Origin of the sequence: Paraburkholderia fynbosensis, from assembly GCF_902859935.1 — a bacterium.
Lineage (GTDB): Bacteria > Pseudomonadota > Gammaproteobacteria > Burkholderiales > Burkholderiaceae > Paraburkholderia > Paraburkholderia fynbosensis.
On sequence record NZ_CADIKI010000035.1, the window covers coordinates 1 to 57,671 of the forward strand.

Here is a 57,671-nt window from a genome sequence, read left to right on the forward strand (position 1 = left end):
CGCCAGCGCTTCGGCCGGAAGATGCGCCATCTTGTTGTACGCGCCGCGCAGCTTGAACGAGAACACCGGCTGGTTGTCCTCACGCTTCAGATACACCGGATTGCGCAGCCGTGCCGACAGATTCGGCGCGCGTTCCAGTTCGGTTTCGCGGGCCACGTCGTAGACGCGTGCGGTCAGGGTTTTTTTCAGGTAGTCGTGGGAAGCCATGCGGGTGGCGCGATGCGCGTTGTGAGACGGGAAAGGGTCCATGATAGCGCCAACGGTGACCGCTCAGGCCTTCCGTCCGATCCCTCCTGGGAGCGCCGCGAGGTTCTCTCAAGCTTGGGGGGCGCTCGCGCAGGGCCGGCCGGTCGACCGGTCGGCAAATTCACTTCATGCGCTTCCAGTGTGAAAACGCCTGAAGCTCGGCTGCTGCTCCGATTGCAGCCGTCAACGCGTGGCGGAATCATGCGGTAGAATTCCATTTTGGAATAAGGATCGGAAGATGCACTGGCAGCCTCGGATCGCCCACTTGATGCCCGTCCCGCGTGAGTCTTGTCCCGCGGCGCAGCGTCACGTCCGCCACGCACGATCGTGTAGTTATATCTGAGCGCCGCGAAGCGACCGATGTGGGTAGGCCGTCGGTCGTGCTTCGCTCCCCTATAGAAAGATTTCAGGCATTGCGCCCCACGCGCACCGTCAGCCGACGCCTCCCGAAGAGCGCGCCCGGTTGATCTACCGAGTCGTCCGACCATGAACGCACCTCAAGTTTTCGATCCGCACGGAGCCGCCGCTGCGGTGGCCGCCGATCCCGAAGCGCGCCTGCGCGAAATTCCCTATAACTACACGTCGTTTTCCGACCGCGAAATCGTCATCCGCCTGCTTGGCGATGACGCGTGGGCGGTCCTCGCCGAACTGCGCGCGGAACGCCGCACCGGCCGCTCGGCGCGGATGCTGTACGAAGTGCTCGGCGACATCTGGGTCGTGCGCCGCAATCCCTACCTGCAGGACGACCTGCTCGACAATCCGAAGCGCCGCGCGCAGTTGATCGAAGCGCTGCATCACCGTTTGTCGGAGATCGAGAAGCGCCGCCGCGCCGATCTGACGGAACACGGGGATGAGGCTGGCGTGGATCGCGCCGCGCGCGTCGAGACGCTGGTCCAGGCCGCGCGCCGCGCGGTCGACGACTTCGCGAGCGAGTTCCAGAAGACCTACGATCTGCGCCGTCGCGCGACGAAGGTGCTCGGCAAGGTCACGGAAAAGGACAACATCAAGTTCGACGGTTTGTCCCGTGTATCGCACGTGACCGACGCGACCGACTGGCGCGTCGAGTACCCGTTTGTCGTGCTCACGCCGGATACCGAAGCCGAGATCGCCGGCATGATCAAGGCGTGTTTCGAACTCGGGCTGACCGTGATTCCGCGTGGCGGCGGCACCGGCTACACGGGCGGCGCGGTGCCGCTCACGCCGTTCTCGGCCGTCATCAATACGGAAAAGCTCGAACAGCTTGGCGCGGTCGAGATGACCCAACTGCCGGGCGTCGAGCGCAAGGTCGCGACGATTTTCTCCGGCGCGGGCGTCGTCACGCGCCGTGTGACGGAAGCGGCCGAGCAGGCCGGCTTCGTGTTCGCGGTCGATCCGACCTCGCTGGATGCGTCCTGCGTCGGCGGCAACGTCGCGATGAACGCGGGTGGCAAGAAAGCGGTGTTGTGGGGCACGGCGCTCGACAACCTCGCGTGGTGGCGCATGGTCGACCCGGAAGGGAACTGGCTCGAAGTGACCCGCCTCGATCACAACATGGGCAAGATTCACGACATCGAAGTCGCGCGCTTCGAGCTCAAGTGGTTCGACGGCAACTACGCGCCGGGCGAGAAGCTGCTGCGTACCGAAGCGCTCGACATCAAGGGACGCGTGTTCCGCAAGGAAGGTCTGGGCAAGGACGTCACCGACAAATTCCTCGCCGGTCTGCCGGGCGTGCAGAAAGAAGGCTGCGATGGCCTCATCACGTCCGCGCGCTGGGTGCTGCACAAGATGCCCGCGCATACGCGCACCGTCTGCCTCGAATTCTTCGGCCAGGCGCGCGAGGCGATTCCGAGCATCGTCGAAATCAAGGACTACCTGTTCGAGACGTCGCGTCAGGGCGGCGCGATTCTGGCGGGCCTCGAGCATCTGGACGAGCGCTATCTGCGCGCGGTCGGCTACGCGACCAAGAGCAAGCGCAATGCGTTTCCGAAGATGGTGCTGATCGGCGACATCGTCGGCGACGACGCAGATGCAGTGGCACAGGCCACCTCGGAAGTCGTGCGGATGGCCAACGGCAAGAGCGGCGAAGGGTTCGTCGCGGTCAACGCCGAGGCGCGCAAACGCTTCTGGCTCGACCGCAGCCGCACCGCCGCGATCGCGAAGCACACCAACGCGTTCAAGATCAACGAAGACGTGGTGATCCCGCTCGACCGCATGGGCGAGTACACGGACGGCATCGAACGCATCAATATCGAGCTGTCGATCAAGAACAAGCTGCAACTGGTCGACGTGCTCGAAACGTTCTTCAAGGGCGGCAAGCTGCCGCTCGGCAAGAGCGACGATGCCAACGAAATCCCCAGCGCCGAACTGCTCGAAGACCGTGTGCAGCAGGCACTCGATCTCCTCACGCGCGTGCGCACGCGCTGGGAGTTCCTGCGCGACAAGCTCGATCTGTCGGTGCGCGAGGCGCAGCACTATCTGGTCGGTCTCGGCTACGAAGGCCTCGCGGAAAAATTCGCCGACCGCGCCGACCAGCAACCCGACGCGACCGTGTTCCATATCACCCAGGACCGCACGATCCGCGTGTCGTGGAAGCAGGAAATCCGCGCTGAATTGCGGCAGATCTTCAACGGCGGCGAGTTCAAGCCGATCCTCGACGAAGCCCAGGCGATCCACAAGCAGGTGCTGCGCGGCCGCGTGTTCGTCGCGCTGCACATGCACGCGGGCGACGGCAACGTGCACACGAACCTGCCGGTCAACTCCGACAACTACGAGATGCTGCAGGACGCGCACACCGCGGTCGCACGCATCATGAAGCTTGCGCGTTCGCTCGACGGCGTGATTTCCGGCGAGCACGGCATCGGCATCACCAAGCTCGAATTCCTGACCGACGACGAGATCGGCGAATTCCGCGCGTACAAGCAGCGCGTCGATCCGCATGGCCGTTTCAATGCGGGCAAGCTGCTCGAAGGCGCCGACCTGCGCAACGCATACACGCCGAGCTTCGGCTTGATGGGCTACGAATCGCTGATCATGCAGCAGTCCGACATCGGCGCGATTTCCGAGTCGATCAAGGACTGCTTGCGCTGCGGCAAGTGCAAGCCGGTGTGCGCGACGCACGTGCCGCGCGCGAACCTGCTGTACAGCCCGCGCAACAAGATTCTCGCGACTTCGCTGCTGGTCGAGGCGTTCCTGTACGAAGAGCAGACGCGCCGCGGCGTGTCGATCAAGCACTGGGACGAGTTCAACGACGTCGCCGATCACTGCACGGTCTGTCACAAATGCGTGACGCCGTGTCCTGTGAAGATCGACTTCGGCGACGTGACCATGAACATGCGCAACCTGCTGCGCAAGATGGGCAAGAAGAAATTCAACCCGGGCAACGCCGCGGGCATGTTCTTCCTGAACGCGACCAATCCGCAGACCATCAACCTCGCGCGCACCGCGATGATGGGCGTCGGCTACAAGGCGCAGCGGCTGGGCAACGAAGTGCTGAAGAAGTTCACGAAGAAGCAGACGGCGCATCCGCCGGCGACGGTCGGCAAGCCGCGGGTCACGCAGCAGGTGATCCACTTCATGAACAAGAAGATGCCGGGCAACCTGCCGAAGAAAACCGCGCGCGCGCTGCTCGATATCGAGGACAACAAGATCGTCCCGATCATCCGCAATCCGAAGACGACCACCGCCGACACGGAAGCGGTGTTCTACTTCCCGGGTTGCGGCTCCGAGCGGCTGTTCTCGCAGGTGGGGCTGGCGACGCAAGCCATGCTGTGGGAAGCGGGCGTGCAAACCGTGCTGCCGCCGGGTTACCTGTGCTGCGGCTATCCGCAGCGCGGCTCGGGCCAGTACGACAAGGCCGAGCAGATCGTTACGGATAACCGCGTGCTGTTCCACCGCGTCGCCAATACGCTGAACTACCTCGACATCAAGACCGTGGTGGTGTCGTGCGGCACGTGTTACGACCAGCTCGCCGGCTACGAATTCGAGAAGATTTTCCCGGGCTGCCGGATCATCGACATCCACGAGTTCCTGCTGGAGAAGGGCATCAAGCTCGAAGGCGTGAACGGCGTGCGCTACATGTATCACGACCCGTGCCACTCGCCGATCAAGACGATGGACCCGGTCAAGCTGGTCAATCAGCTAATGGGTTCGGAAAAGGACGGCTACAAGATCGAAAAGAACGATCGTTGCTGTGGCGAATCCGGCACACTCGCGGTGACGCGTCCTGACATTTCGACACAGGTGCGCTTCCGCAAGGAAGAAGAGATCCGCAAGGGCGCGGCCAAGCTGCGCGGCATTCCGCTCGTGGCCGAAGCCGGTGCGAACGCGATCAATCCGGCCAATGCTTCGGCCGGTGCGGCGGGTGCGCCGAACGGCTCCGTGCTGAAGGCCGGCGACGGTCCGCAGCCGAACGGCGTGACCGACGTCAAGATCCTCACGAGCTGCCCGTCATGCCTGCAAGGCCTGTCGCGCTACAACGAAGATGCGAACACCGAGGCGGACTACATCGTCGTCGAGATGGCGCGCCACGTGCTGGGCGAAGACTGGATGGCGGATTACGTCCAACGGGCGAACAATGGCGGCATCGAGCGCGTGCTGGTTTAATGGCACGACTGACGATTTTTGCCTGAGGACGACGATGGACTGCGTTTTTTGCCGCGAAGAAGGCGGCGATGTGCTGTGGCAGGACGACACCTTGCGTGTCGTCCTGGCCGACGAACCTGATTACCCAGGCTTTTGCCGGGTGATCTGGAATACCCACGTGGCCGAGTTTTCCGATCTCGCCGTGAACGACCGCGATCGCGTGATGAAGGCCGTGTACGCGGTCGAGCGCGCGATCCGGCGTGTTATGCAGCCGGTCAAGGTGAATCTGGCGAGCCTCGGCAACCAGGTGCCGCACGTGCACTGGCACGTGATTCCGCGTTTTTCGAACGACGCTCACTTTCCATTGCCTATCTGGGCGCCGCGCCAGCGCACGGTTTCCGAAGCCATGCTGTCGTCGCGCCGCGCGCAGGCCACCTTGCTGCGCGAAGCCGTGCGCCAGGAAATCGAACAAGCTCTTGGCTGAGCGCCCCTAACCCGTCGCGTCGCGCGCCCCAAGCCCCTCCAGGGGCGCAAACCTGAGGCGGCCCTGCGTTTTCTTGCGAGTCCATCATGAGCGGACTGACCCCCGAAACCCCCGTGCCGACCGGCGTCGTCGTGCATTCGAAATCGCGTGTGCTTGAATTGCAGTACGCAAACGGCGAATCGTATCGGCTGCCGTTCGAACTGCTGCGCGTGTATTCGCCGTCGGCGGAAGTGCAGGGCCATGGGCCCGGCCAGGAAACGCTGCAGACCGGCAAGCGCGAGGTCACGATCACGATGATCGAAGGCGTCGGCAACTATGCGCTGCAGCCGACTTTCTCCGACGGGCACGCCACCGGCATCTATTCGTGGGACCTGCTGTACGACATGGCGGTCCGCCAGGATGAACTCTGGCGCGACTATCTCGCCAAACTGCAAACGGCGGGTGTCGACCGCGATACGCCGATGGTGCCCTCCGGCGCTGCGCACGGCCACTGTCACTGATACGATTCGCCCCGATCGCCGCACCGATGCGGCGCAACATTTCAGAATACGCGAAAGGACGAGCGCGATGAGCAAAACCCACTTCGGCTTTCAATCGGTCGACGAACAGGAAAAAGCGCAGAAGGTGGCGGGCGTGTTCCACTCGGTGGCCGCTAACTACGACTTGATGAACGACCTGATGTCGGGCGGGTTGCACCGGGCGTGGAAGATGTTCACGATCGCCCAGGCGCACGTGCGGCCGGGCTACAAGGTGCTCGACATCGCGGGCGGCACGGGCGATCTGTCGAAGGCTTTCGCGAAACAGGCCGGCGAGACCGGCGAAGTCTGGCACACCGACATCAACGAATCGATGCTGCGCGTGGGCCGTGACCGGCTGCTGGACAAGGGCGTCATCACCCCGGCGCTGCTTTGCGACGCCGAGAAAATTCCCTTTCCCGACAATTACTTCGATGTTGTGACCGTGGCATTCGGCTTGCGCAACATGACGCACAAGGATATTGCGCTGGCGGAGATGCGCCGCGTGCTGAAGCCGGCGGGCCGTCTGCTGGTGCTTGAATTTTCGAAGGTGTGGGATCCGCTCAAAAAGGTCTACGACGTCTATTCTTTTAAGGTGCTGCCGTGGCTGGGCGAGCGGTTTGCCAAAGATGCCGAGAGTTATCAGTACCTTGCGGAATCGATCCGGATGCATCCGGATCAGGAAACCTTAAAAACAATGATGGAACAAGCGGGTCTCGACGGCGTCAAATATTACAATTTGTCAGCTGGCGTGGTAGCTTTACATGTGGGGACCAAATACTAGGGTTCCTAACCCATCGATTTTTAAAGGAAAGTACGAAAATGTCCGATTCAGGTGTGTTATCTCCCCGTAAGGTTGGGCGTTCGCTGGTGAGAAGAATCGGACTGATCGCGATGGTCGGTCTGATCATGGCCGGCTCGCTCGCTTCGCTCGATGCGGAAGCTCGCCGCATGGGCGGTGGCCGTAGCATCGGCCGTCAGTCGAACACGGTTCAGCAGCAGCATCAGGCGACCCCGTCGCAACCGGCCCAAAGCAATCAGGCCATGCAGCAGCGCACGCAACCGACGCCGACGCCGCCGGCCGCGCCTAACCGCAACCGCTGGCTCGGGCCGATCGCGGGTCTCGCCGCCGGTCTCGGCATCGCCGCATTGCTGTCGCACTTCGGCATGGGCGAGGCGTTTGCCGGCATGATGGCCAACGTCATCATCATCGCGTTGATCGCGATGGTCGTCATCTGGCTGATCCGCCGCTTCACGGGCCGCAAGCGCGATACGGCGCAACCGGCATATGCGGGCGCTTCGCCGTCGCTGAACGCGGGCGGCACCGGCTATAGCCAGGAACCGCGCTACAGCGCACCGCCCACCGGCTCGTACCTCGAACCGCAGGGCAACCCGCTGAGCACGCCGACCATCAACCCGATGCCCGTGGTGCCCGCCGGCTTCGATTCGGAAGCGTTCCTGCGTAATGCCAAGGTGTACTTCGTGCGCCTGCAAGCCGCATGGGACGTGGGCAACATCGAAGACATCCGCGAATTCACCACCCCGGAAATGTTCGCCGAAGTGCGCGTCGACCTCGCTTCGCGCGGCACGGAGTCCAACCAGACGGACGTGGTGCAGCTGAACGCCGAGTTGCTGGGCGTGGAAGAGCGCGCGAACGAATATTTCGCCAGCGTGCGCTTCTCCGGCCTGCTTCGCGAAGCCCCGGGCGCGGCCGCCGAGCCGTTCGTCGAAGTCTGGAATCTGTCCAAGGCGAACCGCGCAGGCGAAGGCTGGCTGCTGGCCGGCATCCAGCAGGTGGCGCAGCACTGAACCGTGAGCAGGATAGAGCCGGGCGGTGCGGCTCTGCCTGATTTTGCGCATAAGGTTGGCCGTTCGGCATAGCAGGCCGCGAAGCGAACGGACGTTACAATAGGAACCCGCGCGAGCACCTCGTTCGCGCGGGTTTTTTCTTGCCACTTTCGATGACCCTCGCCGCCAAGCCCTTCGCCGCTGCTGTCAATCATCTGCTCGCCCGCGAATCGTGGGCTCGTGAGCGCCTCGCCCCCTACGCGGGCAAGATCGCGCGCCTGTCGTGTCCACCAGTCGTATTGACGCTGCTGGTGCAACCCGACGGCTATCTGGGCGCGGTCGGCGAAACCGAAACGCATCAGTTCGACGTAACCGTCTCGGTGCCGTCCGACGCATTGCCTGCGTTCGTGCAAGGCGGCCAGGCCGCCGTCATGAAGCACGTGAAGATCGAAGGCGACGCCGAGTTCGCTACCGTGATCGCAAAGCTTGCCGAGCATCTGCGCTGGGAGCCCGAAGAAGATCTGGCAAAGCTGATCGGCGACGGTCCGGCGTGGCGCGTTGCGTCGGTGGTGCGCACGGTCGGTCAGCATGTGCAGCGCACTGGCCGCAATTTGCTCGATACGGCCGCCGAGTATCTGCTCGACGAAAATCCGCAGCTGGTGCGCCGCACCGCGCTCGAAGATTTCAACGTCGAACTGGCCCGCGCGCGCGACGCGTTGGCGCGCGTGGAAAAACGCATCGAGCGTCTTGAACAGAAGGTCGAAGCCCGCGGCGCGAATGCGCCGGGCGGCGCCGCCATGTCGCGCGGCACGCGCTAGTCACCGGGCACAACCATGCGCTTTCTGCGTTTCCTCAAGATATTTTTCACGGTTATCCGTTTCGGTCTCGATGAGATGATGCTCGGTCGCATCAACGACCGGCGCGTGCGTCTGCTGCTGCGTGTCACCACGGTTGGCCGCAAATTCGACGCGCCGCCGGGTGTGCGCTTGCGGCTCGCACTCGAAAGCCTCGGGCCGATCTTCGTCAAGTTCGGCCAGGTACTGTCCACCCGGCGCGATCTGCTGCCGGTGGACATCGCCAACGAACTGGCGAAGCTCCAGGATCAGGTGCCGCCGTTCGACTCGGCGGTGGCGATCGGGCTGGTCGAGAAATCGCTCGGCGCGCCGGTCGACGTGCTGTTCGACGATTTCGAGCGGGTGCCGGTGGCGAGCGCGTCGATCGCGCAGGTGCACTTCGCGAAGGTGAAGGCCGGTCAGCATGCGGGCAAGGCGGTCGCGGTAAAGGTGCTGCGCCCGAACATGCTGCCCGTGATCGACTCCGATCTCGCATTGCTGCGTGACATCGCCGTGTGGGCCGAGCGGCTGTGGGCCGACGGCAAGCGCCTGAAGCCGCGCGAGGTGGTCGCCGAATTCGACAAATACCTGCACGACGAACTCGACCTGATGCGCGAGGCGGCCAACGGCAGCCAGTTGCGGCGCAACTTCGTCGGCCTCGACCTGCTGCTGGTACCGGAAATGTATTGGGAGTTCTGCACGCCCACGGTGCTGGTGATGGAGCGCATGGTCGGCGTGCCGATCAGCCAGGTCGAGACGCTGCGCGCGGCGGGTGTCGACATTCCGAAGCTGGCGCGCGAAGGCGTCGAGATTTTCTTCACCCAGGTGTTCCGCGACGGTTTTTTCCACGCCGACATGCACCCGGGCAACATTCAGGTGAGTCTCGATCCCGCGCACTTCGGCCGCTATATCGCGCTGGACTTCGGGATCATCGGCGCGCTGTCGGATTTCGATAAGAACTATCTCGCGCAGAACTTCCTCGCGTTCTTCAAGCGCGACTATCACCGCGTCGCCACGCTGCATCTGGAGTCGGGCTGGGTACCGCCGACGACCCGTGTCGAAGAACTCGAAAGCGCGATCCGCGCGGTGTGCGAGCCGTATTTCGACCGCGCGCTGAAGGACATTTCGCTCGGCCAGGTGCTGATGCGCCTGTTCTCGACCTCGCGCCGCTTCAACGTCGAAATCCAGCCGCAACTGGTGTTGCTGCAGAAAACCATGCTGAACGTGGAAGGGCTCGGCCGCTCGCTCGATCCGGAACTGGACCTGTGGAAGACCGCCAAGCCCTATCTGGAACGCTGGATGAACGAGCAGATCGGCGTGCGGGGCTGGTACGAGCGCCTAAAGATCGAAGCGCCGCAGTGGAGCAAGACGCTGCCGCAGTTGCCGCGCCTGATCCACCACGTGCTCGCCGAGCGGCACGACAACACGCGCGGCGCGAATGACGACATGATTCGCCAGATCCTGCTCGAGCAGAAGCGCACCAACCGGCTGCTGCAAGGGCTATTGCTGTTCGGCGTGGCGGTGGGCGTCGGCGCCGTGCTGGCGCGGGCGTTTCTGGCGCTGGCTTACGGCGGCTAATCGAGACCACCCGTGCGACCCATGCAACGCGCGCAACCCATGCGAGGCATCCGATGAGCGATCCGACCCAACCCGCTGCGCCCGACTTCTCGACTCGCGACCCGAACTCGCCCGCGTTCTGGGACGAGCGCTTCGAGCGCGGATTCATGCCGTGGGATCAAGCGGGCGTGCCCGCCGCATTCCGCGCATTCGCCGCGCGGCACAGCGGCGCCGCGGTGCTGATTCCGGGCTGCGGCAGCGCCTACGAAGCCGTCTGGCTGGCCGGCCAGGGCAACCCGGTCCGCGCGATCGACTTCTCGCCGGCCGCCGTCGCGGCGGCGCACGAGCAACTGGGCGCGCAACATGCGCAACTGGTGGAGCAGGCGGATTTCTTCACCTATGAACCGCCCTTTGTGCCCGCGTGGATTTACGAGCGCGCGTTCCTCTGCGCATTGCCGCCGGCACGCCGCACCGACTACGCGCGCCGGATGGCCGAACTGCTGCCCGGCGGCGCGCTGCTTGCCGGTTTCTATTTCATCGGCGCGACGCCCAAGGGGCCGCCGTTCGGTATCGCGCGCACTGAACTCGATGCGCTGCTCACGCCGTACTTCGAACTGATCGACGACGAAGCCGTGAGCGATTCAATTGCCGTCTTCGCCGGGCGTGAGCGCTGGCTTACTTGGTGCCGTCGTCCGTAACGGCGCGCCGTCGTGCCCGGGCGCGGCGCACTTGATTCGACTGCGGCCGCCCCAATTTACCGTACCGGCGGTCGCGTCGAGCATCGGTTCCCGAAATCCACGGAACGGATATCGTTTGCGGCTATAATTCAAGGCTTTGCAAGCGTTTACAAGATTTCAGTAGGAAAAGTTCATGCCGATCTACGCTTATCGTTGCGAGTCATGCGGCTTCGGGAAAGACGTGCTTCAGAAGATGAGCGACGCTCAGCTGACGCAGTGTCCCGAATGCGGGAAAGACACCTTTCGCAAACAGGTCACTGCAGCCGGTTTCCAGTTGAAGGGCTCCGGCTGGTACGTGACCGATTTCCGCGGCGGCAATGGCGGCAAAAGCGCGCCGGCCACGCCCGACGCGAACGGCGCGAGCGAGAATACGGTGGCCGCCGGTAACGGCGCCGCCAAATCCGATACGGGCTCGGCCAACGGAACGACCGCAGCCGGTTCATCGAGCGCAGCCGCTACGCCGGCCGCGCCTGCTGCCACACCAGCCGCCTCGGCAAGCTCGAGCGGTGCCGGCAGCGCCTAGTGGGACTGCCGCCCTGATCGGCGGCGCACACACCGCGCGTCGAGCCTCGGCCCGCGCGGTCTTCTGGCGGTACACATGACGACGAAAAAGACGACGCTCAAATCGGTGTTTCTGACCGGCCTGCTGGTGCTGGTGCCTCTGGCCATCACACTGTGGGTGCTCGGCCTGATCATCGGCACGATGGACCAGACGCTGTTGCTGCTGCCGACCTCCTGGCAACCGGAGCGCGCAATCGGCTATCGCCTGCCCGGCCTCGGGGCGGTGCTCACGCTCGCGTTCATCTTTGTCGTCGGGCTGTTGACGCAGAACTTCATTGGGCAGAAGCTCGTGAAGTGGTGGGAACTGCTGGTCGCTCACATTCCGGTAGTCGGCCCGCTTTACACCAGTGTCAAGCAAGTGTCCGACACCTTGCTGTCGAGCAGCGGTAATGCGTTCCGCAAGGCGCTGCTGATCGAATACCCGCGCCGCGGCTCCTATACGATCGGGTTTCTGACCGGGATTCCGGGCGGCGACGTGGTCAACCACCTGAAAGAAGATTACGTCAGCGTCTATGTGCCGACTACGCCGAACCCGACGTCCGGCTTCTTCCTGATGGTGCCCAAGAGCGAAGTGATCGAACTCGACATGACGGTCGACGCCGCGCTCAAGTACATCGTCTCGATGGGCGTCGTGGCGCCGTCCGCGCCGCCGGCGCCGGTGCGCCGCACGACAGTCGAGCCTCCGCTGTAATGCGGTGCGCAAGGTTTTACGCAGTTTCAAACTGCCGCGTGCCGTTCAACCAATGCAAAACGAAAGACAAACATCATGTCGATGAGAACTGAATACTGCGGTCTGGTGACCGAAGAACGGCTGGGCCAAACCGTTTCGCTGTGCGGCTGGGTGAGCCGCCGCCGCGACCATGGTGGCGTCATCTTCATCGACCTGCGCGATCGCGAAGGGCTCGTTCAGGTCGTCTGCGACCCGGATCGCGCCGAGATGTTCAAGGCCGCCGAAGGCGTGCGCAACGAGTTCTGCCTGCAGATCAAGGGTGTCGTGCGCAGCCGTCCGGAAGGCACGACCAACGCCGCGTTGAAGAGCGGCAAGATCGAAGTGCTGTGCCACGAGCTGATCGTGCTGAACGCATCGATCACGCCGCCGTTCCAGCTCGACGACGACAACCTGTCGGAAACCACGCGTCTCACCCACCGCGTGCTCGACCTGCGCCGTCCGCAGATGCAGCACAACCTGCGTCTGCGTTACCGCGTCGCGATCGAAGTGCGCAAGTACCTCGACGCACAAGGCTTCATCGACATCGAAACGCCGATGCTCACGAAGAGCACGCCCGAAGGCGCGCGCGACTACCTCGTGCCGTCGCGTACGAACCCGGGCCAGTTTTTCGCGCTGCCGCAGTCGCCGCAGCTGTTCAAGCAGCTGCTGATGGTGGCGAACTTCGATCGCTACTACCAGATCGTCAAGTGCTTCCGCGACGAAGACCTGCGCGCCGACCGTCAGCCGGAGTTCACGCAAATCGACTGCGAAACCTCGTTCCTGTCGGAGCAGGAAATCCGCGATCTGTTCGAAGCGATGATCCGTCACGTGTTCAAGGAAACGATCGGCGTTTCGCTCGACGAAAAATTCCCCGTCATGCTGTATTCGGAAGCGATGCGCCGCTTCGGCTCGGACAAGCCGGACCTGCGCGTGAAGCTCGAATTCACCGATCTGACGGACGCGGTCAAGGACGTCGACTTCAAGGTGTTCAGCACGCCGGCCAACACCAAGGACGGCCGCGTCGCGGCGATCCGCGTGCCGAAGGGCGGCGAGCTTTCGCGCGGCGACATCGACAGCTACACGGAATTCGTGCGCATCTACGGTGCGAAGGGTCTCGCGTGGATCAAGGTCAATGAAGTGGCGAAGGGCCGCGACGGTTTGCAAAGCCCGATCGTCAAGAACCTGCACGACGAAGCGGTCAAAGCGATCATCGAGCGCACCGGTGCGCAAGACGGCGACATCATCTTCTTCGCGGCGGATCGCGCGAAGGTGGTGAACGACAGCCTGGGCGCGCTGCGTCTGAAGATCGGCCATTCGGAATTCGGCAAGGCCAACGGTCTCGTCGAATCCGGCTGGAAGCCGCTGTGGGTGATCGACTTCCCGATGTTCGAATACGACGAGGAAGACAACCGCTACGTCGCCGCGCATCATCCGTTCACTAGCCCGAAGGACGAGCACCTCGAGTACCTGGAAACGGACCCGGCGCGCTGCCTCGCGAAGGCCTACGACATGGTGCTGAACGGCTGGGAAATCGGCGGCGGTTCGGTGCGTATTCACCGTGAAGAAGTGCAGAGCAAGGTGTTCCGCGCATTGAAGATCAACGCGGAAGAAGCGCAAGCCAAGTTCGGCTTCCTGCTCGACGCGCTGCAATACGGCGCGCCGCCGCACGGCGGTATCGCGTTCGGTCTGGACCGCATCGTCACGATGATGGCCGGCGCCGATTCGATTCGCGACGTGATCGCGTTCCCGAAGACGCAACGCGCGCAGTGTCTGCTCACGCAGGCGCCGAGCGAAGTGGACGAGCGCCAGTTGCGCGAGCTGCACATCCGTTTGCGTACGCCTGAACCTAAGGCTTGAGGCAAGTGCAAGTGAGTGCTGTCTGAAAACGACAGCAGGAGCAAACGAAAAAGGCGCGCATGCGCCTTTTTCGTTTTTTGCGTTACAGTCGAAGCAACCGCTTTCGACCGCTCATTGCACTCCGTGCCGACGTGTACCGCGCAAGCGTTGCGCTCAGTTTTCACATCATGCCGAAACCGCCGAAAATTCCCCAATCCGTGCTGGTCATCATCCATACGCCCGCGCTCGACGTGCTGCTGATCGAGCGCGCCGATCATGCGGGATTCTGGCAGTCGGTGACGGGCTCCAAGGATCGCCTCGACGAACCGCTCGTCGAAACGGCGGTGCGCGAAGTGGCCGAGGAAACCGGCATCGTCATCGGCGGCGCGCAGGTGCCTGGCAGCGCGTTGTTTGACTGGCAATATTCGATCGAATACGAGATCTATCCGGAGTTCCGCCATCGCTATGCCGAAGGCGTGATCCACAACACAGAGCACTGGTTCAGCGTGCAGGTGCCCGAGCAGCTCGAGGTGACGCTGGCACCGCGCGAGCACACTGCGTTTCTGTGGCTGCCGCATGAAGAGGCGGCGTCGCGCTGCTTCTCGTCGTCGAACGCGGACGCGATTCTGCAGTTGCCGAGGCGGCTTGCCGGCCGAGCGGTGGGCGTTCCTGCCGCGGGGCGCGGCCGATGAGCGCAGGCGGCCGTTTCTCGCGGCTGCGGCACACGCTGCTTGGCCGGCGCTATTGGCAGCGTTATCGCTTCACCAGTGGCAACGACGTCAGGCTGCTGCGCTCGGGCGACGATTTTTTCGACGCGCTGATCGAGCGTGTCGATGCCGCGCAGCGCGACGTGGTTCTGGAAACCTATATCTTCTGCGACGACGCCGCCGGCCAGGAAGTCAGCGCAGCATTGCTGCGCGCTTCTTCGCGCGGCGTAAGGGTGCGTGTGATCACCGATGGCATCGGCACCGCGCGTCTGCCGATGTTCGACGAATGGCCGCCGGCCGGCATCGACCATCGCATCTACAACCCGCATCTGTTCGGTCGCTTCGGCTTTTCGCGCACCCACCGCAAGCTCGCGGTCATCGACGATCAATTTGCGTATTGCGGCGGCATCAACGTCGTCGACGACTACGAGAACAATGGCGAGACTCTGCCTTACCGGCGCTGGGATTTCGCGGTCGAGCTGCACGGGCCGGTGGTCGCCGACGTCCGTCAGGCGTTCGAGGTGCAGTGGCGCCGGATTCAACTCGGGCATCGGCCGATCGAGGCACTGGAGCCGGACCTCGGCACGCACACGTCCGCGTCGCTCGGCAGTTTGCGGCGTCGCCGGCGTCGCCGCAATGAGCAGTTGTGGGCAGGCGGGCAGCCGTGCGTGGCGTTCGTCGCGCGCGACAACCTGATCAACCGACGCGCGATCGAGAAGGCATATCTGGCCGCAATCGGCCAGGCGCGGCACGAGATCCTGCTCGCCAATCCGTACTTCATGCCGGGGCGCAAGCTGCGGCGTGCTCTGGTGTTCGCCGCGCGCCGCGGCGTCGTGGTGAAGCTGATCATCGGGCGCAAGGAGTTCAAGGCGCTCGATTACGCGGTGCCGTTTCTTTATCACGCCTTGCTCAGGTCCGGCGTGCAGATCGCCGAGTACGAGAAGACGCTGCTGCACGGCAAGGTCGCGGTGGTCGATTCGAACTGGGGGACCGTGGGTTCGTCGAACCTCGATGCGCTGAGTTTGATGCTCAACAACGAGGCGAATGTGGTGCTGGTGAACGACGCGTCGACCGAGGCGCTGCGTGAGGCGATACTCGACGCGTTCAAGGATTCGCGCCGTATCGACGAGGCGCATTACGAATCGCGCCCGGTCGTCGAGCGCGCGCTCAACTGGCTGGCTTATACGAGCTATCGGGTGGCGATGAAGCTGTTGACGGTGGGTGGGTACGATTAGGCGGTAGTGGCGCAAGGGCCGGCAATCTCGAACGCAGCCCCGCAGGGCCAACCTTCGCATCGCCCGGACGCAACCGCGTCGTGCCGTGCGCCACACCGATGCAAAGCGCGATGTATGACGCGTTTCAGAGCGCTCCTAAAGACTCGCTGGCGCGGCTCAAACATAATCTTCGTTCGATAGAAGTCGAGCGGCCTGGTGTCTCGCATGCGCCGTCGAGACTTTCCCTGATCAAGCCGTGTTTGCCGCTGGGCCTCGGCCGCTTATGGCGACCGGGCTCGTGCATCACGCACGCGCGCTCGTTCGTTCGTCAATCATGTCTGTTCGCCCGCCAGCCGAATCCGCCAACACCTCGAGCCTCCACGACGAGGCGATAGCCGCCTATCAGGCCGGCCGCTTCGATGCGGTGCGCACGCTCGTCGATCGAATCCTGGGCGAGGATGGCGAGCATGTTGGCGCGATTCATCTGCAAGGTCTGCTCGCACTTGCTGGCGGCGATACGCAAAGCGCGCGGCACTTGCTCGAACGCGCGATCCGGATACATCCCGAACCGATCCTCTACAACACGCTCTACGCGATCCGGCTCAAACTCGGCGACTATTCGGGCGCGGTCGAGCGTCTGCGGCAAGGGCTCGCGCTGCAGCCGGATTTCTCGGCGCTGCACTACAACCTCGCGTTGACGCTGCAACATCTCGAGCGTCTCGAAGAAGCGGCCCTGAGCTACCGGCGCACGCTCGAAATCGACCCGGAGCACTCGGCTGCGCACAACAATCTGGGGCGCATCCATGCGGATTTCGGCGCGCTGGAAGAGGCCGAGCGGCACTACCGGCGCGCCCTCGAACTGGCCCCTGCGAACCTCGCCGCCCGCAACAATCTGGCGATGGTGTTGCTGGCCACGGGCCGCTACGAAGAGGCATGGCCGTATTTCGAAGACCGCTGGGTCAGCTTCAAACTGTCCGACGGACGACCCGCGCAGACACCTGTGCAAGTGGATTTGCCGCGATGGTCTGGCGAGCGCCCGTCTGCTGCGACTCAAAGTCTGCGTAACGGGCGACCCGTCAATGAAAGCCTGCTCGTCCTCGACGAACAGGGTTATGGCGACAGTCTGCAGTTCGTGCGCTACCTGCCGCTGGCGCTCGAGCGTTTTTCCCACGTGGGCTACGTGTGCCCACCGCCTTTGCGCCGCCTGTACGAGCAGTCGTTGCGCGAGCGCTGGCCGGGCCTCGTGCTGCTCGATGGAGTGCCTTCCGATCTGGGTCACTGGGATCGCTATTGCCCGCTGATGTCCCTGCCGATGGCATTCGGCACACGACTCGCCACGGTCCCGAGCGCGCTGCCGTATCTGCATGCCGACGCTGCGCGCGCCGACCATTGGCGCGCGCGCCTGGAAGCGCTGCCCGCCGGGCATTTGCCGCGTGTCGGTGTCGTGTGGGCGGGCGGCCATTCGGGCATTGCGGTGGACCGGCGGCGCAGCCTCGTGGCCGCGCAGATCGCGCCGCTGCTCGCGCTGTGGCAGGTGCGCTGGATCAGTCTGCAAAAGACCGATGACCCCGCGAAGCTCGCCGACGCCGCGAGCAAAGCGCGCCTGACCGACTGGACCGACGAACTCGCGGACTTCGCGGAGACCGCGGCGCTGATCGACAACCTCGATCTGGTAATTTCCGTCGACACCTCAGTCGCGCATCTCGCCGCCGCAATGGGCAAGCCGGTCTGGTTGCTGAACCGTTTCGCGGGCTGCTGGCGCTGGCTGCGCGGCCGCGACGACAGTCCGTGGTATCCCGGCTTGCGTCTTTTCACGCAGATGCAGCGAGGCGATTGGGACGAAGTGCTGACGCGCGTCGCCATTGCGTTGCAGCAGAGATTCCCATTGGACGAATGACAGCTTCCGCGCGAGCATGCCCGCGGCGGGGCGGCGATCTCGCCCTCGGGCCATTCTGATCGGCGCCAGTTCGACCACCATTCCCCCAACCGCCGCTCAGCAGTTGCGCCGCGACAACCGCCTCCCACCCCGCACTCATCAAACACTCCTGGATTCGTGCCGATTTGCGGCATCATGTCGGCCGGCTGCGTCATCACGGAGACCCAAGCGTTTTGCATAGCAATACCTGTCTCAAGGCAAACGCCTCTAAAAAATCTGATTCCTCTGATTGACGGATGTCGCAGAATTGAAACCGCGTTAGAAACCGGTTTCTAATAAAGTCCTTGTTTCGCGGACGGCAGCACTCAATAATAGTACGGCCGTTCGATTTTCTTTCGGTCACATTAGAACGGTAAAACAGCTATGCGAAAAGGCGAACAAACGCGCGTCGCAATTCTCGACGCAGCACTCGATCTGGCAAGCCGCGACGGACTGGAAGGTCTGACGATCGGCCTGCTGGCCGAGCGCATGCAGATGAGCAAAAGCGGGGTGTTCGCGCATTTCGGGTCGCGCGAGGATTTGCAGGTCGAAGTCGTGCGCGAATATCACCATCGTTTCGAAGACGAGGTGTTTTTTCCGAGCTTGCGCGAGCCTCGTGGGTTGCCGCGTCTGCGCGCGATGATCTCGCGCTGGATCGAGAAGCGCATCCAGGAAGTCACGACCGGTTGCATCTATATCAGCGGCGCCGTCGAGTACGATGACCGCGCGGACAACCCGGTGCGTGAGCAACTGGTGTCGAGCGTGACGGTTTGGCGTGCCGCGCTCACTCGCGCGATTTCGCAGGCAATGGAGGAAGGGCATCTGCGCGCCGACACCGATCCGCAGTTGATGCTTTTCGAACTGTACAGCTTCACGCTCGGGCTGCATCACGATGCGCGCTTCCTGCACCTGCCGGATGCGGTGCCTCTCACGTGGGCCGCGCTGGAAAAATTGATTGTTTCGTATCAAAGCGAAAGCCGTTAGCAGCGTCGTCGGGTACCAACCGGATTCAGCGGCGCAGAAGGTTCCGGTCCACGGACTCAGCTAACGGCCTGGCTTCTTGTCAAACTTTGGAGAGAGTCATGGGACAGTACGCCGCGCCGCTGCGCGACATGCAATTCGTGTTGCACGAACTGCTCAACGTGGAAGCCGAGATCAGCCAGATGCCGAAGCACGCTGATCTCGACGCCGACACGATCAACGCCGTGCTCGAAGAGGCCGGCAAGTTCTGCTCCGAAGTGTTGTTCCCGCTCAACCACAGCGGCGATCAGGAAGGATGCACGTACGCCGGCGACGGCGTCGTGACCACGCCGAAGGGCTTCAAGGAAGCCTATCAACAGTATGTCGAAGCCGGCTGGCCCGCACTGGGCTGCGATCCGGAATACGGCGGCCAGGGGCTGCCCGCATTCGTCAACAACGCGCTCTATGAAATGCTGAACTCGGCGAATCAGGCGTGGACGATGTATCCGGGTCTCTCGCACGGCGCGTACGAATGCCTGCACGCCCACGGCACGCCCGAGTTGCAGCAGCGTTATCTGCCGAAGCTGGTCGCGGGCGTGTGGACCGGCACGATGTGTCTGACCGAGCCGCATTGCGGCACCGACCTCGGCATCCTGCGCACCAGGGCCGAGCCGACTAGCGACGGCTCGTACGCGATCAGCGGCACGAAGATCTTCATTTCCAGCGGCGAACACGATCTCGCGGAAAACATCGTTCACCTGGTGCTCGCGCGTCTGCCGGATGCGCCGAAGGGCACCAAGGGCATTTCGCTGTTCATCGTGCCGAAGTTCGTGCCGAACGAAGCGGGCGAGCCCGGCGAGCGCAACGGCGTCAAGTGCGGGTCGATCGAACACAAGATGGGCATTCACGGCAACGCGACCTGCGTGATCAATCTCGACAACGCGAAGGGCTGGCTCGTCGGCGAGCCGAACAAAGGCCTCAACGCCATGTTCGTGATGATGAACGCTGCGCGCCTGGGCGTCGGCATGCAGAGCCTCGGCTTGACCGAAGTCGCCTATCAGAACTCGCTCACGTACGCGAAAGAGCGTCTGCAGATGCGTTCGCTGACCGGCCCGAAGGCGCCCGAGAAAGCCGCCGACCCGATCATCGTGCACCCCGACGTGCGCCGCATGCTGCTCACGCAGAAGGCCTACGCTGAAGGCGCGCGCGCGTTCTCATACTGGTCCGCGCTGCATATCGACAAGGAACTGTCGCACGGTGACGAAGCGGTGCGCAAGGAAGCCGCCGACCTCGTTGCGCTGCTCACGCCGATCCTGAAAGCGTTCCTGTCGGACAACGCGTTCGAAAGCACCAACCACGCGATGCAGATCTACGGCGGTCACGGCTTCATCGCCGAGTGGGGCATGGAGCAGTACGTGCGCGACGCACGCATCAACATGATCTACGAAGGCACCAACGCGATTCAGGCGCTCGACCTGCTGGGCCGCAAGATTCTCGGCGACATGGGCGCGAAGATGAAGAAGTTCGGCAAGCTGGTGACGGAATTCGTCGAAGCCGAAGGCATCAAGCCGGAGATGCAGGAGTTCGTCAACCCGCTCGCCGACATCGGCGACAAGGTGCAGAAGCTGACGATGGAAATCGGCATGAAGGCGATGCAGAACCCGGACGAGGTCGGCGCCGCGGCCGTGCCGTATCTGCGTACTGTCGGCCATCTGGTGTTCTCGTACTTCTGGGCGCGCATGGCGCGTATCGCACTCGACAAGCAAGCGTCGGGCGATCCGTTCTACAAGGCCAAGCTTGCCACCGCACGCTTCTACTTCGCGAAGCTGTTGCCGGAAACGGCGATGACGATCCGTCAGGCGCGCGCCGGTTCGAAGTCGCTGATGGATGTCGAAGAAGCGCTGTTCTAAGCCCAACGCAAACACACATCGAGGCACAGGCGCCGCGCATATCGAAACCATGGCGCCTGATTCCCGCCTGGCTCAAGCCCTACATCGCGAAGCACCTCTGACGCTTCGCGACATCCGCATAACTCCCCGGAGGAACGACGTGAGCAATCTGATCATTCGCAAGGTAGCCGTGCTCGGCGCCGGCGTGATGGGCGCGCAGATCGCAGCGCACCTGATCAACGCCAAGGTGCCTGTGCTTCTTTTTGATCTGCCGGCCAGGGAAGGCCCGAAGAATGCGATCGCGCTGAAGGCGATCGAGAATCTGAAAAAGCTGTCGCCGGCGCCGTTCGGCGTGAAGGACGACGCGCAATACATCCAGCCGGCCAATTACGACGACGACATCGCGAAGCTCGCCGAATGCGACGTCGTGATCGAAGCGATCGCCGAACGCATGGACTGGAAGCACGACCTGTACAAAAAGGTCGCGCCGCACATCGGCCCGAACGCCATCTTCGCGACCAACACGTCGGGCCTGTCGATCACGGCTTTGTCGGATGGCTTCCCGGCCGAACTGAAGGCGCGTTTCTGCGGTGTGCACTTCTTCAATCCGCCGCGCTACATGCACCTGGTCGAACTGATCCCGACCGCGACGACGCGTCCGGAAATTCTCGACCAACTCGAAACGTTCCTCACGAGCGCGGTCGGCAAGGGGGTCGTGCGCGCGAAAGACACGCCGAATTTCATCGCCAACCGCGTCGGCATTTTCTCGATCCTCGCCGTGATTACGGAAGCGGCGAAGTTCGGTCTGCGTTTCGACGAGGTGGACGACCTGACCGGCGCGCGTCTGGGCCGCGCGAAGTCGGCCACGTTCCGCACCGCCGACGTGGTCGGTCTCGACACGATGGCGCACGTCATCAAGACGATGCAGGACACGCTGAAGGACGACCCCTTCTTTCCGGTCTACGACACGCCGGCCGTGCTGGCCGAACTGGTGAAGAAGGGCGCGCTGGGTCAGAAGACCGGCGCGGGCTTCTACAAGAAGGAAGGCAAGGCGATCAAGGTGCTCGACCCGAAGACGGGCGAGTACGTCGACGGCGGCGCGAAGGCGGACGAACTGGTTGGCCGCATTCTGAAGCGCCCGGCGGCCGAGCGCCTGAAGCTGCTGCGCGAATCGGAGCACCCCCAGGCGCAGTTCCTGTGGGCGATTTTCCGCGACGTGTATCACTACATCGGCGTGCATCTGGAGTCGATCGCCGACAACGCGCGCGACGTCGATCTCGCGATCCGCTGGGGCTTCGGCTGGAACGAAGGCCCGTTCGAAGGTTGGCAGACGGCCGGCTGGAAGCAGGTCGCCGAATGGGTGCAGGAAGACATCGCGGCGGGCAAGGCGCTGTCGAACGTGCCGTTGCCGTCGTGGGTGCTGGGAGGTGTGGTCGCGGAGAAGGGCGGCGTGCATACGAACGACGGTTCGTGGTCGCCGGCTTCGAAGACGTTTGTGCCGCGTTCGTCGCTGTCCGTGTATGAGAGGCAGGTGTTCCGCGCGCCGCTGGTCGGCGACACGACGGCCGATCCGAAGACCTACGGCAAGACGCTGTTCGAAACCGATGCCGTGCGCGGATGGGTCGATGATCGCGCGGGCGAGAACGATGTGTTGATCGTGTCGTTCAAGAGCAAGATGAACACGATCGGACCGTCGGTGATCGACGGTCTGACGCAGGCGATCGAACTGGCCGAGAAGGACTACAAGGGCCTCGTGGTGTGGCAGCCGACGTCGCTGAAGCTCGGCACGCCGGGCGGCCCGTTCTCGGCAGGCGCCAACCTCGAAGAAGCGCTACCCGCGTTCATGATGGGCGGCGCGAAGGGCATCGAGCCGTTCGTGCAGAAGTTCCAGCAAGGCATGTTGCGCGTGAAGTACGCGAGCGTGCCGGTGATCTCGGCGGTGTCGGGCATCGCGCTCGGCGGCGGATGTGAGCTGGCGCTGCACAGCGCGAAGCGCGTTGCGCACATCGAAAGCTATATGGGTCTCGTGGAAGTCGGCGTGGGTCTCGTGCCGGCGGGCGGCGGCCTGAAAGAAGCGGCGGTACGCGCGGCGGAAGCTGCCACGCAGGTCGGCGCGACCAGCGATCTGCTGAAGTTCGTGCAGAAGTCGTTCGAAAACGCGGCGATGGCGAAGGTCTCGGCGTCCGCACTCGATGCCCGCGCGATGGGCTACCTGAAGCCGTCCGATACGATCGTCTTCAACGTGTTCGAACTGCTCGACGTCGCGAAGAAGGAAGCGCGCGCACTGATGGCGGCGGGTTATCGTCCGCCGCTGCGGGTAACGCAGGTGCCGGTCGCGGGCCGCTCGGCGATCTCGACCATCAAGGCGTCGCTCGTCAACATGCGCGATGGCCGTTTCATCAGCGAGCATGACTTCCTGATTGCCAGCCGCATCGCGGAAGCGGTGTGCGGCGGCGATGTGGAAGCGGGCAGTCTTGTCGATGAAGAATGGCTGCTGCAACTCGAGCGTCGTGCGTTTGTCGACCTGCTCGGCACGCAGAAGACGCAGGAGCGGATCATGGGCATGCTGCAGACTGGTAAGCCGGTGCGCAACTGAAGCGACGAGCAATCGCATACATATGCATGGGGTGGGAGTAGGCGCCAAAGCGCTAACTCCCGCCGACCGGAACAGGGTTGCATGGGGCCAATGTAAGCGCTAAAGCGCTAACGCTGGCCGACCGCAACAGAGTCGCATGGGGCCAGCGTAAGCGCTAAAGCGCTAACGCTGGCCGACCGCAACGGAGTCGCATGGGACCAGCGTAAGCGCTAAAGCGCTAACGCTGGCCGACAAAGGAGTCTCAAATGGCAAAGCAATTGCAAGACGCATACATCGTCGCCGCGAGCCGTACGCCGATCGGCAAGGCGCCGCGCGGGATGTTCAAGAACACGCGCCCCGACGAACTGCTGGTGCACGCGATCAAATCGGCCGTGGCGCAAGTGCCCGGTCTCGACACCAAGGTGATCGAAGACGCGATCGTCGGCTGCGCGATTCCCGAAGCCGAACAGGGGCTGAACGTCGCGCGTATCGGCGCGCTGCTGGCCGGCCTGCCGAACACGGTCGGCGGCGTCACGGTGAACCGCTTCTGCGCGTCGGGCCTGACCGCGCTGGCGATGGCCGCCGACCGCATTCGCGTCGGCGAATCGGACGCAATGATCGCGGGCGGCTGCGAATCGATGAGCATGGTGCCGATGATGGGCAACAAGCCGTCGCTGTCGCCACATATCTTCGATCGCAACGAAGACATCGGCATCGCATACGGCATGGGCCTGACCGCGGAGAAAGTCGCCGAGCGCTGGAAGATCAGCCGTGAAGCGCAGGACGCGTTCTCGGTCGAATCGCACCGCCGCGCGATCGCCGCACAGCAGGCCGGCGAGTTCAACGACGAAATCGCCGCGTACACGATCACCGAACGCTTCCCCGATCTCGCGACCGGCGAAGTGCGTGTGCAGACGCGCGAAGTGTCGCTCGACGAAGGCCCGCGCGCGGAAACGTCGCTCGAAGGTCTGGCGAAGCTGCGCGCGGTGTTCGCGAACAAGGGTTCCGTGACGGCGGGCAACAGCTCGCAGACGTCGGACGGGGCGGGCGCGTTGATTATCGTGTCGGAGAAGATGCTCAAGCAGTTCAACCTGACGCCGCTCGCGCGCTTCGTGAGCTTCGCGGTGCGCGGCATGCCGCCGGAAATCATGGGCATCGGCCCGAAGGAAGCGATTCCAGCCGCGCTGAAGGCCGCGGGCCTGAAGCAGGACGATCTCGACTGGATCGAGCTGAACGAAGCGTTCGCCGCGCAATCGCTGGCGGTCATTCAGGACCTCGGGCTGGACCCGTCGAAGATCAACCCGCTCGGCGGCGCGATCGCCCTCGGCCACCCGCTCGGCGCGACGGGCGCGATTCGTGCGTCGACGGTGGTGCACGGCCTGCGCCGCCGCAACTACAAGTACGGCATGGTGACGATGTGCGTCGGCACCGGCATGGGCGCGGCGGGCATCATCGAGCGCCTGTAACCGGCTTGGCGGCTGTACGCCCCGGTCCGCGCGGTCATCGGCGAGATGATGCCCGCGCTTGTCCGTCAAGGACCGCAGAACGGTTCGCAGGCCGCCCGGCTTGCGAACCGTTTTTACATTCTCAGCAAGAGTACGAGGAGAGGAAGGAGATGACGATGGATATCCTGGCCGAGCGCGCGGACGGCGTGCTGACAATTGCCTTCAACCGGCCCGGCAAGAAGAACGCGATTACGTCCGCGATGTATCAGACGATGGCCGACGCGATGGTTCAAGCGCACGCCGACACGTCCGTGCGCGCGATCCTGATTCGCGGCAGCGCCGGCATTTTCAGCGCTGGCAACGATCTCGAAGACTTCATGAAGACGCCGCCGATGGGCGAAAACGCACCCGTGTTCCAGTTCCTGCGCGCGATCAGCTCGGCGGAAAAGCCGGTGGTGGCGTCGGTGGCTGGGCCGGCGGTGGGCATCGGCACGACCTTGCTGCTGCATTGCGACCTCGTCTACGCCGCCGACACGGCGAGCTTCTCGTTGCCGTTCACGCAGCTCGGCCTGTGCCCGGAAGCGGCGTCGAGCTTGCTGTTGCAGCGCGTGGGCGGCTATCAGGCGGCGGCGGAAAAGCTGCTGCTCGGCGAAGCGTTCGACGCCGCCGAAGCGCAGCGCATGGGCTTCGTGAATCGCGTGCTGCCGGCGGCTGAAGTCGACGCGTTCGCTGCCGCGCAGGCCGCGAAGCTGGCCGCGCTGCCAGCGTCGTCGCTGCGCGTGACGAAGAGTTTGATGAAGCGCGCGAGCCATCAGGAACTGCATACGCAGATGTCGGAAGAAGCCGTGCACTTCGGCAAGATGCTGCTCGCGCCGGAAGCGCGCGAGGCGTTCAAGGCGTTCTTCGAGAAGCGCAAGCCGGACTTCCGGCAGTTCGATTGACGCGCCGCGCCTGAGGCGTGCAGCACACGGGCGCGGGGTTGCCAGCGCGCTCGTGGCGCCTCAACCGCTCAAGGCTGCGCCGGTTGCCACGTGTCGTAATCGACGAAGCTGGTTTCACGGCAGAAGCTGACGAGCCGCACGCCCGCCTTGCGGGCAATCGCAATCGCCAGCGACGACGGCGCGGAGATCGTCGCGAGCATCGGCACGTCGACGCGCGCGGCCTTGCGCACCAGCTCGTAGCTCGCACGGCTCGACAGAAACACGAAGCCGTCGCGGGTGTTCGCGCGATCGAGCACGAGCTGGCCGATCAGCTTGTCTAGCGCGTTGTGACGGCCGACGTCCTCGAACGCGTAGCGGATTGCGCCCGCCGCGTCGCACCATGCGGCCGCGTGCAGGCCGCCGGTCAAGCGCGTGAGCGCCTGGTGTTCGGGCAGTTCGCGGGCGGCGCGGGCGATCGCGTCCGGCGCGAGCCGTTGCAGAAAGCCGGTGTCGGGCACCCGCTCCGGTTTCAGATCGAGAAGATCGATGCTTTCGATGCCGCAGACGCCGCAGCCGGTGCGCCCGGCGAGCGCGCGGCGCTTCTCCTTCAGCGCGACGAACGCCTGCTGGACGACCTGCAATTGCACTTCGGCATGCGGCAATTCATCGTCGTCATGCAGTTCGATCTCGATGTCCTGAATATCGCTGCCGCGCTCGACGATGCCTTCCGAAATCGCAAAGCCGACCGCGAATGCTTCGAGATCGCGCGGGGTACACATCATCACCGCGTGCGAAATACCGTTGAAGACGAGCGCGACCGGCCATTCCTGACCGACGTGATCGGTGACGGTTTCGACCGCCGCGCCGCGATGCCGGTGCACCTGGCGCTCCACCGCGCCCGGCTGTCCAGCTGTTTCCTGTTCGTTCAATGCTCGACTCCTGTGCGATGCTGCGCGCGCGTAGCGGTTCCCGAGGTTGCCCTGCGCCACCGGCAACCCCGGCCGAGCCGCTGTCGCGCGAATAAGGTTCTAAAATACCTCAAGCTGCGCTTGCACGCTGTGCGCCATCAGGAGGAGCCTTGTCATGGGACTCAACGAAGCACCGCTTCTGTTCAACTTCGAAGTCGCGTCTTCGGAGAATTTCACCTACATCCCGATGTCGGTGCGCTTCAATCTCGACCGTTTCGGGCTGCGCATCACGCTCGCCCAGTGGCAGTTGCTGCCACTCGAAGACCGCAAGCTGCTGGCGCGCTTCCCGGTCGAGGACGACGCGGAAATCGAACCGAATTTCGATCACGCGCTGTTCGAGATGCTGCGCACGCACGCGAACGTCGAGCCGGAGTGGTTCACGCCCGACGAGTCGCCCACGTGGCGCCACACGGACAGCGTGCCCGAAGGCGTCACCCTTCAGGCCGGGCTGGCCGGCCTCGTCGCGCCGAGCGCGGCTCGCTGGGCCGAACTCGATCCGTTCAAGCGCTACGTGCTCGCCAAATTGTCGCGCAAGCCGGAAGCCAATCACGACTTCGTCCCGGCGATGAAGGAATTCGGCGCGGCGGGGTAGCGGCGGCGAGGCGCGTGCAGCGCGGCTAGCGAGCGCAGCCGCCCATGCACGACTGGGCGAGCGCGATCCGCCACACGCTATCCGTCATTGCGCGCCCACCCCCGGTTTTTTTCATTCCCCACCCTCAACTCCGTTCCGGAAGTTGCCGTTATCCATGGGTTGGCGCGTAAAAAGACTCGCATCGATGCGGCCCGACGCACCGAGAACGACCGCGCGCTCCCGCCCTCGGAACGATTGACGTTCGGAATCCATGACTCTTTTCTTATCGAAGCGGCTGCTGATCAACATAGCGGTGGTCGTCGCCGCGGTCGGTGCGAACGCGTTCGTCGCCTACATGCAGATTGGCGGTCAGCGCGATGCCGACGCGCGCATGCTGCGCTCGACGAGCGTGCGCCAGAACCTCGACGCGTATCACACGACGCTCGACGGCGCACTGGCCGCGCTAGGCCGCTTCGAGGCATCGGGCGAGCCCGCGCCGGTCAAGGCGGCCGCCGCGATGACCACGACGCTCGCCGGCCTGGAGCAAGAGCTGCGTCAGGAGCTGGCCGGCGAACCGCCGATGCTCGACGCGCTGGCGAGGCTGAGCGCGAACAGCCACGCGCTGCAGCACGACATCGACGACGCGCTGTTGAAAAGCGCCAGCGCCCAGCCGGATGCGTCGCGCGCGTGGGCGGCGTCGGCCTACACCCGCCTCGGGCTCGAACTCGATCGCGTGGAAGCCGCGCTGGCCGCGCTGCGCAGCGAGGAAAACCGCGCGTTGCAGAAAGCGCTCGCGGTCTCGGCGAGCGAAACCCAGCGCGCGATGTTTCTGCTGATCGTGACGATGCTGGCCGGCGGCATGCTCCTCATCTTCACGTTCGGCGCCCGCGAAAACAGCGCGCGCGAAAAACTGCGCAGCGTGCGCGCGCTCGGGCGCCACGATGAACGCTTTCGCGGCCTGTTCGACGAGCATCCGGTGCCGATGTACATCTTCGATCGCGAGACGCTGCGCTTTCTCGCCGTCAACGCGGCTGCGATCCAGCAATACGGATACTCGGAGCACGAATTTCTCGGCATGACGATTCGCGCAATCCGCACGCATGGCGAAGTCTCGCGGCTCGAATCGCACCTGCAACGCCAGGACGCGATCCCGCACGGCCGCACGATGGCGGGCATCTGGCATCACCGGCGCAAGGACGGCTCGCTCATCAGCGTCGATATCTCGTATCACGCGCTGAACTTCATGGGCCGCGCGTCGCTCTTCGTGCTCGCCGACGACGTCACCGACCAGATCAACGCCGAAGCCGAGGCGCAGCGCTCGAACCAGATGCTCGAAGCGGTGATCGACAACATCCCGCAGCGCATCTTCTGGAAGGACCTCGAGTCGCGCTATCTCGGCTGCAACATGGCGTTCGCGCGCGATGCCGGGCTCGCCTATCCCGAGCAGGTGGTGGGCAGGCGCGATGCCGATATGCCGTGGCGCGCGTTCGCCGATCTGCTGGGCGACCACGACCAGGAAGTGGTGAGCACCGGCGTGCCGAAGATGAACTTCGAGGTCGACCTGGTGATCGACGGCGTGCACCGCACCACCGTCACGAGCAAGCTGCCGTTCACCGACGGCGAGGGCCGCGTGATCGGCGTGCTCGGTTCCTATACGGACATCACCGAGCGCAAGCGCGCCGATCTCGCGTTGCGTCTGCAAAGCCGCGCGCTCGACGCGAGCGTCAACGCGATTCTGATCACGGCGCCGTCGCCGGCCGGCAATCTGATCGAATATGTGAACCCGGCGTTCATGCGCATCACCGGCTACGATCCCGCCGAGGTGATCGGCCACGATTGCCGCGTGTTGCAACGCGATGACCGCGACCAGGAAGGCGTCGCGCTGATCCGCCAGGCGCTCGCGGCGAACCGCGAGGTCAGCGCGGTGCTGCGCAACTATCGCAAGGACGGCGCGCTGTTTTGGAATCAGCTGTTCATCGCGCCGGTGCCCAATGCGGAAGGCTTGATCACCCATCACATCGGCGTGATCAACGACGTGACCGATCTGATCCGCTATCAGGAACAACTCGAATACCAGGCCAACTACGACAGCCTCACGCGCCTGCCGAACCGCAACCTGCTGCGCGACCGGCTCGAGCAGGCGCTGGTCGTCGCGCGGCGGCATCACAACGGCGTCGCCGTCGTGTTCCTCGATCTCGACGGTTTCAAGAACGTCAACGACACGCTCGGCCATAACGTTGGCGACCGGCTGCTGCGGGTGGTCGCCGAGCGCCTCGCGCGCTGCTCGCGCACCAGCGACACGGTGGCGCGGCACGGCGGCGACGAGTTCGTGATCGTGATCACCGACACCGTCGATGAACAGTCGCTGATCGCATGGATGGAGCGCGTGCGCTCGTCGATCTCCGAGCCGGTGTGGCTCGACGGCACCGAGCTGTACGTGGGTTGCAGCATGGGCGCGAGCCTGTTCCCGCAAGACGGCGACGACGCCGAATCGCTGATGCAAAAGGCCGACCTCGCGATGTATCGCGCGAAGGACATGGGCCGCAATACGTTCCAGTTCTATCAGCCGGAGATGAATGCGAGCGCGGGCGCGCGTCTGAATCTCGAACGGCGCCTGCGCCGTGCGTTGCGTGACGATGAATTCCTGCTGCACTACCAGCCGCAGGTGGATATCGGCAGCGGACAGATTGTCGGCATCGAGGCACTGGTGCGCTGGCACGATCCGGAAGACGGCCTGGTGTTGCCGTCGGCATTCATTCCGTTGGCGGAAGAGAGCGGGCTGATCGGGCCGCTGTCCGAATGGGTGCTGCGTGAAGCATGCCGCCAGAACAAGGCCTGGCAGGATGAGGGCTTGCCGCCGACGCGGGTGTCGGTGAATCTGTCGGCGCGTGTATTCCAGCAGCGCGATATCGCGAAGCTGGTGACGCAGGTGCTGACCGAGACCGGTCTGGAGCCGCGCTACCTCGAACTGGAGCTGACCGAAAGCACCATCATGCGGAACGCCGAGGAAGCGGTGTTGATGCTCAACGAGTTGCACGCGCTCGGCATCGGCCTCGCGATCGACGACTTCGGCACCGGCTATTCAAGCCTCAGCTATCTGAAACGCTTCCCGGTGGACCGGCTGAAGATCGACCGCTCGTTTGTGTCGGACATCGGCGTGTCAGGCGACGACGAGACGATCACCTCGGCCATCATCGCGCTGGCGCACTCGCTGAAGCTGCACGTGATCGCGGAAGGCGTCGAAACGTCGGCGCAACTCGACTTCCTGAAAGAGCGCGCGTGCGACGAGATGCAGGGCTTCTACTTCGCGCGGCCGTTATCGACCGACGCGATTTCCGAGTTGTTGCAAGGAGGCGTGGGGCGGGAGCTGGAGCCGGCTTGATTGGCGCGTAGGGAGCGGCTCGCAGCGGCAATCGAGGCGCTGCGAAGCGGCACATCACTGCCGGGCCAATCGGCGGCGCGTTCCAGTTCATCCTCGTACGCCGCATTGTCGATGACAGGCCGCGTTTCCCGCACCGCCGTTGTCACACCGCGGGCGTCTCCACGAAAACCGGCAAGTCCTCCGCCAGCGCCGAAAACGCCTGCAAGTGCGGGTACGCGGCTTTATCGACGATTTCCGGCAGCATCATCTGCGTGAAATGCCAGCTCACCGCCACGGTGACGTCCGCCGCGTCGAACTGCTCCTGCTCGATCGGCAGCGCGGCCGCCGCCACCTCGCGTTCGAGTTCGGCGTAAGCGGCGAGCAGTTGCGCGCGCACGCGCTCGAGCCAAGGCTCGTGCTGCTTTTCCACCGGCCGCAGATTGCGCTCGTAGACGATCTGGATGCTCTTCTCGCACGCCGCGAGCGCGAGCCCCGATAGACGGGCGGCGCGCAAAGCATCCTCCGGCACAGTGGAGAAGAGCCGCTGCCCGGGTCCGGCCAGCGTCGCCAGGTACTGCAGGATCACCGATGACTCCATCACCGTGCTGCCGTTGTCGGCGATCAGCGTCGGCGCCTTGACGACCGGGTTGATCTGCGCGAACTGGTCGTACGTGCTGAACACCGAGATCGACGCGTGTTCGAAGTCGAGCTTCAGCAATTTGAGGCAGATGGCGACCCGGCGTACGTAGGGCGAATCGAGCATTCCGATCAGTTTCATGTGTTTCCCGTTAGAAGTTCTATCATTGCGCGCCTGAGCGGGCCGCGCCGCGGCGCTTCTCGTCCAGTGCGATGCCTGGCGCCTCAGACGATAGATTAAGCGTCTCCGCGCGCCAAAAGAAGCGACAATTACCGACGACCTACGTCAGAATTTCTAACATGAAGCCCATCCCGCCGCTTACCGCGCTCCGCTGTTTCGAAGCCGTCGCCCGTCTGGGCCGCGTCACTCAGGCCGCGCGCGAATTGCACGTGACGCACTCGGCGGTGAGCCAGCAGATCAGGGCGCTGGAGGACGCGATGGGTATCACGCTGTTCATCCGCGAGGCGCGCGGGTTGCGCCTCACCGACGAAGGGCGCCTGTATGCGCTGGACATCCGCGCCGCACTGCGCGATATCACCGAGGCCACGGGCCGTGCGCAGGCGCGCCCGCAGGAGAGCGAACTGGTGATCTCGACCCTGCCGTCGTTCGCGCAGCACTGGCTCGTGCCGCGGCTCGCGAGCTTTCGCGAAGCGCACCCGTACTATCGGGTGCGCCTGTTGACCAGCCTGCAGGTCGAGGATTTTCGCCAGAGCGCGGTCGACATCGGCATCCGCATGGGACAAGGGCATTGGCCCGACGTCGCGCAACAAAAATTGTTCGACGACGACATGGTGGTCGTTGCCGCGCCTCAGTTCGCGCTCGCACCGGACGGCCGCTTTCCCATCAGCGCCGAGGACGTGGTCGCCTGCCCGCTGATCTCCAGCCCCGATGCGCCGTGGGCCGACTGGTGCCACGCGGCGCACATCGCGCCGCCGCCGGCGGAAGCCGTGGTGCTGTCGGCCAACGATTCGAACATCGCGATCGGCGCGGTGCTGCTGGGCCAAGGCATCGCGCTCGAGCGACGCAGTCTGGTCGCGCATGCGTTGGCGCAAGGTGCGTTGGTGCAGATCACCACGATCCGCGTTCCGTATCGCTATCCATACTGGCTGGTGTGGCAGCAGCGCGAAATTCTCAATGCCCGCCAGACGCATTTCGCGCAGTGGATCGAAGCGCAGGTCGATGTTTATTTGCGCGGCGATGGCGCGTCCGCAGTGTCGAGCCGGGCGGCCTAGCCACTGCCTGCGCGGGTCAAAGCGATTTGCGCATGAATTTCGGTCGCATATATTCGTGGTTCCCATCCGGGGACTTGCTGGGGCATGACGAAGCACCGACGAAACATCGAAGGAACATCGAAGAAACCGGCTATCAGCCGTCGCGCAACGATCCGAACTATCCGAACTATCCGAACGACATCCAGAACGCGCAGAAGAAAGCGGGCATCGGCGCGGCGGCGAGCCAGTAAGCCAGTATGCCGTAGCGAAGCCCGACCGCGTCCGCCCGGTCCCGAGCGTGCCGCCACATCTGCAACTTCAAGGTATGAAACGGAAAGAGGCGCCAAAGGCGCCTCTTTCCATTTGTGCTCGAGTGGCTCGCTTCAGCCAGTCAACTCAGCCACTCAGTCGAGCACCGGCAGTGCGCGCGGGCGGCGGTCGCTATCGGTAGCGACGTAGGTGAGGATCGCCTCGGTGACCTTCACGAGATCTTCGGTCAGGCTCATGCGCTGCGCGTAGACCTCGACCGACACCGTGACCGACGTATTGCCCGTCTTGACGATATCCGCGTAAAAGCTCAATAGGTCGCCGACGAACACCGGCTGCTTGAACACGAACGAATTGACCGCGATGGTCGCCACCCGCCCGTTGGCGCGACGGCTCGCCGGGATCGAGCCGGCAATGTCCACCTGCGCCATGATCCAGCCGCCGAACACGTCGCCGTGGACGTTCGCGTCCGACGGTTGCGGCACGACGCGCAGCGCACAGGGCTTTTGCGGGAGTTGAAGAAGATCGGTCATCGGGGCACCCTTGAGAAACGTATTGGCTCGGTCGGCTCGACCGGCAGGCGGGGATTTCACGACGACTGCACCATCGGCGGGGCGACCCGGGCAGATGGGACGGCCGCGCGGCCAACGTGCAACCGATGGCCGGACAGCCCATGAAAAGCGGCGCCAGCCGGCTTCTGCGACAATAGAAAGATCAGGAATTGTACGGGAAAGCGTTCAGCGAGGTCGTGCGTCAATAAGCGGTGTGCCGGCTCGGCAGGCCGCACCCGACGCGCCGCTATTGTCGCGGGAGCTCCGGCATTTTCACACACTCCCCCTTGCAGATCCCCATGCGCCGCACGCCCTCGTCCGAACCCTCGCCGATTTCCACCCAGCCTCGCAACGACTGGCAGACGATCCTGTCGCTGCTGCCTTACCTCGCCACGTATAAATGGCGAGTCGGCTTCGCGCTCAGTTGCCTGATCGGCGCGAAGGTCGCCAATCTGGGCGTGCCGATCGTGATGAAGCGCATCGTCGACAGCCTCGCGTCGGTCCAGCATCTCACCGCGCTCGGCCGCGCGCACGACGCGCCGGGCATCGTGCTGCTCGGCGGCGTTGGGCTGCTGGTGGTCGCGTATGCGGTGGTGCGGCTGTCCACGTCGCTCTTCACCGAACTGCGCGAGATGCTGTTTTCGAAAGTGACCGAGAGCGCGGTGCGGCAACTCGCGCTGAAGGTGTTTCGCCATCTGCATGCGCTGTCGCTGCGGTTTCATCTCGAACGGCAGACGGGCGGCATGTCGCGCGACATCGAACGCGGCACGCGCGGCATCACGCAACTGATCTCGTATTCGCTCTACAGCATCCTGCCGACGCTCGTCGAAGTCAGCCTCGTGCTCGGCTTTTTCGTCGTCAAATATGAGGCGTATTACGCGATCGTCACGTTCATCGCGCTCGCGGTGTACATCGTGTTCACGGTGAAGGTCACCGAGTGGCGCACGCATTTTCGCCGCACGATGAACGATCTCGATTCGAAAGCCAACTCGCGCGCCATCGATTCGCTGCTCAACTACGAGACCGTCAAGTACTTCGGCAACGAAGAGTGGGAAGCGAGCCGCTACGATGAAAACCTCAAGCGCTATCGCACGGCGGCGATCAAATCGCAGCGTTCGCTGTCGGCGCTGAACTTCGGGCAGCAGGCGATCATCGGCACGGGGCTCGTGTTCATCCTCTGGCGCGCGACGCAAGGCGTGATGGCCGGGCGCCTCACGCTCGGCGATCTGGTGCTGATCAACACCTTCATGCTGCAGCTTTATATTCCGCTGAATTTTCTCGGCGTCGTGTATCGCGAACTGAAGCAGAGTCTTACCGACATGGACCGTATGTTCACGCTGCTCGGCGCGGCGCAGGAAGTGCCGGACCTGCCCGATGCGCCACCATTGCAAGTGCGCGGTGCGCAGGTGCGCTTCGAGCACGTAAACTTCGCGTACGAGCCGGCGCGCCAGATTCTGCACGACGTGAGCTTCACGATTCCCGCGGGGACCACGACCGCGGTGGTCGGCCATAGCGGCTCGGGCAAATCCACGCTCGCGCGGCTGATGTTCCGCTTCTATGATCTGGACCGCGCGACGGGCGGCGCGATCACGATCGACGCTCAGGATATCCGCGACGTCACGCAGGATTCGCTGCGCGCGTCGATCGGCATCGTGCCGCAGGACACGGTGCTGTTCAATGATTCGATCTACTACAACATCGCATACGGCCGGCCATCGGCGAGCCGCGAAGAAGTGATTGCGGCGGCGCGCGCGGCGCATATTCACGAGTTCATCGAAGGACTGCCGAACGGCTATGACACGCCGGTCGGCGAGCGCGGCCTGAAATTGTCGGGCGGCGAAAAGCAGCGCGTGGCGATTGCGCGGACCATCCTGAAGAATCCGCCGATCCTGCTGTTCGATGAAGCGACCTCTGCGCTCGATTCGCGCTCGGAGCGCGCGATCCAGCACGAGCTCGATCAGATCGCCCGCGAGCGCACGACGCTGATCATCGCGCACCGGCTATCCACGGTGGTGCATGCGCAGCAGATCATCGTGATGGACAAGGGGCGCATCGTCGAGCGCGGCACGCATGCGGAACTGCTGCGCGCGAACGGACTGTTTGCGCAGATGTGGGCCTTGCAGCAGCAACGTGCGGCAGAGGCACCCGAGCCGATGGAGACGATTGGAGCGGGCGAGGGCGGGCGGTGAGTGCCGCGCCTGGGTGGCTTGTGCAACGGGCGGCGGGGCGCAGCAGTCGAACGGTTTGAGCGGTGAACGCGGTACGTCCGCTTCACCGGCGAACCGGATGCCGCGCGTGAATTTGCGCGGTATGGCACGTCGGCCTTCGCGCGACACCGCCGCTCGCCTCGAGGCTTTTTTGCGCTGCGCCCCGATTCGCCGCCCTCAGCGCATCCTCAAGCGCTGATCCAGATCCTGCAGTTGAGCCGCCGTCCCGACGTTCTCCCACAAGCCTTCGTACAACTCGCCGCTCGCGCGTCCGCGCGCAATCGTCTCGCGGTAATACGGCGTGAGCGCGCGCCGCGTGCCGCGCGGCAAGCCGCGGAACATGCGCGTGTCGTAAAGCCCGATGCTGCCGAACGTCAGGCGCGGCTGCGCGTCGAGCGACAGCACGCCGTCGACCAGAGCAAAGTCGCCGTTCGGATGAAACGGCGGATTGGGCACCATCACCAGATGCATGCCCGGAGCGGGCTGCGCCTTCAATTGCCGCGCGCGAGCAGCGAGCGCGGCGTAATTGAAATCGGCGTACACGTCGCCGGCGACCGCGACGAACACGTCGCTCGCGCCGTCATCTTCGAGCAGCGGCAGCGCCTGCGCGATGCCGCCCGCCGTCTCCAATGCTTCATGCTCGGCCGAGTAGCGCAATTCGACCTGCCAGCGCGAACCGTCGCCGAGCGCGGCTTCGAGTTGCGCGCCGAGCCACGCATGATTGATCACGATGGTCTGGAAGCCGGCCCGCGCGAGCCGTTCGATCTGCCAGACGATCAGGGGCTTGCCGCCCACTTCGAGCAAAGGTTTGGGGCACGCGTCGGTCAACGGACGCATACGCTCGCCGCGGCCCGCGGCGAAAATCATCGCTTTCTTCAGGGACATGGTGGCCGGTCAGAACGTGTAGCCGACTTCATTCGCGCGGCCTTCGAGCTCGTCGAGCAGCTTCGCGAACGGACGCAGCGGCGCATAGCGTTCGGCCACCTTGCGCGCATAGCCGATGAAACGCGGCAGATCCTTCATGTAGTGCGGCTTGCCGTCCCGGTAGTTGATCCGGCAGAACAGGCCCAGCACCTTGATGTGCCGTTGCAGCCCCATCCACTCGATCTGCCGGTAGAACTCGCCGAAATCGGCATCGACCGGCAGGCCGGCCTTTTTCGCGCGCTCCCAGTAGTACACGAAGCAGTCCAGCTCGAACTCCTCGTCCCAGCCGATGAACGCGTCGCGCAGCAGCGACGCGACGTCATATGTGATCGGGCCGAACACCGCGTCCTGGAAGTCCAGCACGCCGGGGTTCACAGGATTCGGCGCGGCGCCGATCATCAGATTGCGCGGCATGAAATCGCGCAGCATGAACACCTGCGGCTGCGCGCGCGCGCTCGCGATCAGCAGCGCGAACGTGCGATCGAGCACGCCACGCGTTTTTTCGTCGACCTCGCGCGCGAGGTGCCGGCCGATGAACCACTCCGGCATCAGCTCCATTTCGCGGCGCAGGAATGCTTCGTCGAACGGCGGCAGCACGTTTTCGCGCGAACTGAGTTGCCAGCGGATCAGCGCGTCGAGCGCGTCGCGCATCAGCGTGCGGGCGCGCCGCGAATCGCCGGACTGTCGCGCGTCGGTCAGCGCAGCGAGGTAGGAAGCGGTGCCCAGATCGGTGACGAGCATCAGCCCGGCATCGAAATCGGCCTCCAGCACGCGCGGCACATGCACGCCGGCGGCGTCGAGCAGGCCGGCGACCTGCACGAATTCGCGGGACTTCTCGGGCGGCGGGGCATCGACGGCGATCAGGGTAGTGGCGCTTTCGCCTTCCGCCGCCTTACCGGCGAGGCGGAAATAGCGGCGAAAACTGGCGTCGGACGAAGCCGGGACCAGCGTGTCGAGCTCGAGCGCATAACGCGCCGCATGGCCTTGCAGCCAGGCTTTGAGCAGTTCGAGACGGCTGTCGGTGGAGTCTTGGGTCGTGTCTTGGGAAGAGGGGGGCGTCATGAAAACCGGCAGCAAATTCAGAGGGGCAACGTCTTGCCATATAATACCCCACGACTTTTTTGACGCGACTCACGCCGGCTTTCGCGTGGTCCGCTTTACCGCCCGCCTCATCGTTCGACAGATTGTAAATATTGATGTACAGCCGACTGTCACGGTCGGGGTGTGCAGGCGGTGGATCGTGACTGCAGGAGCTGACGGACGGGCCGATTCGCCAAACGATACATGCCGCCTAGAAAGCTTTCCCAAACGACTCCCTCTTGTGCTGTAGTGCCGCGCAAAAGGCGGCTCGTCGCGGCGTTGATCGCCGCTCCGGGCCTGATGCCCGCGCTCGCGCACGCCCAGCTGGTGGGGGAAGCCGCGCAGCCGCAATCCATCGACATCCCGTGGGGCATGCGGCTTGCCCCGCAGCTCGAGGATCATCCGCTGCAAGCCGGCCAGAGCCCGGCCACGTTCGTGCTCGGCGACAGCGCCGCCGGCACCATCGACCAGGATCTGGCGGTCAAGGGCTCGGGCGAGCTGCGCCGCAATACGGCCGTGATCAAGGCCGACGCGCTGCACTACGATCAGGACACGGACATGGCCGACGCATACGGCCAGGTTCACGTGATCAACAGCGGCAATACCTTCATCGGTCCGGAAGCGCATCTGCGCGTGGATTCGACCGAAGGCTTCATGACCTCGCCGAAGTATCACTTCAACCTGACGGGCGGCTCGGGCAGCGCGGAGCGTGTCGACCTGCTCGACTACGAGCGCTCGGTGTTTACGCGCGGCACCTATACGGCGTGCGCGTGCGAGGACAACCCGGCCTGGTACATCAAGGGCAGCGAGTTCGACTTCGACACCGGCGCGGACGAAGGCGTTGCGTACAACAGCGTGCTGTTCTTCCAGGGCGTGCCGGTGTTCGCCTCGCCCTGGCTGTCGTTCCCGTTGTCGGGCGAGCGGCGCAGCGGGCTGTTGCCGCCCACGTTCTCGCTGAGTTCGTCGAATGGCGTCGAACTCTCGGTACCGTATTACTTCAACATCGCGCCGAATCGCGATCTGACGGTCACGCCGCGTCTGATCTCCAAGCGCGGTGTGCAGTTGCAGAGCACGTTCCGTTATCTGTCGCCCACGTATTCCGGCTCGATCACCGGCGAATTCCTGCCGGACGATCGCCTGACCAAGACCAACCGCTACGCGCTGTATATCCAGCACAACCAGAACTTCGGCAACGGGTTTGGCGGCTACATCTACTACAACAGGGTTTCGGACAACACGTATCCGGAAGACCTGTCGTCGTCGGTCAATCAGTTCATGAACGGCACCCAGCTCCTGTATCAGCAGGAAGCCGGGTTGACCTACAACAACGGGCCGTGGTCGGTGCTCGCGCGCGAACAGCACTGGCAGACGCTCGAACCGTCGGTCGCGCCGTACGGCCGTGAGCCGCAGTTGAACGTGAAGTACGCGAAGTACAACGTCGGCGGCTTCGATTTCGGCACGGAAGCCGACTACACGAATTTCCGCATCACCACCGGGGACATGACCCAGGGTCAGCGGGTGCTGTTCAACCCGTACGTGTCGTACTCGGTGGTCGGGCCGGGCTACTTCGTCACGCCGAAGGTGCAGTGGCACTTCGCGTCGTACAACCTGAACAACCTCAGCACCGCCGACGTGGCGCGCGGCACGCCGAAGAATTTCACCGAATCGATCCCGACGCTGAGCTTCGATACCGGGCTGATTTTCGAGCGCTCGGTGCGCGTGTTCGGCGCCGATTACATCCAGACCCTGGAGCCGCGCCTGTACTACGTGTACACGCCGTACCGCAATCAGGACAACGCGCCGCTCTTCGACACCGCCGACTCCGACTTCGGTCTCGCGGAAATCTTCACGCCGAACACCTTCGTCGGCAACGACCGGATCGCCGACGCGAACCGCCTGACCGCGGCCATCACCACGCGCTTCATCAACCCGGCCACGGGCGACGAGCGGGCGCGCTTCGTGATCGCGCAGCAGTACTATTTCCAGGACCAGCGCGTCACGCTGCAGCCGAACCAGACCAGCACGCAGGCCACGCATTCGGACCTGATCGCGGGTGCGTCGTTCAAGCTCGGCGCCGGTTTCGCCTCGGAAACGGCGTTCCAATATAATGCCGACAACAATCAGCTGGTGAAGACGAGCGTCGGCTTCGGGTTCAGTCCGGCGACCGGCAAGGTGATCAACGTCGCGTACCGTTACACGCGCGCGAACACCACGCTGGACAACCAGCCGATCAACCAGATCCTGGTGTCGGGACAGTGGCCGCTCACGCATCGCGTGTACGGCGTCGCGCGGTTCAACTACGACCTGGGCGGCCACCGGATCGTCGACGGCTTGGTCGGCATGCAATACGACGCCGACTGCTGGACGCTCGGCGCCGGCATCCAGCGCTATGCGAACGGCCTGAACACCTCGGGGCAGAATCAGTCGAGTACGCGGTTCCTGGCGCAGTTGACCTTCAAGGGCCTGTCGAGCGTCGATAACGGGCTGATGACCGCGTTCCGCAACAGCGTGGCGGGTTACACGCCGTTGCCGCCGCCGCCGCCGCCGGAATCTCGCTTCACGAATTACGAATGACGCGCGCCCAATCATTTATTGAATGCGAAAAGACGGGCCAGGCGTGCCCGACATCATTGGAGTATCTGTGGCAATCATGAAAAAGCATCGCTTGGCAACGCTTGCGGCCGGTCTCGTCGCCGCGGCGTCTTTCCTGTCGGTCGCGCCGGTTCAGGCGCAGGCGCTGGGCGGCAGTAGCGGCCAGACGGTCGACACCATCGCCGCAGTGGTCAACAACGGTGTCATCACGCGGCGCGAGCTCGACGAGCGCATGAGCCTGATCACGCGCCGGCTGAACCAGCAGAACGCGCCGGTCCCGCCGATGGACCAGCTGCGCCAGCAGGTGCTCAACCAGATGGTGCTGGAGCGCATCCAGCTGCAGAAGGCGAAGGAAGACGGCATCAACATCGACGACGCCGCCGTGCAAAAAACGCTCGAGCGGCTCGCCCAGGCGAACAACATGTCGCTCGAAATGTACCGCGCGCGCATCGAGGCGCAAGGCGTGCCCTGGACCACCTTCACCGGCGACGCGCGTACCGAACTGACGCTGTCGCGCCTGCGCGAGAAGGAAGTGGACAGCAAGGTCACGGTGTCGGACGCCGAGGTGGCGAACTACATCGCCAGTCAGCGTGGCCCGAATGCCGGCCAGACGAGCGACCTGCATCTACAGCATATTTTCGTGAAGGCGCCGCTGAACGCGCCGGAGACGGACATCGAGGCGGCGCAGCAGAAAGCGCAGTCTTTGCTGACCCAAGCCAAGGGCGGCGCCAATTTCGAGAGGCTCGCGAAGTCCAACTCGCAGGCGCCGGACGCGGCAAAGAACGGCGGCGATCTGGGTTTCCTCACGCCGTCCAAGCTGCCGCCTGAATTCGTCAAGGCCGCGTCGACGCTGCGCCCCGGCGAGGTCAGCCCGGATCTGATCCGCACCAACGACGGTTTCGAGATCGTGCGGCTGGTCGATCGCCGCGCCGGTCAGGGCACGAGCGCGGACGCGCCGAAGCTCGTGCAGACGCACGTGCGCCACATCCTGCTGCGCGTCGGCGACGGCATGTCCGAGCCGCAAGCGCGCCAGAAGCTGCTCGAGATCAAGAGTGAGATTGCGGCGGGCGGCGATTTCTCGAAGTTCGCACACACCTACTCGCAGGACGGTTCGTCGTCGCAAGGCGGCGACCTCGGCTGGATCAGCCCGGGCGAAACGGTGCCGGAATTCGAGCGCGCGATGAACTCGCTCCAGGACGGCCAGATCAGCGACCCGGTGCGCAGCGAATACGGCTACCACCTGATCCAGGTGCTGGGCCGCCGTGAAGCAGAAGGCTCGGTATCGCAGCAAATGGATCTGGCGCGCCAGGCCATCGGTCAGCGCAAGGCGGAGCAGGCTTACGCCGACTGGCTGCGCGAACTGCGCGACACCGCTTACGTGGAAGTGAAGCCCACGCTGTCGAGCGTCCAATAACCATCATGACGAGCGCCGCCCAGTCCACCAGCCAGCCCTTGCAGATCGCGATCACGACCGGCGAGCCCGCCGGCGTCGGCCCCGAACTGACGGCGCAGGCGTTGGCCGGCGCGGCGGCGCACTGGCCGAACGCGCAGTTCACCGTGCTGGGCGACGCGGGTCTGCTCGCCGAACGCGCGCGTGCGGTGGGCGTCGATTGGACCGCGCTGCTGGCACACGGCCAGCGCGTGCGGGTGCAGCACCAGCCGCTCGGCGCGCCGTCGCGCGCGGGCAAGCTGGACGCCGCCAACGGCCGCTACGTGCTCGATCTGCTCGACAGCGCGATCGACGGCGCGGTGGCCGGCATCTTCGACGCGATCGTCACCGCGCCGCTGCAGAAAAGCACGATTAACGACGCCGGTGTGCCGTTCACCGGCCACACCGAATATCTGGCCGAGCGCACTCACACGCCACGCGTGGTGATGATGCTGGCCGGCACCGGCAAGCGTCCGTTGCGCGTCGCGCTCGCGACCACGCATCTGCCGCTCAAGGACGTGTCGGCCGCGCTGTCGGTCGAGGGTATCGTCGAGACGCTGCGCATCATCGATCACGATCTGCGGCTTCACTTCGGCTTGCCCGCGCCGCGCATTCTCGTGACTGGGCTGAACCCGCACGCGGGCGAAAACGGTTATCTGGGCCGCGAGGAAATCGAGGTCATCACGCCGGCGCTCACGCTCGCGAACGACCAGGGTATCGACGCGCGCGGCCCCTATCCGGCCGACACGCTGTTCCAGCCGCGTTATCTCGAAGAGGCCGACTGCGTGCTGGCGATGTTCCACGATCAGGGTCTGCCGGTGTTGAAGTACGCGACGTTCGGCGAAGGCATCAATGTCACGCTCGGCTTGCCGATCATCCGCACCTCGGTCGATCACGGCACCGCCCTCGATCTGGCCGGCACCGGCCGCGCCGACGCGGGCAGCCTGCTTGCCGCGATCGACACGGCGGTGTCGATGGCGCAGCATCGCCGCGCGGGCTGAGCGCGCGCGCCGCAGCGCGGTTTGCGGCGTTTTCCTTTTTCTCAAGCAGTTCTTTTCTTAGCGTTTCTTCGATGTCCACCAGCAGACAGCAACAGGGCCGGCACCAGGGTCATCTCGCGCGCAAGCGTTTCGGTCAGAACTTTCTGGTCGACATGGGCGTGATCGATTCGATCGTCGACGTGATCCGGCCGCAACGTGGCGAGCGCATGGTCGAAATCGGACCGGGACTCGGCGCGCTCACCGAACCGCTGATCGAGCGGCTCGCGACGCCGCAAGCGCCGTTGCACGCGGTCGAACTGGATCGCGATCTGATCGGCCGTCTGAAGACCCGGTTCGGCGACCTGCTCGAGCTGCACGCGGGCGACGCGCTCGCGTTCGACTTCGGCTCGCTCGCCGCGCCGGGCGACAAGGCGTCGCTGCGCATCGTCGGCAATCTGCCGTACAACATTTCGAGCCCGCTGCTGTTTCATTTGACCTCGTTCGCGCATCGCGTGATCGATCAGCACTTCATGCTGCAGAACGAGGTGGTCGAGCGGATGGTGGCGGAGCCCGGCACCAAGGCGTTCAGCCGGCTGTCGGTGATGCTGCAGTACCGCTACGTGATCGACAAGCAGCTCGACGTGCCGCCCGAAGCGTTCCAGCCGCCGCCGAAGGTCGATTCGGCGATTGTGCGGATGATCCCGTACGAGTTGCATGAACTGCCGCCTGTCGACGAACGCGTGCTCGGCGAGGTGGTGACGGCAGCGTTCTCGCAGCGTCGCAAGATGTTGCGCAACACGCTGGCCGCGTTCCGCGATTCGGTGGATTTCGAGGCGCTCGGCTTCGATCTGCAACGCCGCGCCGAAGACGTGTCGGTGGCCGAATACGTGCGGGTGGCGCAGATCGTGGCGGACAAGGCTTAGTGACTTGTGCCGGTCGCTGAGGCCTCTGATGCCTCAGCGACCCGCGCGCGCCGCTAACTCCTGCTAGGACACCAGCCGCCGTTTCGCCGGCGCATTGACCAGCGCAATGCCGGTCAGCACCAGCACGGCAGCCATCAGAAAGCGCAGGCTGAACGACTCGCCGAGCAGCAACACGCCGAAGGTCACGCCGAACAAGGGCGTGAGAAACGAGAACACCGACAGGCGCGACGCGATATAACGCGTCAGCAACCAGAACCACACCAGATAGCTGACGAACGCGACGACCACTGCCTGGTACGCGAGACTCACGAGCACCAGTGGGGTGACGGTTTCCACGCGAGCCTGGCCAAGCCCGAGTGCGAGCGCGAGCAACACCACCGCCGACACCGTCAACTGATAAAACAGCGTCTTGCTGGCGCTCGACTGCGCGAGGCGCGTCGCGCGCACCACCACGGTCGTCGCGGCCCACGCGATGCCGGCCACCACGCCGAGCGCGTCGCCGGCCGCGCCCGTGAGCGCCGAGCTGCGGGCGGCGGCGCCATGCAGGAAGCCGTCGGCGAACGCCAGCGTCATCCCCGCGAACGCGACGAAGACGCCGAGCCATTGAATCCGCCGCATCCGTTCGCCGTCGACGAACCAGTGCAGCCCGAGCGCCGTGAAGCACGGCGCCGTGTACAGAAACACCGCCATGCGCGACGCGCTGGTCAGCGTCAGCCCGAGAAAGATACAGACGAACTCCGCCGCAAACAGCACGCCTGCGAGCAGGCCCGCGCCAAGCGTGCCGTCGTCGCGAAAGAGCGGCGTGCCGCGTGCGCGCGCCCATCCCCATACCAGCACCGCCGCGATCGCCGAACGCAAGCCCGCCTGAAAGACCGGCGGCAATGCCGAGTTGGTGCTTTTGATCGCGACTTGCTGGAGTCCCCAGATCGCGCACAAGCCGATCATCAGCAGGATGGCGAAGCTATCCGGGGCGCGGCGTGCGGGCAGGGCGGTGGTGCTCATGGGGCGGCGGTGGGGAGGTCGACGAAGCAGTGGAGGGGCGGCGCACAGTATCGGATGCCGGCGCGCCGCAGGTAATCGGTAATCGACCGGATGGACCGGCCTTCGGCCGCACGGCCGCTGCCTCGCCCATAGGCCAGGATCGTACGATAGCAAAGCCGCCGCGCCCGCAAACGAAGCCTCTACCTTCTACGCGCGCTTCTTTACCACTGCAAGTTTTTTGTGCCCTTCACAACACCCTTGTCAGACTATTTTCTTGACGCCGCCGTTTCGCGCTAAGGTTCGAACAGGTGGGTTTCGTCAGCCCATTCGCATGGACCCAAGACGACAGCAAGTGCAGCGTTCCGCCACGACGAACGCGCTGACAATGCGCCAGATCGAATTGCGCCGCCCCACGCCTACGAACCCATCCGCGCAACGCGGAGCCGGTACGAGGAGACGGAATGAAGAACGCAACCAGGTGGATGGCGGCGATGGCGGCGCTGGGATGCCCGATCGCGCACGCGCAATCGAGTGTCACGTTCTACGGCGTGGTGGATGAGAGCGTGCGTTATCTGACCAACGTGAACAAGGCCGGCGACCGGTCGCTCGGGCTCGGTCCGGGCGGCCTCACGCAGAGCCGCTGGGGCCTGAAAGGCGTCGAGGATCTCGGCGGCGGCTGGTCCACCTTCTTCAAGCTCGAAAACCGTTTCAACATCAACAGCGGGCGCAGCGACCCGACCTTGCCGTTCTTCAACGAAGCGCAGGTGGGCGTGCGCTCGAACGCGTTCGGTCAGGTCATTCTGGGGCGCCAGTACAACGTGATGATCGAAGGCATCACGGCGGGCGGCTACGGCAGCAACTGGTGGATTCCATACGACTTCAGCTTCCAGCCGGAAGTGACGATGACGGGCGGCATCTGGACCAGCAACCAGGTGCAGTATCAGGCGAGATATAACGGTCTCAGCTTCGCGGCCGGTTATGCGTTCGGCGGCAATGCGGGCAATTCGTTCGGCAGTCAGATCGGCGCGGCCCTCGCTTATAAACCGGTGGGCGGACCGTTCAGCATCGGCGGCGCGTACGAAGAGTCGAAAGATTCGGTGAACGGCGCGGCGGCGAAAGCGTGGACCTTCGGCGCTTCGTACACATGGAATCTCACCCGCTTTTCGGCGGGCTATATCGTCAATCAGAACGACGCCGGATTTTCGAACTTCGCCAACGGACCGTTCACCGCGCCCGTGCTGGCCGCGCTCAAGTACACAGACTTCGCGCGGCGCCGCATGATCATGGGCGGCATCACGCAGCAGGTCGGCAACGCATGGCACTTCGCCGCGAACATCTGGCGCACGTTGCAGGACGGCAAGACCGCGAAGCAGGACGGCTCGGCGCGGCAATATCAGCTGGTCGCCGACTACAATCTGTCGAAGCGCACCGACGTCTATCTGGAAGGCGATTTCGCCCAGTACCGGGGTGACCTGATCGGCGCGCAGCTGCAAGGTGTCAATGGCGTCGGACTCGCGCAGAAGGGCACGCAACTCGGCCTGATGGCGGGGCTGCGGCATCAGTTCTGAGCGCCGCGCCGCGGGCGCCGGACTCTGCAGCGCCGCGTGATTCCGGGTACATTGACGGTCTCGTTTTACTACGCAACAGGGAGTGCACAATGCGCCTGCTTCACACCATGCTCCGGGTCGGCGACCTGGATCGTTCGATCGCCTTCTACACCGAACTGCTCGGCATGAAACTGCTGCGCCGCGAAGACTATCCGGACGGTAAATTCACGCTGGCTTTCGTCGGCTATACGGACGAACGCGACGGCACTGTCATCGAACTGACGCACAACTGGGACACGCCGACGTACGATCTGGGCAACGGCTTCGGTCACCTCGCGGTCGAAGTCGAAGACGCGTATGCCGCTTGCGACAAGATCAAGGCTCAAGGCGGCACGGTCGTGCGCGAAGCCGGCCCGATGAAACACGGCACCACCGTGATCGCATTCGTGACGGACCCGGACGGTTACAAGATCGAATTCATCCAGAAGAAAAAGTAACGTAGTCGGCGGGGCAAGCTCAAACAATGAACAACAATATCCCTACTTTAAAGAACTCGGCGAGATCCACGCTGAAATCCAGGCATTGTTAGACGGCTCCGCGGATGACGGCGCGCTGCAACGGATCGCGGCGCGCTTTGCGCCGCAATTCACGATGGTGATGCCGTCCGGCGTCACCGTGGACCACGCCGGCGCGCGCGAGCTTTTCGGCAAGCTGCGCGGGGCGCCTCCGGGCTCGCAAATCACGATTCGCGATATGGAGATCGTCGCCGACTATGCGTCGGGCGCGGTGGTGAAGTATCGCGAATATCAGCGCGACGGCGCGGGCAATGCGAACGTGCGGCGCTCGACGGCGGTGCTGGACCTCGCCGCGCACGGCAAGGTGACGTGGCGTCATCTGCACGAAACCTACTGCACGGAGTGATGCGCGAATCCGCGCAACTGGCGAGGGTGGTTGAGTGTTTGCCGCGCTAGCTCAAAGCGTCGGCAGCAATTCCGGCGGATGCGACTTCAGCGTTTGCCGCGCCTCGCGGAATTCCGGAAATATCGATTCGACTGTTTGCCAGAAACGCGGGCTGTGATTCATCTCACGCAGATGCGCGAGTTCATGCGCGACCACGTAATCGATGATGGACAGCGGAAAGTGAATCAGCCGCCAGTTCAAACGGATCTTGCCATCGCTCGAACAACTGCCCCAGCGCGTGGCCGCTGACGAGAGCGCATACGCGCGATAGTTGACACCCAGCTTCTCCGCGTAAATGGCGAGGCGCTCGCCGAACAGACGCTTCGCTTCGCCTTGCAACCAGCCTTGCACGCGGTCCTTGATCTGCTGCGGGTCGGCTTGCAACGGCAACGGTACTTGCAGGGCGGCGGCCTCCGCGTTGAACGCGAGCGTGCCTTGTGGCGAGCCGAGCTTCACACGCACCGGTTGACCGAGGTAGGGCACTTCGGCGCCGTCTTTCCAGTCGACTTTCGGCAATGCGCGCTGTTCGACACGCGTTTGCCATTCGATCAGTTTCGTGAAAATCCAGCGCTGTTTTTCGGTGATCGCGGTTTCGATATCGGCGAGCGTGACCCAGCGCGGCGCAGTGATCGTGAGGCCCGTGCTGTCGATTGCGAAACCGATCGAACGGCGTGCCGAACGCTTGAGCACGTAATGCAGCGTGCGCGGGCCAATCGACACACTGCGCAGCTTGCTGCCGTCCGGTGCCAGCGGCACGGCCGGCTGTTGCCCGGCGGGTGAGCCCGATGAGGGCGCGCACGGCGAAGGCGACGACGACATCGACCCCGGCTCGGCGAAGAGCGGGAGATCGAGCTGCCGGTTATCGAGCGCCGCAGCGGGCTGCGACGTAGGAGACTTCTGCATCGGATTCGCTTCGCGCAACACGCCTTCGAGAGCGTGGGCGCGTCAGATTGGTGCGGCGGCGGAACGACTGTCCGTCACGTGGTACGCGGCAGGATCGATGCGACGCATTTCAGCTTCGATCCATTGTTCGACGCGCGTGTTGACTTCGTCGGGCGTGAGCCCCGTCGTGTCGATTGGCTTGCCGATCGACACTGTGACTATACCCGCATATTTCAGAAACGAGTTACGCGGCCACACGCGTCCTGCGTTGTGCGCGATCGGCACGACCGGCGCGCCGGTGGCGATCGCGAAGCGCGCGCCGCCGGTCTTGTACTTGCCTTGCTTGCCGGTCGGCGTGCGCGTGCCTTCCGGAAACATGATGACCCAGGCGCCTTCGGCCATGCGCGCCTTGCCTTGTTTGATGACGGATTCGAACGCGTACTTGCCTTCCTTGCGATCGATGTGAACCATCTTCAACATGCCGAGCGCCCAGCCGAAAAACGGCACGTACAGCAGCTCGCGCTTGAACACGTAGCACAGCGGTCGCGGCATCAATGCCGGAAACGCCAGCGTTTCCCACGCAGATTGATGCTTGGAGAGCAGCACCGCCGGGCCGTTGGGCAGATTCTCGTAGCCTTCGATCCTGTAGCGGATGCCGTTGAGCCAACGCACCGTGTGGAGGGTCGCACGGCACCACCCTGCCGCCATCCAGTAGCGGTTGTCGGCGCGCATGAACGGGAACGCGATGAAGCATGCGGTTGCGTACGGCACCGTGAACAGAACGAAGTAGATCAGCAGCAGCAGGGAACGGATGAAGCGCATCGGCGTGGTCAGTGAGGGTTGGGGACGCGCATGGCGCGCGTCACTCTTGTGCGTCGGCGAGGAAGTCGAGCGCGAATGCGCGCAGGTCGTCGTGCACGATCGTGCCGTCGGGCAAGCCGCCGGCCGCGAGCGTCTTCTTGCCCTTGCCGGTCAGCACCAGATGAAGCGGATGACCGAGCGCCGCGCCCGCTTGCAGATCGCGCATCGCATCGCCGACGACCGGCGTATTGGCCGGATCGACTTCGAACCGCTCGGTGATCATTTTCAGCATGCCGGGCTTCGGCTTGCGGCATTCGCAGTGATCTTCCGCCGTATGCGGGCAGAAGAATACCGCTTCGATACGCCCACCGACCGCCGCCGCCATCCGATGCATCTTCAGATGCATCGCATTGAGCGCGTTCATGTCGAACAGACCGCGCCCGATGCCCGACTGGTTGGTCGCGATAGCCACGCGATAACCGGCCTGGTTCAGACGCGCGATCGCTTCGAGCGAACCCGGCAGGGCGACCCATTCGTCCGGCGACTTGATGAACGCGTCGGAGTCGACGTTGATCACGCCGTCGCGGTCGAGGATCACCACTTTCTTGTTCGGCATGGCGCGGTGCTCAGGCGGCGAGCCGGGAAATGTCGGCGACGCAGTTCATCTGCTGATGCAGCGCGCCGAGCAAGGCCAGACGGTTGGCGCGCAGCGCAGGGTCTTCGGCGTTGACCATCACGTCGTTGAAGAACGTGTCGACCGGTTCGCGCAGTGCGGCGAGCGCGGTCAGCGCACTCGTGTAGTCGCGCGCGGACAGTTGCGTCTGCACGCGCGGCGCGACCTGTTCGAGCTGCGCATGCAAAGCCTTTTCCGCCGCTTCGACGAGCAGCGCGGCTTGCACGCCGCCGCTCGCCGAGCCTTCCGACTTCTTCAGGATGTTCGAGATACGCTTGTTGGCCGCTGCGAGCGATGCCGCTTCGCTCAGCGCCGCGAACTCGCGCACCGCATCGAGGCGCGCGACGATGTCGTCAAGATGCGTCGGGTTCAACGCCAGCACCGCGTCGATTTCACCGGCCGCGTAACCGCGTTCGCGCAGCAAACCGCGCAGGCGGTCCATGCTGAAGTCGTAGATGGCTTGAGTCGAATCGGCGACGTTCGGCACTGCGGCGAATTGCGCATAAGCGGTGCGCAGCAGTTCGACGAAGTCGACCGGCAGTTGCTTCTCGACCAGAATGCGCAGCACGCCGAGCGCGTGACGGCGCAGCGCGAACGGATCTTTTTCGCCGGTGGGTTGCAGGCCGATGCCCCAGATGCCGACCAGCGTTTCGAGCTTGTCGGCGAGCGCGACGACGGTGCCGGTCGCCGTGGTGGGCAATGCGTCGCCCGAAAAGCGCGGCTGATAGTGTTCCGAGCAGGCGAGCGCGACTTCTTCCGGCTCGCCGTCGTGGCGCGCGTAATACGTGCCCATCGTGCCTTGCAGCTCGGGGAATTCGCCGACCATGTCGGTGATCAGGTCGGCCTTCGCGAGACGCGCGGCGCGCTTCGCGAGCGTCGCATCGGCGCCGATCAGCCCCGCGATTGCACCGGCCAGCGCTTCGAGCCGCTCGACGCGTTGCAGCGCCGAGCCCAGCTTGTTGTGATAGACGACGTTCGCGAGCAGCGGCACGCGCTCGGCGAGCGGCTTTTTCTTGTCCTGCTCGAAGAAGAACTTCGCGTCGGCCAGACGCGGGCGCACCACGCGCTCATTGCCTTCGACGATATCGCCCGGCGTCGTCGTCTCGATGTTCGACACGATCAGGAAGCGCGAGCGCAGCTTGCCGTTGGCATCGGTCAATGCGAAGTACTTCTGGTTTGTCTGCATCGTGAGGATCAGGCATTCCTGCGGCACTTGCAGGAACTCGTCCTCGAAACGGCACGAATAGACCACCGGCCATTCGACCAGCGACGTCACTTCGTCGAGCAGCGCTTCGGGCATCACCACCTGGTCGCCGTTGGCTTGCGCGAGCAGATGCGTGCGGATGACTTCCTTGCGGTCGGCGAAATTCGCGACCACGCGGCCCTTGTGCAGCAGCGTTTCGGCGTAGGCATCCGCGTGCTGGATCTGCACGAAACCTTCGGACAGGAAGCGGTGGCCGAGCGTGGTGTCGTCGGCGTCGATGCCGAGCGCGCTGACCGGCACGACCTGGTCGTTATGCAGTGCGGTCAGACGATGCGCCGGACGCACGAACTTCACATTGGTGCCGTCCGGACGCTGATAGGTCATGAACTTGGGGATCGGCAGCTTGGCGAGCGTTTCGTCGAGCGCGCTTTGCAGGCCGTCGGCGAGCGTCGCGCCGGGCGCCGCGTAGCGCAGGAAGAACGCCTCAGCCTTGCCGTCCTGTGCGCGCTCCAGGTCGTTCAGCGAAAAATCGGGGAAGCCGAGCGCGGCGAGTTTCTTCGCGAGCGGCGCGGTGGGCTGACCGTCTTTGTCCAGCGCGACGGAAACCGGCAGCACTTTTTCGCGCACGTGTTTTTCCGGCGCAACCGGGCGCACGTTCCTGATCGTGACCGCGAGGCGGCGCGGCGTGGCGTAACGTTCGAACGTCAGTTCGCCTTCGATCAGGTCGAGCGCCGCGAGCCGCTGCGCGATGCCTTCGGCGAACGCCTCACCGAGACGGGCGAGCGCTTTCGGCGGCAGTTCTTCGGTGAGCAGCTCGACGAGCAGGGTAGCTTGATGGGGTTGAGTCATGAGGTGATGTTCTCGTCAGTCCTGGTCGATCTTGCGTTCGACTTTCAGCGGCGGCGCCCACGCGGGCATTGCGGCATCTTGCGCGTCGGTGGTGAGGCCGGGCACGCCGTGCACGGGATTGCCGAGCATCGGGAAGCCGAGCTTTTCGCGCGAATCGTAGTAAGCCTGCGCAACCAGACGCGACAGCGCGCGAATCCGGCCGATGTACGCCGCGCGTTCGGTGACCGAAATGGCGCCGCGCGCGTCGAGCAGATTGAACGTGTGGCCCGCTTTCAACACGAGTTCGTAAGCGGGCAATGCGATCTGCGCTTCGATCATGCGCTTCGCTTCCGCTTCGTAGCTGTTGAAGAACGTGAACAGCAGATCGACGTTCGCGTGTTCGAAGTTATACGTGGACTGTTCGACTTCGTTCTGGTGATAGACGTCGCCGTAAGTGAGACGGCGCATTTCCGGACCATTCGGGCCTTGCTCTTCCCACTCGGTCCACACGAGGTCGTAGACGTTTTCGACCTTCTGCAAGTACATGGCGAGGCGTTCGAGCCCGTACGTGATTTCGCCGAGCACCGGCTTGCAGGCCAGACCGCCCACTTCCTGGAAATAGGTGAACTGGGTCACTTCCATGCCGTTCAGCCACACTTCCCAGCCCAGACCCCAGGCGCCGAGCGTCGGGTTTTCCCAGTCGTCTTCGACGAAGCGCACGTCGTTCTGCTTCAGGTCGAAGCCGAGCGCTTCGAGCGAGCCGAGGTACAGGTCGAGGATGTTTTCCGGCGCGGGTTTCAGCACCACCTGGTACTGGTAGTAGTGCTGCAGACGGTTCGGGTTTTCGCCATAGCGGCCGTCTTTCGGTCGGCGCGAGGGCTGCACATAAGCGGCGCGCCACGGCTCGGGGCCGATTGCGCGCAGGAACGTATGAACGTGGGACGTGCCCGCGCCGACTTCCATGTCGATCGGCTGGAGCAATGCGCAACCCTGCTTGTCCCAATAGGACTGCAGTGTCAGGATGATTTGCTGAAACGTGAGCATGAAGTGCCTTTCGGGCATGGGGCTCCCCGCCAGGCGCCGAAGCGCGCGAGGTGGCCGTGGAGCGAAGTGCTAAACCGTAGATTTTAACGGAAAGGCAAGGGGGCGTCCGTTTTACGGGGGTCGAACGCGGGCGGGATGCGGTTTTTGAACGACACCGGGCCGCGTGTCGGCGGCCCGGTGTCGTGAATCATGCGCCGGCGTTCACGTCGTCGCCAGTTCCACCCTCGGCGAGAACGAGTCGCTTTGCGCGACAGGCCAGTACTTCTCGAACAGCGAGTAGCGATAGTTGCCGGTGAGCAGATCGTTCGGTTCGAGATACTTCAGCAGTTCCGACATCAGCCGCACTTCATGCGACGACACGCGCCGCACGATGTGATGCGCGCGCAGTTCCGCCGGATGTTTCAACCCCGCGGCCTGAATGATTTCCTTCAGCGCATGCAGCGTGTTGTGGTGGAAGTTGAACACGCGGTCGGCCTTGTCCGGCACCACCAGCGCGCGCTGGCGCACCGGGTCCTGGGTCGCGACGCCGGTCGGGCAGCGGCCCGTGTGGCAGGTCTGCGCCTGGATGCAGCCGACCGCGAACATGAAGCCGCGCGCCGCGTTGACCCAGTCCGCGCCGATCGCCAGCGTCTTCGTGATGTCGAACGCGGTGATCATCTTGCCGCTCGCGCCGATCCGGATGCGCTGCCGCAAGCCGATCCCGACCAGCGTGTTGTGCACCAGCAGCAGGCCTTCCTGCAACGGCACACCGACGTGATCGGTGAATTCGAGCGGCGCCGCGCCGGTGCCGCCTTCTGCGCCGTCCACGACGATGAAGTCCGGCAGAATGCCCGTTTCCAGCATCGCCTTCGCAATGCCGAAGAACTCCCACGGGTGCCCGATGCACAGCTTGAAGCCGGTCGGCTTGCCGCCCGACAGCGTGCGCAGACGCTCGACGAATTCGAGCAGGCCGCGCGGCGTCGAGAACTCCGAGTGGGTGGCCGGCGAAATGCAATCGCGGCCCATCGGTACGCCGCGCGTTTCCGCGATTTCCGGCGTGATCTTGGCCGCGGGCAGTACGCCGCCGTGGCCCGGCTTCGCGCCTTGCGACAGCTTCACCTCGATCATCTTCACTTGCGGCTCGGCGGCCTGCTTCGCGAACTTCTCCGCGCTGAACGTGCCGTCGTCGTTGCGGCAGCCGAAGTAGCCCGAGGCGATTTCCCAGATGATGTCGCCGCCATGCTCGCGGTGATACTTCGACATCGAGCCTTCGCCCGTGTCGTGCGCGAAGTTGCCCTTTTTCGCGCCGAGGTTCAGCGCCATGATCGCATTCGCCGACAGCGAGCCGAAGCTCATCGCGGAGACATTGAAGATCGACATCGAATAAGGCTGGGCGCGCTCGGAGCCGACGACGATGCGAAAGTCATGACTGTCCAGCGTGGTCGGCGCGAGCGAGTGGCTGAGCCACTCGTGCGCGACGGCTTTGACGTCGACTTCGGTGCCGTACGGACGGCTGTCGACGTCGTTCTTCGCGCGCTGGTAGACGATGCTGCGCTGCGCGCGCGAGAACGGTTTTTCATCGGTGTCGTTTTCGACGAAATACTGGCGAATTTCCGGGCGGATGAATTCGAACAGGAAGCGGAAGTGGCCCCACAGCGGATAGTTGCGCAGAATCGCATGGCGCTGCTGCGTCAGATCGAACAGGCCGAGCGCGACGAGCGCGAGCGGCACGATGATCCAGAACCACGAAATATGCTGTGTGGCGGCCAGCGCCGCGCAGCCGGCGAGCAGCGCGGTGGCGCACCACATGGCCAGATAGCGTCGAGAAAACATGGGAACTCCGGTGTAGTGAAGATCGTCGCGGCGGGATCGCCGGCGCGCTCGGCGCAGGCGGAATCCACCGCAAAGGAAACTGACGGCTGCGGATCAGCGCGAAGCGGGCATCAGCCTCGCGCGGCCTCGCGCGCTGGCCCGTATGTGCGAAGCCACGCACAAGGCAGCAGCCGGGCAAATCTGAAGATGAGGCGTGCGAACGAATGACAAGCGTCGCACGCGAAGGTGAAGCGTGTGTGAAGGGTGTGCAAGGAAGGAGCACGACGGCTGGCGCGAGCGAGGCAAACACGCCGAGCGTGTCGGACCTGCGCTGCTTGCCCGCTTGCATCGCTTAGCGTGCGCGCAGCAGTGCCGCTTTCTGCCGCCGTTTCTTTAGCCGCTCTTGCGTCTGGTCTTGCGGCAGCACAGCCGGCTGTCCTGTCACCGCGTGTTCGATGATGCCGCCGCCAAGGCACACTTCGCCGTCATAGAGCACCGCTGATTGACCCGGTGTGACGGCCCATTGAGCGGTATCGAAAGTCAGTTCGAAGAGGCCTTCGCCACCGCTCGCCGCATTGAACGTACACGGCGCATCCGCTTGCCGATAACGCGTTTTCGCGCCGCACGCGAAGCCTTCCGCCGGCGGCTCGCCCGCGACCCAGCTCGTGTTGCCCGCGCTCAGCGTATGACTGAGCAGCCAAGGGTGCTCGTGGCCCTGCGCGACGTACAGCGAGTTCGACGGAATATCCTTGCCGGCCACGAACCACGGGTCGCCGCTGCCGTCCTTGCTGCCGCCGAGGCCGATGCCCTTGCGCTGGCCGAACGTGTAGAACGCGAGACCGATGTGTTCGCCGACCACTTTGCCGTCGGTAGTTTTCATCGGGCCCGGTTTGGTCGGCAGATAGCGGTTCAGGAAGTCGCGGAACGGCCGTTCGCCGATGAAGCAGATGCCGGTCGAATCCTTCTTCTTCGCATTCGGCAGTGCAATCTGCTCGGCGATTTCACGCACCTTGGTCTTGGGAATCTCGCCCAGCGGAAACAGCGTCTTCGACAATTGCGCCTGGTTCAGCCGGTGCAGGAAGTACGACTGGTCCTTCGTGTGGTCGAACGCCTTCAGCAATTCGAAGCGGCCATTGTTCTCGCGCACGCGCGCATAGTGGCCCGTCGCGATGGTTTCCGCGCCGAGCGACATCGCGTGGTCGAGGAAGGCCTTGAACTTGATTTCGGCGTTGCACAGCACGTCCGGATTCGGCGTGCGGCCGGCCGAGTATTCGCGCAAGAATTCGGCGAACACGCGGTCCTTGTATTCCGAGGCGAAGTTCACCGCTTCGACGTCGATGCCGATCAGGTCCGCTACCGACACCACGTCGATCCAGTCCTGCCGCGTCGAGCAGTATTCGCTGTCGTCGTCGTCTTCCCAGTTCTTCATGAACAGGCCGACCACGTCGTAGCCCTGTTCCTTCAGCAGCCACGCGGTGACCGACGAATCGACGCCGCCCGACATGCCTACTACGACTTTCTGCTTGCTCATAAGATGCTCACTGGGTGCTGCATGACTGCATGGATCGCGGGATGGCCGCTCGTGACGGCGCCCGCGAGGGTTATCTTTCGGGCCCGACCGAATGCGTATGCACGAAGTCGAGCGGGAAACGCCGGCCGGCGAGGTAGTCGTCGACGCATTGCATGACGAGCGGCGTGCGATGCCGTTCGGGGCATGCGCGCAGTTCGTCGGCGCTCATCCACAAGGTGCGGACGATGTCCGGATCGAGCGCGCGCTGCGGCTCTGGTTCGCCGCCTGCACCGCAATAGGTAAAGCGCAGGTAGGTGATGCCCGCGCTGCCGGGCCGCTCGAAGTGGGCCATGTACAGGCCGACCAGCGCCTCGGGCGTGAACGGATGGGCAGTTTCCTCGAGCGTTTCGCGGCTCACCGCCTGCTGAAGCGTTTCGCCCGCTTCGAGATGGCCGGCGGGCTGATTCAGGCGCAAGCCGTCGGCGGTATGTTCCTCGACGACGAGAAAGCGCCCGTCACGCTCGACGATCGCCGCGACGGTCACGTGCGGCAGCCAGGTTTCCGGTTTCATGGCTGCGCATTTTACCGTTTATGGGCTTGGGCTGCCGGGAGCCGGCCCGTTGCGGCCCTTGGCAGGCCGCACGGCCACCCCCGGATTGTCCCCGATTTCTGTGCACCCCCCGGTTTCGGTTAAAGTGAGGCGTTAGCCGTTGCAATTGCAAGCCGGCGTGCCTCGTCGGCCGATCTGTCGTCAAACAGGAAGTCGAGGAGGAACACGATGCATATCGGAGTGCCAGCCGAGACGCGCGCGCACGAAACCCGCGTCGCCGCGACGCCCGAAACGGTCAAGAAGTACGTGACCCAGGGCCACCGGGTCACGATCCAGAGCGGCGCGGGCGCCGCCGCGAGCTTTCCTGACGAGGCCTTCACGGCCGCCGGCGCGGAAATCGTCGATGCGGCCACCGCCTTCGGCGCCGATCTCCTCCTCAAAGTCCAGTCTCCCACCGATACCGAGTTGCCGCTCCTGAAGCGCGGCGCGACGCTGGTCGGCATGCTCGACCCGTTCAACGCCGAGAACGCGCGGAAGCTCGCCGAGGCCGGCGTCACCGCGTTCGCGCTCGAAGCCGCGCCGCGTACGACGCGCGCGCAGAGCCTCGACGTGCTGTCGTCGCAGGCGAACATCGCGGGCTACAAGGCGGTGCTGCTGGCGGCGACGCTCTATCCGCGTTTCATGCCGATGCTGATGACCGCGGCCGGCACCGTGAAAGCCGCGCGTGTGCTGATTCTCGGCGCGGGCGTGGCGGGCCTGCAGGCGATCGCGACCGCCAAGCGCCTCGGCGCGGTGATCGAGGCGTCGGACGTGCGGCCGGCCGTGAAAGAGCAGATCGAATCGCTCGGCGCGAAGTTTCTCGACGTGCCCTACGAAACCGACGAGGAGCGCGAAGCGGCGCAAGGCGTCGGCGGCTATGCGCGGCCGATGCCGCCGTCGTGGCTCACGCGTCAGTCGGCGCTGGTCCATGAGCGGGCGAAGCAGGCGGACGTGGTGATCTCCACCGCGCTGATTCCGGGCCGCGCCGCGCCGACGCTGATCTCGGTCGACACCGTGCAGGCGATGAAACCGGGCTCCGTGCTGGTCGATCTCGCGGCCGGACGCGGCGCGGAGTACGAGGGCCGGCGCGGCGGCAACTGTCCGCTGACCGAGGCGGACCAGGTGGTGCTCAGGCATGGCGTGCAGATCGTCGGCTATACGAACCTGGCGTCGATGGTGCCCGCCGACGCGTCGTCGCTCTACGCGCGCAACCTGCTCGACTTCCTCAAGCTGATCATCACGAAGGAAGGCGCGCTGAACATCGATCTCGCGGACGACATCGTCGCGGCCACGCTGCTGGCCCGTGATGGCGCAGTCACGCGCACGGCCTAGAGGAGAACGGCAATGGAAGTCATCAACCACACCGTCATCAACCTGATCATCTTCGTGCTGGCGATCTACGTCGGCTACCACGTGGTCTGGAACGTCACGCCCGCGCTGCACACGCCGCTGATGGCCGTGACCAATGCGATCTCGGCGATCGTGATCGTCGGCGCGATGCTCGCCGCCGGTCTCACGTTGGGCGCGCCCGGCAAGTTCTTCGGCACGCTCGCGGTCGCGCTCGCGGCCGTCAACGTGTTCGGCGGCTTTCTCGTCACCCGGCGAATGCTGGAGATGTTCCGCAAGAAAGAGCCGAAGAAGCTCCCCGCAGCTGCCAAGGAGAACGCGTAATGAGTCTGAACGTCGTCACGCTGCTTTATCTGGTCGCG

48 protein-coding genes and 1 pseudogene (1 of these 49 running past the window's edge) are annotated in these 57,671 nt (G+C 64.3%); 34 read left to right on the forward strand and 15 right to left on the reverse strand.

The window, feature by feature from the left end:
* Positions 1 to 207, reverse strand: a 207-nt coding sequence (locus HV770_RS35590) for a pyridoxal-phosphate dependent enzyme (RefSeq protein WP_175166164.1), incomplete at its 3' end; no start/stop codon positions are given.
* Positions 208 to 732: 525 nt separating this feature from the next.
* Here HV770_RS35590 and HV770_RS35595 point away from each other — a divergent pair.
* The 19 genes from HV770_RS35595 to HV770_RS35685 all read left to right on the forward strand — a co-directional run bounded on the left by HV770_RS35595 (position 733) and on the right by HV770_RS35685 (position 25,472).
* Complete coding sequence (locus tag HV770_RS35595) at positions 733 to 4,827, forward strand: DUF3683 domain-containing protein (protein ID WP_175166126.1); 4,095 nt, start codon at positions 733 to 735, stop codon at positions 4,825 to 4,827.
* Positions 4,828 to 4,861: 34 nt separating this feature from the next.
* Entirely contained in the window at positions 4,862 to 5,290 is a 429-nt protein-coding gene (locus HV770_RS35600) for an HIT family protein (RefSeq protein WP_175166127.1), read from the forward strand.
* A gap of 86 nt (positions 5,291 to 5,376) precedes the next feature.
* Positions 5,377 to 5,790: a gamma-butyrobetaine hydroxylase family protein gene (locus tag HV770_RS35605; protein ID WP_175166128.1), complete on the forward strand. Its 414-nt coding sequence runs from the start codon at positions 5,377 to 5,379 to the stop codon at positions 5,788 to 5,790.
* A 67-nt stretch (positions 5,791 to 5,857) separates the two neighbouring features.
* On the forward strand, positions 5,858 to 6,589 hold the full coding sequence (gene ubiE, locus HV770_RS35610; RefSeq protein WP_121316508.1) for a bifunctional demethylmenaquinone methyltransferase/2-methoxy-6-polyprenyl-1,4-benzoquinol methylase UbiE: 732 nt from the start codon (positions 5,858 to 5,860) through the stop codon (positions 6,587 to 6,589).
* Between the two features lie 38 nt (positions 6,590 to 6,627).
* Entirely contained in the window at positions 6,628 to 7,614 is a 987-nt protein-coding gene (locus tag HV770_RS35615) for a Tim44 domain-containing protein (RefSeq protein ID WP_175166129.1), read from the forward strand.
* A gap of 152 nt (positions 7,615 to 7,766) precedes the next feature.
* Complete coding sequence (locus HV770_RS35620) at positions 7,767 to 8,411, forward strand: ubiquinone biosynthesis accessory factor UbiJ (protein WP_175166130.1); 645 nt, start codon at positions 7,767 to 7,769, stop codon at positions 8,409 to 8,411.
* A 15-nt stretch (positions 8,412 to 8,426) separates the two neighbouring features.
* Positions 8,427 to 10,004 carry a ubiquinone biosynthesis regulatory protein kinase UbiB gene (gene ubiB, locus HV770_RS35625; protein WP_175166131.1) on the forward strand — a complete coding sequence of 526 codons (1,578 nt, stop codon included), beginning with the start codon at positions 8,427 to 8,429 and terminating at the stop codon, positions 10,002 to 10,004.
* A gap of 53 nt (positions 10,005 to 10,057) precedes the next feature.
* On the forward strand, positions 10,058 to 10,681 hold the full coding sequence (locus tag HV770_RS35630; RefSeq protein WP_175166132.1) for a class I SAM-dependent methyltransferase: 624 nt from the start codon (positions 10,058 to 10,060) through the stop codon (positions 10,679 to 10,681).
* 172 nt (positions 10,682 to 10,853) lie between these two features.
* A complete protein-coding gene (locus HV770_RS35635) occupies positions 10,854 to 11,243 on the forward strand; it encodes an FmdB family zinc ribbon protein (RefSeq protein WP_175166133.1) in 390 nt (129 codons plus the stop codon).
* Between the two features lie 75 nt (positions 11,244 to 11,318).
* The gene (locus tag HV770_RS35640; protein WP_121316514.1) at positions 11,319 to 11,972 is read left to right on the forward strand and encodes a DUF502 domain-containing protein; all 654 of its coding nucleotides are present in this window, start codon (positions 11,319 to 11,321) and stop codon (positions 11,970 to 11,972) included.
* A gap of 75 nt (positions 11,973 to 12,047) precedes the next feature.
* Positions 12,048 to 13,847: an aspartate--tRNA ligase gene (gene aspS, locus HV770_RS35645; RefSeq protein ID WP_121316515.1), complete on the forward strand. Its 1,800-nt coding sequence runs from the start codon at positions 12,048 to 12,050 to the stop codon at positions 13,845 to 13,847.
* Between the two features lie 167 nt (positions 13,848 to 14,014).
* Complete coding sequence (nudB, locus tag HV770_RS35650; RefSeq protein WP_175166134.1) at positions 14,015 to 14,518, forward strand: dihydroneopterin triphosphate diphosphatase; 504 nt, start codon at positions 14,015 to 14,017, stop codon at positions 14,516 to 14,518.
* On the forward strand, positions 14,515 to 15,768 hold the full coding sequence (gene clsB, locus HV770_RS35655) for a cardiolipin synthase ClsB (RefSeq protein WP_175166135.1): 1,254 nt from the start codon (positions 14,515 to 14,517) through the stop codon (positions 15,766 to 15,768). Before nudB ends, clsB begins: the two co-directional genes overlap by 4 nt.
* Positions 15,769 to 16,081: 313 nt before the next feature.
* Complete coding sequence (locus tag HV770_RS35660) at positions 16,082 to 17,644, forward strand: tetratricopeptide repeat protein (RefSeq protein WP_175166136.1); 1,563 nt, start codon at positions 16,082 to 16,084, stop codon at positions 17,642 to 17,644.
* 402 nt (positions 17,645 to 18,046) lie between these two features.
* A complete protein-coding gene (locus HV770_RS35665; protein ID WP_175166137.1) occupies positions 18,047 to 18,646 on the forward strand; it encodes a TetR/AcrR family transcriptional regulator in 600 nt (199 codons plus the stop codon).
* Between the two features lie 98 nt (positions 18,647 to 18,744).
* Positions 18,745 to 20,532: an acyl-CoA dehydrogenase C-terminal domain-containing protein gene (locus HV770_RS35670; RefSeq protein ID WP_175166138.1), complete on the forward strand. Its 1,788-nt coding sequence runs from the start codon at positions 18,745 to 18,747 to the stop codon at positions 20,530 to 20,532.
* A 139-nt stretch (positions 20,533 to 20,671) separates the two neighbouring features.
* On the forward strand, positions 20,672 to 23,107 hold the full coding sequence (locus HV770_RS35675; protein ID WP_175166139.1) for a 3-hydroxyacyl-CoA dehydrogenase/enoyl-CoA hydratase family protein: 2,436 nt from the start codon (positions 20,672 to 20,674) through the stop codon (positions 23,105 to 23,107).
* 245 nt (positions 23,108 to 23,352) lie between these two features.
* The gene (locus tag HV770_RS35680) at positions 23,353 to 24,552 is read left to right on the forward strand and encodes an acetyl-CoA C-acyltransferase (protein WP_175166140.1); all 1,200 of its coding nucleotides are present in this window, start codon (positions 23,353 to 23,355) and stop codon (positions 24,550 to 24,552) included.
* Positions 24,553 to 24,701: 149 nt separating this feature from the next.
* Positions 24,702 to 25,472 (forward strand): enoyl-CoA hydratase, encoded by a 771-nt coding sequence (locus HV770_RS35685; protein WP_175166141.1) that lies wholly within the window; start codon positions 24,702 to 24,704, stop codon positions 25,470 to 25,472.
* A gap of 68 nt (positions 25,473 to 25,540) precedes the next feature.
* Here HV770_RS35685 and fdhD read toward each other — a convergent pair whose 3' ends face one another.
* A complete protein-coding gene (gene fdhD / locus HV770_RS35690; protein WP_175166142.1) occupies positions 25,541 to 26,380 on the reverse strand; it encodes a formate dehydrogenase accessory sulfurtransferase FdhD in 840 nt (279 codons plus the stop codon).
* A 154-nt stretch (positions 26,381 to 26,534) separates the two neighbouring features.
* Here fdhD and HV770_RS35695 point away from each other — a divergent pair, with 154 nt between their 5' ends.
* Positions 26,535 to 27,011: a nitrate reductase associated protein gene (locus HV770_RS35695; RefSeq protein ID WP_175166143.1), complete on the forward strand. Its 477-nt coding sequence runs from the start codon at positions 26,535 to 26,537 to the stop codon at positions 27,009 to 27,011.
* A 250-nt stretch (positions 27,012 to 27,261) separates the two neighbouring features.
* A complete protein-coding gene (locus HV770_RS35700; protein WP_175166144.1) occupies positions 27,262 to 30,372 on the forward strand; it encodes a sensor domain-containing protein in 3,111 nt (1,036 codons plus the stop codon).
* Positions 30,373 to 30,514: 142 nt separating this feature from the next.
* Here the strand turns inward: HV770_RS35700 and HV770_RS35705 are convergent, their stop codons facing one another.
* Entirely contained in the window at positions 30,515 to 31,129 is a 615-nt protein-coding gene (locus HV770_RS35705) for a glutathione S-transferase (protein ID WP_175166145.1), read from the reverse strand.
* Positions 31,130 to 31,287: 158 nt separating this feature from the next.
* Between HV770_RS35705 and HV770_RS35710 the strand changes: the two genes are divergently transcribed.
* Positions 31,288 to 32,220 carry a LysR substrate-binding domain-containing protein gene (locus HV770_RS35710; RefSeq protein WP_175166146.1) on the forward strand — a complete coding sequence of 311 codons (933 nt, stop codon included), beginning with the start codon at positions 31,288 to 31,290 and terminating at the stop codon, positions 32,218 to 32,220.
* Between the two features lie 119 nt (positions 32,221 to 32,339).
* Positions 32,340 to 32,450 (forward strand): annotated as a pseudogene (locus tag HV770_RS35715) (DUF4148 domain-containing protein); the annotation flags it as partial.
* A gap of 153 nt (positions 32,451 to 32,603) precedes the next feature.
* On the opposite strand, the gene HV770_RS35720 reads toward HV770_RS35715, so the two are convergent.
* Entirely contained in the window at positions 32,604 to 32,999 is a 396-nt protein-coding gene (locus HV770_RS35720; protein ID WP_121316527.1) for an acyl-CoA thioesterase, read from the reverse strand.
* A gap of 317 nt (positions 33,000 to 33,316) precedes the next feature.
* Between HV770_RS35720 and HV770_RS35725 the strand changes: the two genes are divergently transcribed.
* The gene (locus HV770_RS35725) at positions 33,317 to 35,206 is read left to right on the forward strand and encodes an ABCB family ABC transporter ATP-binding protein/permease (protein ID WP_175166147.1); all 1,890 of its coding nucleotides are present in this window, start codon (positions 33,317 to 33,319) and stop codon (positions 35,204 to 35,206) included.
* Positions 35,207 to 35,401: 195 nt separating this feature from the next.
* On the opposite strand, the gene murU is transcribed toward HV770_RS35725, so the two are convergent.
* Positions 35,402 to 36,109: an N-acetylmuramate alpha-1-phosphate uridylyltransferase MurU gene (gene murU / locus HV770_RS35730; RefSeq protein ID WP_175166148.1), complete on the reverse strand. Its 708-nt coding sequence runs from the start codon at positions 36,107 to 36,109 to the stop codon at positions 35,402 to 35,404.
* Positions 36,110 to 36,118: 9 nt separating this feature from the next.
* On the reverse strand, positions 36,119 to 37,210 hold the full coding sequence (locus tag HV770_RS35735; RefSeq protein ID WP_175166149.1) for an aminoglycoside phosphotransferase family protein: 1,092 nt from the start codon (positions 37,208 to 37,210) through the stop codon (positions 36,119 to 36,121).
* A 222-nt stretch (positions 37,211 to 37,432) separates the two neighbouring features.
* Between HV770_RS35735 and HV770_RS35740 the strand changes: the two genes are divergently transcribed.
* The 4 genes from HV770_RS35740 (at position 37,433) to rsmA (ending at position 43,152) form a co-directional block, all read left to right on the forward strand.
* The gene (locus HV770_RS35740) at positions 37,433 to 39,802 is read left to right on the forward strand and encodes an LPS-assembly protein LptD (protein ID WP_175166150.1); all 2,370 of its coding nucleotides are present in this window, start codon (positions 37,433 to 37,435) and stop codon (positions 39,800 to 39,802) included.
* Positions 39,803 to 39,869: 67 nt separating this feature from the next.
* A complete protein-coding gene (locus HV770_RS35745) occupies positions 39,870 to 41,234 on the forward strand; it encodes a peptidylprolyl isomerase (RefSeq protein WP_175166151.1) in 1,365 nt (454 codons plus the stop codon).
* A 5-nt stretch (positions 41,235 to 41,239) separates the two neighbouring features.
* Positions 41,240 to 42,250 (forward strand): 4-hydroxythreonine-4-phosphate dehydrogenase PdxA, encoded by a 1,011-nt coding sequence (gene pdxA, locus HV770_RS35750; RefSeq protein ID WP_175166152.1) that lies wholly within the window; start codon positions 41,240 to 41,242, stop codon positions 42,248 to 42,250.
* Between the two features lie 71 nt (positions 42,251 to 42,321).
* Positions 42,322 to 43,152: a 16S rRNA (adenine(1518)-N(6)/adenine(1519)-N(6))-dimethyltransferase RsmA gene (gene rsmA, locus HV770_RS35755; RefSeq protein WP_175166153.1), complete on the forward strand. Its 831-nt coding sequence runs from the start codon at positions 42,322 to 42,324 to the stop codon at positions 43,150 to 43,152.
* Between the two features lie 63 nt (positions 43,153 to 43,215).
* On the opposite strand, the gene HV770_RS35760 is transcribed toward rsmA, so the two are convergent.
* The gene (locus tag HV770_RS35760; protein ID WP_175166154.1) at positions 43,216 to 44,154 is read right to left on the reverse strand and encodes a DMT family transporter; all 939 of its coding nucleotides are present in this window, start codon (positions 44,152 to 44,154) and stop codon (positions 43,216 to 43,218) included.
* A 440-nt stretch (positions 44,155 to 44,594) separates the two neighbouring features.
* Here HV770_RS35760 and HV770_RS35765 point away from each other — a divergent pair, with 440 nt between their 5' ends.
* The 3 genes from HV770_RS35765 (at position 44,595) to HV770_RS35775 (ending at position 46,601) form a co-directional block, all read left to right on the forward strand.
* Positions 44,595 to 45,701, forward strand: a complete 1,107-nt coding sequence (locus HV770_RS35765; RefSeq protein WP_175166155.1) for a porin — start codon at positions 44,595 to 44,597, stop codon at positions 45,699 to 45,701.
* Positions 45,702 to 45,790: 89 nt separating this feature from the next.
* Positions 45,791 to 46,177, forward strand: a complete 387-nt coding sequence (gloA, locus tag HV770_RS35770; protein WP_121316537.1) for a lactoylglutathione lyase — start codon at positions 45,791 to 45,793, stop codon at positions 46,175 to 46,177.
* Between the two features lie 85 nt (positions 46,178 to 46,262).
* Positions 46,263 to 46,601 carry a hypothetical protein gene (locus HV770_RS35775; protein ID WP_246291524.1) on the forward strand — a complete coding sequence of 113 codons (339 nt, stop codon included), beginning with the start codon at positions 46,263 to 46,265 and terminating at the stop codon, positions 46,599 to 46,601.
* A gap of 51 nt (positions 46,602 to 46,652) precedes the next feature.
* On the opposite strand, the gene HV770_RS35780 is transcribed toward HV770_RS35775, so the two are convergent.
* The 8 genes from HV770_RS35780 to HV770_RS35815 all read right to left on the reverse strand — a co-directional run bounded on the left by HV770_RS35780 (position 46,653) and on the right by HV770_RS35815 (position 55,944).
* Positions 46,653 to 47,543, reverse strand: a complete 891-nt coding sequence (locus tag HV770_RS35780; RefSeq protein ID WP_175166156.1) for a M48 family metallopeptidase — start codon at positions 47,541 to 47,543, stop codon at positions 46,653 to 46,655.
* A 42-nt stretch (positions 47,544 to 47,585) separates the two neighbouring features.
* Positions 47,586 to 48,344: a lysophospholipid acyltransferase family protein gene (locus tag HV770_RS35785; protein ID WP_175166157.1), complete on the reverse strand. Its 759-nt coding sequence runs from the start codon at positions 48,342 to 48,344 to the stop codon at positions 47,586 to 47,588.
* A gap of 40 nt (positions 48,345 to 48,384) precedes the next feature.
* Positions 48,385 to 48,939 (reverse strand): D-glycero-beta-D-manno-heptose 1,7-bisphosphate 7-phosphatase, encoded by a 555-nt coding sequence (gene gmhB / locus HV770_RS35790; protein WP_175166158.1) that lies wholly within the window; start codon positions 48,937 to 48,939, stop codon positions 48,385 to 48,387.
* 10 nt (positions 48,940 to 48,949) lie between these two features.
* A complete protein-coding gene (gene glyS, locus HV770_RS35795) occupies positions 48,950 to 51,049 on the reverse strand; it encodes a glycine--tRNA ligase subunit beta (RefSeq protein WP_175166159.1) in 2,100 nt (699 codons plus the stop codon).
* A 15-nt stretch (positions 51,050 to 51,064) separates the two neighbouring features.
* On the reverse strand, positions 51,065 to 52,072 hold the full coding sequence (glyQ, locus tag HV770_RS35800; RefSeq protein WP_168669818.1) for a glycine--tRNA ligase subunit alpha: 1,008 nt from the start codon (positions 52,070 to 52,072) through the stop codon (positions 51,065 to 51,067).
* A gap of 201 nt (positions 52,073 to 52,273) precedes the next feature.
* Positions 52,274 to 53,884: an FMN-binding glutamate synthase family protein gene (locus HV770_RS35805; protein ID WP_175166160.1), complete on the reverse strand. Its 1,611-nt coding sequence runs from the start codon at positions 53,882 to 53,884 to the stop codon at positions 52,274 to 52,276.
* Between the two features lie 331 nt (positions 53,885 to 54,215).
* Positions 54,216 to 55,394 carry a tRNA 2-thiouridine(34) synthase MnmA gene (gene mnmA / locus HV770_RS35810; protein WP_175166161.1) on the reverse strand — a complete coding sequence of 393 codons (1,179 nt, stop codon included), beginning with the start codon at positions 55,392 to 55,394 and terminating at the stop codon, positions 54,216 to 54,218.
* 70 nt (positions 55,395 to 55,464) lie between these two features.
* The gene (locus HV770_RS35815; protein WP_175166162.1) at positions 55,465 to 55,944 is read right to left on the reverse strand and encodes an NUDIX hydrolase; all 480 of its coding nucleotides are present in this window, start codon (positions 55,942 to 55,944) and stop codon (positions 55,465 to 55,467) included.
* 207 nt (positions 55,945 to 56,151) lie between these two features.
* Between HV770_RS35815 and HV770_RS35820 the strand changes: the two genes are divergently transcribed.
* The 3 genes from HV770_RS35820 to HV770_RS35830 all read left to right on the forward strand — a co-directional run.
* Positions 56,152 to 57,294, forward strand: coding sequence for a Re/Si-specific NAD(P)(+) transhydrogenase subunit alpha (locus tag HV770_RS35820; RefSeq protein WP_121316545.1), 1,143 nt, complete (start codon positions 56,152 to 56,154; stop codon positions 57,292 to 57,294).
* Positions 57,295 to 57,306: 12 nt separating this feature from the next.
* Entirely contained in the window at positions 57,307 to 57,633 is a 327-nt protein-coding gene (locus tag HV770_RS35825; RefSeq protein ID WP_115781869.1) for an NAD(P) transhydrogenase subunit alpha part 2, read from the forward strand.
* Positions 57,633 to 57,671 carry part of the coding region annotated (locus tag HV770_RS35830; protein WP_175166163.1) for an NAD(P)(+) transhydrogenase (Re/Si-specific) subunit beta on the forward strand (this coding region is incomplete at its 3' end). 578 nt of the annotated region lie beyond the right edge of the window, so 39 of the 617 annotated nt are shown. The genes HV770_RS35825 and HV770_RS35830, both read left to right, overlap by 1 nt.

What these genes read in the sequence shown, in the direction of transcription:
- HV770_RS35595 (WP_175166126.1), top strand. Translation starts at nt 733, where the DNA reads ATGAACGCACCTCAAGTTTTCGATCCGCACGGAGCCGCCGCTGCGGTG.
- HV770_RS35600 (WP_175166127.1), top strand. Translation starts at nt 4,862, where the DNA reads ATGGACTGCGTTTTTTGCCGCGAAGAAGGCGGCGATGTGCTGTGGCAG.
- HV770_RS35605 (WP_175166128.1), top strand. Translation starts at nt 5,377, where the DNA reads ATGAGCGGACTGACCCCCGAAACCCCCGTGCCGACCGGCGTCGTCGTG.
- ubiE (WP_121316508.1), top strand. Translation starts at nt 5,858, where the DNA reads ATGAGCAAAACCCACTTCGGCTTTCAATCGGTCGACGAACAGGAAAAA.
- HV770_RS35615 (WP_175166129.1), top strand. Translation starts at nt 6,628, where the DNA reads ATGTCCGATTCAGGTGTGTTATCTCCCCGTAAGGTTGGGCGTTCGCTG.
- HV770_RS35620 (WP_175166130.1), top strand. Translation starts at nt 7,767, where the DNA reads ATGACCCTCGCCGCCAAGCCCTTCGCCGCTGCTGTCAATCATCTGCTC.
- ubiB (WP_175166131.1), top strand. Translation starts at nt 8,427, where the DNA reads ATGCGCTTTCTGCGTTTCCTCAAGATATTTTTCACGGTTATCCGTTTC.
- HV770_RS35630 (WP_175166132.1), top strand. Translation starts at nt 10,058, where the DNA reads ATGAGCGATCCGACCCAACCCGCTGCGCCCGACTTCTCGACTCGCGAC.
- HV770_RS35635 (WP_175166133.1), top strand. Translation starts at nt 10,854, where the DNA reads ATGCCGATCTACGCTTATCGTTGCGAGTCATGCGGCTTCGGGAAAGAC.
- HV770_RS35640 (WP_121316514.1), top strand. Translation starts at nt 11,319, where the DNA reads ATGACGACGAAAAAGACGACGCTCAAATCGGTGTTTCTGACCGGCCTG.
- aspS (WP_121316515.1), top strand. Translation starts at nt 12,048, where the DNA reads ATGTCGATGAGAACTGAATACTGCGGTCTGGTGACCGAAGAACGGCTG.
- nudB (WP_175166134.1), top strand. Translation starts at nt 14,015, where the DNA reads ATGCCGAAACCGCCGAAAATTCCCCAATCCGTGCTGGTCATCATCCAT.
- clsB (WP_175166135.1), top strand. Translation starts at nt 14,515, where the DNA reads ATGAGCGCAGGCGGCCGTTTCTCGCGGCTGCGGCACACGCTGCTTGGC.
- HV770_RS35660 (WP_175166136.1), top strand. Translation starts at nt 16,082, where the DNA reads ATGTCTGTTCGCCCGCCAGCCGAATCCGCCAACACCTCGAGCCTCCAC.
- HV770_RS35665 (WP_175166137.1), top strand. Translation starts at nt 18,047, where the DNA reads ATGCGAAAAGGCGAACAAACGCGCGTCGCAATTCTCGACGCAGCACTC.
- HV770_RS35670 (WP_175166138.1), top strand. Translation starts at nt 18,745, where the DNA reads ATGGGACAGTACGCCGCGCCGCTGCGCGACATGCAATTCGTGTTGCAC.
- HV770_RS35680 (WP_175166140.1), top strand. Translation starts at nt 23,353, where the DNA reads ATGGCAAAGCAATTGCAAGACGCATACATCGTCGCCGCGAGCCGTACG.
- HV770_RS35685 (WP_175166141.1), top strand. Translation starts at nt 24,702, where the DNA reads ATGACGATGGATATCCTGGCCGAGCGCGCGGACGGCGTGCTGACAATT.
- HV770_RS35695 (WP_175166143.1), top strand. Translation starts at nt 26,535, where the DNA reads ATGGGACTCAACGAAGCACCGCTTCTGTTCAACTTCGAAGTCGCGTCT.
- HV770_RS35700 (WP_175166144.1), top strand. Translation starts at nt 27,262, where the DNA reads ATGACTCTTTTCTTATCGAAGCGGCTGCTGATCAACATAGCGGTGGTC.
- HV770_RS35705 (WP_175166145.1), bottom strand. Translation starts at nt 31,129, where the DNA reads ATGAAACTGATCGGAATGCTCGATTCGCCCTACGTACGCCGGGTCGCC.
- HV770_RS35710 (WP_175166146.1), top strand. Translation starts at nt 31,288, where the DNA reads ATGAAGCCCATCCCGCCGCTTACCGCGCTCCGCTGTTTCGAAGCCGTC.
- HV770_RS35720 (WP_121316527.1), bottom strand. Translation starts at nt 32,999, where the DNA reads ATGACCGATCTTCTTCAACTCCCGCAAAAGCCCTGTGCGCTGCGCGTC.
- HV770_RS35725 (WP_175166147.1), top strand. Translation starts at nt 33,317, where the DNA reads ATGCGCCGCACGCCCTCGTCCGAACCCTCGCCGATTTCCACCCAGCCT.
- murU (WP_175166148.1), bottom strand. Translation starts at nt 36,109, where the DNA reads ATGTCCCTGAAGAAAGCGATGATTTTCGCCGCGGGCCGCGGCGAGCGT.
- HV770_RS35735 (WP_175166149.1), bottom strand. Translation starts at nt 37,210, where the DNA reads ATGACGCCCCCCTCTTCCCAAGACACGACCCAAGACTCCACCGACAGC.
- HV770_RS35740 (WP_175166150.1), top strand. Translation starts at nt 37,433, where the DNA reads ATGCCGCCTAGAAAGCTTTCCCAAACGACTCCCTCTTGTGCTGTAGTG.
- pdxA (WP_175166152.1), top strand. Translation starts at nt 41,240, where the DNA reads ATGACGAGCGCCGCCCAGTCCACCAGCCAGCCCTTGCAGATCGCGATC.
- rsmA (WP_175166153.1), top strand. Translation starts at nt 42,322, where the DNA reads ATGTCCACCAGCAGACAGCAACAGGGCCGGCACCAGGGTCATCTCGCG.
- HV770_RS35760 (WP_175166154.1), bottom strand. Translation starts at nt 44,154, where the DNA reads ATGAGCACCACCGCCCTGCCCGCACGCCGCGCCCCGGATAGCTTCGCC.
- HV770_RS35765 (WP_175166155.1), top strand. Translation starts at nt 44,595, where the DNA reads ATGAAGAACGCAACCAGGTGGATGGCGGCGATGGCGGCGCTGGGATGC.
- gloA (WP_121316537.1), top strand. Translation starts at nt 45,791, where the DNA reads ATGCGCCTGCTTCACACCATGCTCCGGGTCGGCGACCTGGATCGTTCG.
- HV770_RS35780 (WP_175166156.1), bottom strand. Translation starts at nt 47,543, where the DNA reads ATGCAGAAGTCTCCTACGTCGCAGCCCGCTGCGGCGCTCGATAACCGG.
- HV770_RS35785 (WP_175166157.1), bottom strand. Translation starts at nt 48,344, where the DNA reads ATGCGCTTCATCCGTTCCCTGCTGCTGCTGATCTACTTCGTTCTGTTC.
- gmhB (WP_175166158.1), bottom strand. Translation starts at nt 48,939, where the DNA reads ATGCCGAACAAGAAAGTGGTGATCCTCGACCGCGACGGCGTGATCAAC.
- glyS (WP_175166159.1), bottom strand. Translation starts at nt 51,049, where the DNA reads ATGACTCAACCCCATCAAGCTACCCTGCTCGTCGAGCTGCTCACCGAA.
- glyQ (WP_168669818.1), bottom strand. Translation starts at nt 52,072, where the DNA reads ATGCTCACGTTTCAGCAAATCATCCTGACACTGCAGTCCTATTGGGAC.
- HV770_RS35805 (WP_175166160.1), bottom strand. Translation starts at nt 53,884, where the DNA reads ATGTTTTCTCGACGCTATCTGGCCATGTGGTGCGCCACCGCGCTGCTC.
- mnmA (WP_175166161.1), bottom strand. Translation starts at nt 55,394, where the DNA reads ATGAGCAAGCAGAAAGTCGTAGTAGGCATGTCGGGCGGCGTCGATTCG.
- HV770_RS35815 (WP_175166162.1), bottom strand. Translation starts at nt 55,944, where the DNA reads ATGAAACCGGAAACCTGGCTGCCGCACGTGACCGTCGCGGCGATCGTC.
- HV770_RS35820 (WP_121316545.1), top strand. Translation starts at nt 56,152, where the DNA reads ATGCATATCGGAGTGCCAGCCGAGACGCGCGCGCACGAAACCCGCGTC.
- HV770_RS35825 (WP_115781869.1), top strand. Translation starts at nt 57,307, where the DNA reads ATGGAAGTCATCAACCACACCGTCATCAACCTGATCATCTTCGTGCTG.